This is a genomic window from Streptomyces sp. NWU339 (assembly GCF_003143855.1).
GTDB lineage: Bacteria > Actinomycetota > Actinomycetes > Streptomycetales > Streptomycetaceae > Streptomyces.
In genome coordinates, this window is record NZ_QFRK01000013.1 from 171,990 (window position 1) to 229,660 (window position 57,671).

The 57,671-nt window shown below is 70.5% G+C and carries 43 protein-coding genes (2 of these 43 cut by a window edge); 23 read left to right on the forward strand and 20 right to left on the reverse strand.

What is annotated here, in order from left to right:
* The 5 genes from DIZ27_RS18405 to DIZ27_RS18425 all read right to left on the reverse strand — a co-directional run.
* On the reverse strand, positions 1-66 hold the start of the coding sequence (locus tag DIZ27_RS18405) for a GNAT family N-acetyltransferase (protein WP_109379511.1). 576 nt of this gene lie to the left of the window's left edge; only the first 66 of its 642 coding nucleotides appear in the window; the start codon lies at positions 64-66; its stop codon lies beyond the left edge, outside the window.
* A 205-nt stretch (positions 67-271) separates the two neighbouring features.
* The gene (locus DIZ27_RS18410) at positions 272-1,099 is read right to left on the reverse strand and encodes a MetQ/NlpA family ABC transporter substrate-binding protein (RefSeq protein WP_109379512.1); all 828 of its coding nucleotides are present in this window, start codon (positions 1,097-1,099) and stop codon (positions 272-274) included.
* 103 nt (positions 1,100-1,202) lie between these two features.
* Complete coding sequence (locus tag DIZ27_RS18415; RefSeq protein WP_181383573.1) at positions 1,203-1,940, reverse strand: methionine ABC transporter permease; 738 nt, start codon at positions 1,938-1,940, stop codon at positions 1,203-1,205.
* Positions 1,937-3,001, reverse strand: coding sequence for a methionine ABC transporter ATP-binding protein (locus DIZ27_RS18420; protein ID WP_181383574.1), 1,065 nt, complete (start codon positions 2,999-3,001; stop codon positions 1,937-1,939). Before DIZ27_RS18420 ends, DIZ27_RS18415 begins: the two co-directional genes overlap by 4 nt.
* Before the next feature lie 408 nt (positions 3,002-3,409).
* Positions 3,410-4,060, reverse strand: a complete 651-nt coding sequence (locus DIZ27_RS18425; protein ID WP_109379568.1) for an HAD family hydrolase — start codon at positions 4,058-4,060, stop codon at positions 3,410-3,412.
* Positions 4,061-4,129: 69 nt separating this feature from the next.
* Between DIZ27_RS18425 and DIZ27_RS18430 the strand changes: the two genes are divergently transcribed.
* Together DIZ27_RS18430 and DIZ27_RS18435 are read left to right on the forward strand one after the other, a co-directional pair.
* Positions 4,130-4,489 carry a hypothetical protein gene (locus DIZ27_RS18430; protein ID WP_109379514.1) on the forward strand — a complete coding sequence of 120 codons (360 nt, stop codon included), beginning with the start codon at positions 4,130-4,132 and terminating at the stop codon, positions 4,487-4,489.
* Position 4,490: 1 nt separating this feature from the next.
* The gene (locus DIZ27_RS18435; RefSeq protein ID WP_109379515.1) at positions 4,491-4,907 is read left to right on the forward strand and encodes a hypothetical protein; all 417 of its coding nucleotides are present in this window, start codon (positions 4,491-4,493) and stop codon (positions 4,905-4,907) included.
* Between the two features lie 10 nt (positions 4,908-4,917).
* Here DIZ27_RS18435 and DIZ27_RS18440 read toward each other — a convergent pair whose 3' ends face one another.
* The 3 genes from DIZ27_RS18440 to DIZ27_RS18450 form a co-directional block, all read right to left on the reverse strand.
* Positions 4,918-5,415, reverse strand: a complete 498-nt coding sequence (locus DIZ27_RS18440; protein ID WP_109379516.1) for a GNAT family N-acetyltransferase — start codon at positions 5,413-5,415, stop codon at positions 4,918-4,920.
* Positions 5,416-5,460: 45 nt separating this feature from the next.
* Positions 5,461-5,976 (reverse strand): RNA polymerase sigma factor, encoded by a 516-nt coding sequence (locus DIZ27_RS18445; RefSeq protein ID WP_109379517.1) that lies wholly within the window; start codon positions 5,974-5,976, stop codon positions 5,461-5,463.
* A 76-nt stretch (positions 5,977-6,052) separates the two neighbouring features.
* Positions 6,053-7,252 (reverse strand): glycerophosphodiester phosphodiesterase, encoded by a 1,200-nt coding sequence (locus DIZ27_RS18450; protein WP_109379518.1) that lies wholly within the window; start codon positions 7,250-7,252, stop codon positions 6,053-6,055.
* Between the two features lie 496 nt (positions 7,253-7,748).
* Between DIZ27_RS18450 and DIZ27_RS18455 the strand changes: the two genes are divergently transcribed.
* Positions 7,749-8,420: a 1-acyl-sn-glycerol-3-phosphate acyltransferase gene (locus tag DIZ27_RS18455; protein WP_109379519.1), complete on the forward strand. Its 672-nt coding sequence runs from the start codon at positions 7,749-7,751 to the stop codon at positions 8,418-8,420.
* 68 nt (positions 8,421-8,488) lie between these two features.
* Here DIZ27_RS18455 and DIZ27_RS18460 read toward each other — a convergent pair whose 3' ends face one another.
* The 3 genes from DIZ27_RS18460 to DIZ27_RS18470 all read right to left on the reverse strand — a co-directional run bounded on the left by DIZ27_RS18460 (position 8,489) and on the right by DIZ27_RS18470 (position 12,294).
* On the reverse strand, positions 8,489-9,460 hold the full coding sequence (locus DIZ27_RS18460) for an aldo/keto reductase (protein ID WP_109379520.1): 972 nt from the start codon (positions 9,458-9,460) through the stop codon (positions 8,489-8,491).
* 75 nt (positions 9,461-9,535) lie between these two features.
* Complete coding sequence (gene argH, locus DIZ27_RS18465; RefSeq protein WP_109379521.1) at positions 9,536-10,963, reverse strand: argininosuccinate lyase; 1,428 nt, start codon at positions 10,961-10,963, stop codon at positions 9,536-9,538.
* A 137-nt stretch (positions 10,964-11,100) separates the two neighbouring features.
* Positions 11,101-12,294 carry an argininosuccinate synthase gene (locus tag DIZ27_RS18470; protein ID WP_181383575.1) on the reverse strand — a complete coding sequence of 398 codons (1,194 nt, stop codon included), beginning with the start codon at positions 12,292-12,294 and terminating at the stop codon, positions 11,101-11,103.
* Between the two features lie 222 nt (positions 12,295-12,516).
* On the opposite strand from DIZ27_RS18470, the gene DIZ27_RS18475 reads away from it, so the two are divergent.
* The 5 genes from DIZ27_RS18475 (at position 12,517) to DIZ27_RS18495 (ending at position 17,161) form a co-directional block, all read left to right on the forward strand.
* Positions 12,517-12,963, forward strand: a complete 447-nt coding sequence (locus DIZ27_RS18475; RefSeq protein WP_109379523.1) for a hypothetical protein — start codon at positions 12,517-12,519, stop codon at positions 12,961-12,963.
* A gap of 99 nt (positions 12,964-13,062) precedes the next feature.
* Positions 13,063-13,650 (forward strand): pyridoxamine 5'-phosphate oxidase family protein, encoded by a 588-nt coding sequence (locus tag DIZ27_RS18480; protein WP_109379524.1) that lies wholly within the window; start codon positions 13,063-13,065, stop codon positions 13,648-13,650.
* A 135-nt stretch (positions 13,651-13,785) separates the two neighbouring features.
* Positions 13,786-15,168: a ferric reductase-like transmembrane domain-containing protein gene (locus DIZ27_RS18485; protein ID WP_181383576.1), complete on the forward strand. Its 1,383-nt coding sequence runs from the start codon at positions 13,786-13,788 to the stop codon at positions 15,166-15,168.
* Positions 15,169-15,207: 39 nt separating this feature from the next.
* Positions 15,208-16,368 carry an FMN-binding protein gene (locus DIZ27_RS18490; RefSeq protein WP_109379525.1) on the forward strand — a complete coding sequence of 387 codons (1,161 nt, stop codon included), beginning with the start codon at positions 15,208-15,210 and terminating at the stop codon, positions 16,366-16,368.
* Positions 16,369-16,423: 55 nt separating this feature from the next.
* On the forward strand, positions 16,424-17,161 hold the full coding sequence (locus tag DIZ27_RS18495; RefSeq protein WP_109379570.1) for an FAD:protein FMN transferase: 738 nt from the start codon (positions 16,424-16,426) through the stop codon (positions 17,159-17,161).
* Between the two features lie 45 nt (positions 17,162-17,206).
* On the opposite strand, the gene DIZ27_RS18500 is transcribed toward DIZ27_RS18495, so the two are convergent.
* The 8 genes from DIZ27_RS18500 to DIZ27_RS18535 all read right to left on the reverse strand — a co-directional run bounded on the left by DIZ27_RS18500 (position 17,207) and on the right by DIZ27_RS18535 (position 24,886).
* Complete coding sequence (locus DIZ27_RS18500) at positions 17,207-17,746, reverse strand: arginine repressor (protein ID WP_109379526.1); 540 nt, start codon at positions 17,744-17,746, stop codon at positions 17,207-17,209.
* 100 nt (positions 17,747-17,846) lie between these two features.
* The gene (locus tag DIZ27_RS18505) at positions 17,847-19,055 is read right to left on the reverse strand and encodes an acetylornithine transaminase (protein ID WP_109379527.1); all 1,209 of its coding nucleotides are present in this window, start codon (positions 19,053-19,055) and stop codon (positions 17,847-17,849) included.
* A complete protein-coding gene (gene argB, locus DIZ27_RS18510) occupies positions 19,052-20,026 on the reverse strand; it encodes an acetylglutamate kinase (protein ID WP_258308430.1) in 975 nt (324 codons plus the stop codon). Before argB ends, DIZ27_RS18505 begins: the two co-directional genes overlap by 4 nt.
* Positions 20,023-21,180 (reverse strand): bifunctional glutamate N-acetyltransferase/amino-acid acetyltransferase ArgJ, encoded by a 1,158-nt coding sequence (argJ, locus tag DIZ27_RS18515; protein ID WP_109379528.1) that lies wholly within the window; start codon positions 21,178-21,180, stop codon positions 20,023-20,025. Before argJ ends, argB begins: the two co-directional genes overlap by 4 nt.
* Positions 21,177-22,205 (reverse strand): N-acetyl-gamma-glutamyl-phosphate reductase, encoded by a 1,029-nt coding sequence (gene argC / locus DIZ27_RS18520; protein WP_109379529.1) that lies wholly within the window; start codon positions 22,203-22,205, stop codon positions 21,177-21,179. The genes argJ and argC overlap by 4 nt, the downstream gene beginning before the upstream one ends.
* A 58-nt stretch (positions 22,206-22,263) precedes the next feature.
* Positions 22,264-23,442, reverse strand: coding sequence for a serine hydrolase (locus DIZ27_RS18525; RefSeq protein WP_258308431.1), 1,179 nt, complete (start codon positions 23,440-23,442; stop codon positions 22,264-22,266).
* Positions 23,443-23,628: 186 nt separating this feature from the next.
* Complete coding sequence (locus DIZ27_RS18530; protein ID WP_258308432.1) at positions 23,629-23,931, reverse strand: BTAD domain-containing putative transcriptional regulator; 303 nt, start codon at positions 23,929-23,931, stop codon at positions 23,629-23,631.
* A gap of 205 nt (positions 23,932-24,136) precedes the next feature.
* On the reverse strand, positions 24,137-24,886 hold the full coding sequence (locus DIZ27_RS18535; RefSeq protein WP_109379532.1) for a thioesterase II family protein: 750 nt from the start codon (positions 24,884-24,886) through the stop codon (positions 24,137-24,139).
* A gap of 518 nt (positions 24,887-25,404) precedes the next feature.
* Between DIZ27_RS18535 and DIZ27_RS45760 the strand changes: the two genes are divergently transcribed.
* The 11 genes from DIZ27_RS45760 to DIZ27_RS18585 all read left to right on the forward strand — a co-directional run bounded on the left by DIZ27_RS45760 (position 25,405) and on the right by DIZ27_RS18585 (position 51,437).
* On the forward strand, positions 25,405-25,569 hold the full coding sequence (locus DIZ27_RS45760; protein WP_181383577.1) for a hypothetical protein: 165 nt from the start codon (positions 25,405-25,407) through the stop codon (positions 25,567-25,569).
* A 374-nt stretch (positions 25,570-25,943) separates the two neighbouring features.
* Positions 25,944-26,159 (forward strand): MbtH family protein, encoded by a 216-nt coding sequence (locus DIZ27_RS18540; RefSeq protein ID WP_109379533.1) that lies wholly within the window; start codon positions 25,944-25,946, stop codon positions 26,157-26,159.
* Positions 26,160-26,413: 254 nt separating this feature from the next.
* Positions 26,414-27,151, forward strand: coding sequence for an LmbU family transcriptional regulator (locus tag DIZ27_RS18545; protein ID WP_181383578.1), 738 nt, complete (start codon positions 26,414-26,416; stop codon positions 27,149-27,151).
* 91 nt (positions 27,152-27,242) lie between these two features.
* Positions 27,243-28,826, forward strand: a complete 1,584-nt coding sequence (locus tag DIZ27_RS18550) for an amino acid adenylation domain-containing protein (protein ID WP_109379535.1) — start codon at positions 27,243-27,245, stop codon at positions 28,824-28,826.
* 34 nt (positions 28,827-28,860) lie between these two features.
* A complete protein-coding gene (locus DIZ27_RS18555) occupies positions 28,861-29,091 on the forward strand; it encodes an acyl carrier protein (RefSeq protein ID WP_181383579.1) in 231 nt (76 codons plus the stop codon).
* A 230-nt stretch (positions 29,092-29,321) separates the two neighbouring features.
* Positions 29,322-30,509, forward strand: coding sequence for an NAD(P)/FAD-dependent oxidoreductase (locus DIZ27_RS18560; protein ID WP_109379537.1), 1,188 nt, complete (start codon positions 29,322-29,324; stop codon positions 30,507-30,509).
* A gap of 40 nt (positions 30,510-30,549) precedes the next feature.
* Positions 30,550-38,334 carry a non-ribosomal peptide synthetase gene (locus tag DIZ27_RS18565; RefSeq protein ID WP_109379538.1) on the forward strand — a complete coding sequence of 2,595 codons (7,785 nt, stop codon included), beginning with the start codon at positions 30,550-30,552 and terminating at the stop codon, positions 38,332-38,334.
* A gap of 11 nt (positions 38,335-38,345) precedes the next feature.
* Entirely contained in the window at positions 38,346-46,088 is a 7,743-nt protein-coding gene (locus tag DIZ27_RS18570) for a non-ribosomal peptide synthetase (RefSeq protein WP_109379539.1), read from the forward strand.
* 4 nt (positions 46,089-46,092) lie between these two features.
* A complete protein-coding gene (locus DIZ27_RS18575; protein ID WP_109379540.1) occupies positions 46,093-49,980 on the forward strand; it encodes a non-ribosomal peptide synthetase in 3,888 nt (1,295 codons plus the stop codon).
* A gap of 67 nt (positions 49,981-50,047) precedes the next feature.
* Complete coding sequence (locus DIZ27_RS18580; RefSeq protein WP_109379541.1) at positions 50,048-50,782, forward strand: thioesterase II family protein; 735 nt, start codon at positions 50,048-50,050, stop codon at positions 50,780-50,782.
* Between the two features lie 133 nt (positions 50,783-50,915).
* Complete coding sequence (locus tag DIZ27_RS18585; protein ID WP_258308433.1) at positions 50,916-51,437, forward strand: ABC transporter permease; 522 nt, start codon at positions 50,916-50,918, stop codon at positions 51,435-51,437.
* Between the two features lie 285 nt (positions 51,438-51,722).
* Here the strand turns inward: DIZ27_RS18585 and DIZ27_RS18595 are convergent, their stop codons facing one another.
* On the reverse strand, positions 51,723-53,225 hold the full coding sequence (locus tag DIZ27_RS18595) for an FAD-dependent monooxygenase (protein ID WP_109379571.1): 1,503 nt from the start codon (positions 53,223-53,225) through the stop codon (positions 51,723-51,725).
* A gap of 374 nt (positions 53,226-53,599) precedes the next feature.
* Here DIZ27_RS18595 and DIZ27_RS18600 point away from each other — a divergent pair, with 374 nt between their 5' ends.
* The 4 genes in view from DIZ27_RS18600 to DIZ27_RS18615 are tightly spaced (at most 52 nt apart) and all read left to right on the forward strand, a layout consistent with a single transcriptional unit that may run on beyond the window.
* Complete coding sequence (locus DIZ27_RS18600) at positions 53,600-53,863, forward strand: phosphopantetheine-binding protein (protein WP_258308434.1); 264 nt, start codon at positions 53,600-53,602, stop codon at positions 53,861-53,863.
* A complete protein-coding gene (locus DIZ27_RS18605; RefSeq protein ID WP_109379543.1) occupies positions 53,860-55,110 on the forward strand; it encodes a cytochrome P450 in 1,251 nt (416 codons plus the stop codon). The genes DIZ27_RS18600 and DIZ27_RS18605 overlap by 4 nt, the downstream gene beginning before the upstream one ends.
* On the forward strand, positions 55,107-55,844 hold the full coding sequence (locus DIZ27_RS18610) for a thioesterase II family protein (protein WP_109379544.1): 738 nt from the start codon (positions 55,107-55,109) through the stop codon (positions 55,842-55,844). The genes DIZ27_RS18605 and DIZ27_RS18610 overlap by 4 nt, the downstream gene beginning before the upstream one ends.
* Positions 55,845-55,896: 52 nt before the next feature.
* Positions 55,897-57,671 carry the 5' portion of a type I polyketide synthase gene (locus DIZ27_RS18615; protein WP_109379545.1) on the forward strand. It continues 1,324 nt past the right edge of the window, so 1,775 of the gene's 3,099 nt are visible here — the first part of the coding sequence; its start codon is at positions 55,897-55,899; its stop codon lies off the right edge, out of view.

Below are 57,671 nucleotides of genomic sequence, written 5' to 3' on the forward strand. Positions count from 1 at the left end.
GTCGAGGGGACGCAGCACCAACCGCTCCGTGCTGATGGAGATGTTGGGGAAGGTGCTGCTCGTCATGCGCCGCTCCGTAACCTTCGAAACCTTCGGAACCGTCAGGTCCTGCTGAACTGCCCAGCATGCAGCATGAAAGCACCGAACCGCACCACGGGGGCCACTCCGTGTACCGGAGTGGCCCCCGTGGGTGCCGGACGGGTCGCGGGCGCGGCGCGGGCCGCTGTGCGCCCGGTGCCGGTGGTGCCCGTCGAGCGGTTCGGACGGCGGATCAGAAGGCGGCGACGACCGAGCCGGCGTACTTGTCGTCGATGAACTTCTTGACCTCGTCGGAGGTGAGGAGCTCGGCGAGCTTCTTCACGCGCGGGTCGTCCTCGTTGCCCTCCTTGACGGCGAGGAAGTTGGCGTGCGGGTTGCCCTCGGCGGACTCGAGGACGAGGGCGTCCTCGGCCGGCTTGAGGTCCGCCCCGATGGCGTAGTTGCCGTTGACGACCGCGGCGTCGACGTCGGCCAGGGCACGCGGCGTCTGGGCTGCCTCCAGCTCCTTGAACTTGAGCTTCTTCGGGTTCCCGGTGATGTCCGCAGGGGTCGCCTCGAAGCCGACGCCGTCCTTGATCGTGATGATCTTGTTGGCGGCGAGCAGCTGCAGCGCGCGTCCCTCGTTGATGGTGTCGTTGGGGATGGCGATGGTCGCGCCGCTCTTCAGCTGGTCGGCCTCCTTGACCTTCTCGGAGTAGAGGCCGAGCGGCTCCAGGTGCACGTCGCCGGCGGGCACGATGTGCGTGCCGTTCTTCTTGTTGAAGTCGTCGAGGTACGCCTGGGTCTGGAAGTAGTTGGCGTCCACCGAGCCGTCCTCCGTGGAGGTGTTCGGCGTGACGTAGTCGGTGACCTCCTTGACCTCCAGGTCGAGCCCGGCCTTCTCGGCCAGGTTGTCCTTGACGAAGTTGAGGATCTCGGCGTGCGGCACGGGGCTCGCGGCGACGGTCAGCGTGCCGGAGGCGTCGGACCCGGATTCTTCCTCCGAGCCGCAGGCGGTGAGGCCGAGGCTGAGGGCGCCGGCGGCGAGGACAGCGGTGGTGATCTTGATGGTGTTACGCACGAAAAGTGCCTTTCCTTCAGGGTGGTGCGGCCCCGGCCCGGGGTGGTGCGGGGCCTTCGGGGAAATGGGGATCAGGGGGACGGGAGGCTGGGGCGGGCCGGGGTCACCCGGCCTTGCCGACGTCGGCCGTCGCCGGCTGCTTGGCCTTGAGCAGCCGCAGCTTCGGCCCGGCGTCCGGGCGTCCGCCGCGGTGGTGCAGGGAGCGGGCCGCGTAGTCGCCGGCGAACTGGATGAGGGAGATGACCACGGCGAGGATCGCGACGGTGATCCACATCAGCCCGGTCTCGAAGCGCTGGTAGCCGTAGCGGACGGCGAGGTCGCCGAGTCCGCCGCCGCCCACGGTGCCGGCCATGGCCGAGTAACCGATGAGGGCGATGATCGTGGTGGTGGTGCTGGCGATCAGCGAGGGCAGCGCCTCGGGCACGAGGACCCTGCGGACGATCGTCCAGGTGTTGCCGCCCATGGCCTGCACGGCCTCGACCAGTCCGTGGTCCACTTCGCGCACGGCCGTCTCGACGAGCCGGGCGAAGAAGGGGATGCCGCCGATGGCGAGCGGCACGATCGCGGCCTCGCTGCCGATGGTCGTCCCGGTGATCCAGCGGGTGAAGCTCATCAGGGCGACCATGAGGATGATGAACGGCATCGAGCGGCCGACGTTCACGATCTGCCCGACGACCTTGTTCACCGGACTGTTCTGCAGCAGCCCGCCCCTGTCGGTGAGGACGAGCAGCACGCCGATCGGCAGACCGACGACGACGGAGATCAGGGTGGACCAGCCCACCATGACCAGCGTTTCCCAGCACGCCTGTTCCAGCAGGGGCTGCATCTGGGACCAGGTCACTTGGCCGTCTCCTTCACGAGGGTCCGCGCGGTCTGTTCCGCCTGCGCTGCCCGCGCCGCCCGCTCGACGATGTCGATCTGCAGCCCCTGCTCCCGCAGGAAGCCGACCGGCACGACGTTGTCCTCGTAGCGGCCCGGGAGTTCGATGCGCATCCTGCCCACCTGGAGACCTCCGACGGTGTCGATGGCGGCACCGAGGATCGATATGTCGATGTTGTAGGTGCGGGCCAGCTGGGAGATGACCGGCTGGGTCGCGCTCTCGCCCTGGAAGGTGACGTCCAGGACGGTGCGGTTGTCGTCCGAGGCCTCACCGGCGACCGGGAACAGCGCGGAGGCCAGTTCGGAGCCGGGGGTGGCGAGGAGTTCGGTGACCGTGCCGGACTCGACGATCCGGCCCTTCTCCATCAGCGCGGCCGAGTCGCAGATCGTCTTCACGACGTCCATCTCGTGCGTGATGAGCAGGACGGTCAGGCCGAGCTGGCGGTTCAGATCGCGCAGCAGCGCCAGGATCGAGCGGGTGGTCTCCGGGTCGAGAGCGCTGGTGGCCTCGTCGGACAGCAGCACCTTCGGGTCGCCGGCCAGCGCGCGGGCGATGCCGACCCGCTGCTTCTGGCCGCCGGAGAGCTGGGCGGGGTAGGCCTTGGCCTTGTCGGCGAGGCCCACCAGGTCGAGCAGTTCCAGCGCCTTGCGGGAACGTTCCTTCCCCGACTGCCCGAGGATCTCCAGCGGCAGTTCGACGTTGTCCTGCACGGTGCGCGAGGAGAGCAGGTTGAAGTGCTGGAAGACCATGCCGATACGGCTGCGCGCCCGCCGCAGTTCCCGTCCGGCGCGCGGGCCTCGCCCGGCCAGGGCGGTGAGGTCCTGCCCGGCGACGGTCACGGTGCCCGAGGTGGGGCGCTCGAGCAGGTTGACGCAGCGGATGAGCGAGGACTTTCCGGCGCCGGACTGGCCGATGACGCCGTAGACCTCGCCTTCGCGGACGTGCAGGTCGACGCCGTCCAGGGCGGTGACCTCGCGTCCGCGAGAACGGTAGACCTTGGTGAGGCCCGAGGTGGTGATCACGTGAACATCCGTCACTGTCGAGTGCGCGACACGTCGTGGCGCCGGCACGAGGCATTCAGGGTCGAAAGCAGCCCGTACGCGGCACGGCTTCTCCCGAGCGCGGCGGAGGTGCACCGTGGAGAGACGTGCGCGGGGGCGTGGTTCCGTCGTGCATGCGGGACCCGGGGGACACGCGGACGGACGGGAACCGGCTCTCGCTTCGGGGCGCGAGGCTCAAGTGCTGCGGGGGCCCTCTAGAAGGCGCGCATTCGGAGCGGACACATACAACCGGCACCGGGCTGCATGTGCACCTCGGTCGCGGGGCTGCGGTCGCTCATCGTGGTCATGCGGCCAGTAAAGCAGACCTTTATTGCTGACCGGACACTCATGTCCACATTCTGGACAGCCGTGGACATGAGTGACCGCACGTCAGGGGCGTACGGCGATCTCCACCCCCGCGTCCGTGACCAGTGCGGACAGGGCCGACAGGTCCTTCACCACCAGGTCGGCGGTCAGCTCGTGGGCCTGGTGGGTTGTGGCCAACGCCACGGTGGTCATGCCGGCGGCCCGGCCCGCCTGGAGCCCGGCGGGGGCGTCCTCAAAGACGACGCAGTGCGCGGGATCCACGCCGAGCGTCCGGGCGGCGAGCAGGTAGGGCTCCGGGTCGGGCTTGCCCCGGGTGATGTCGTCGGCGGCCACCAGGGTCTTGGGCAGGATGCCGGCGGCGGCGAGGCGGGCTTCGGCCAGCCGCCGGGTGGCGGAGGTGACGACGGCCCAGCGCTCGGCCGGCAGCGCGTCGAGGAAGTCCCGGGTGCCCGGCAGCAGAACGGCCCCGCCGTTCGGCACGTCCTCCACCTCCAGGTCCTCGATCCGCGCGACGGCCTCCGGCACGACGTGGGCGGGCAGCAGGTCGGCGGCTATCTCGACGGCCGGCCGGCCGTGCAGCTCCACCCGCCCGAACTCCTCGGCCGTGATCCCGTACTCCCCGGCCCACCGCGTCCAGCAGCGCCGCACGGACTCGAGGGAGGACACGAGGGTCCCGTCGTTGTCGAACAGGAGGGCTTGCGCATGGATGGTCATGCCATCGACCATACGGTGCGGGCGGGGCCGGGCACGGTGGGGCCGTTCCGGCGTAATAAGGTCGCTGACATGCTTGATGTCCTGACGCTGACGACCGGCGTCGCCGCGCTGCTGCTCGCCGCCTGGTGCGGCTGGGCCGCCTACCGTGATCAGCCGACGAAGGACTGGCATTTCATCGGTATGGCCGTGGTCACGCTGCTGACGCTGGTTCAGCTGATCGTCGGGATCGTGCAGCTGGCCCGGGGCGAGAAGCCGGAGCAGGGGACGACTATCTTCCTCGCGTATCTGCTGGGCTCGTTCGCGTGCGTCCCGGCGGCGGGTTTCATGTCGCTGGCCGAGCGCACCCGGTGGGGCTCGATCACGGTGGCCGCGAGCGGTGTCGTCCTGGCCGTGCTCGAGGTCCGGCTCCATGACATCTGGGGGAGCTGAGATGGCCGCGACGGAACGGAAGCCGACCGGGACCCGGCTGATCGGCGGGCCCGGACTGCTGCTGGTGTGGCTGTACGGGGTGATGGTCGTCGGCGCCGTGTCGCGCTCCGCTTACCAGATCGCCACCGAGTTCGACCGGGCACCGCTCGCCTACTCGCTCTCGGCGATCGCCGGGGTGGTCTACGGATTCATCACGTACACCCTGGTGCGCGGCGGGGAGACGGCCCGCAGGGCGGCGCTGGTGTGCTGCGCCGCCGAGCTGGTGGGCGTCCTGACGGTCGGCACCTGGACCCTGGTCGATCCGTCCGCCTTCCCCGACGCGACGGTGTGGTCGGACTACGGGATGGGGTACCTGTTCATTCCCGTACTGCTGCCCCTCACGGCCATGTACTGGCTGCGCAAGGCGCGCACGGCGTAACGACCCCCGGTCAGGCGGTGGTCGCGTACGTCTCGGCCGACTTCTCCAGGACGATCTGCGGTACGCCGTCCGCGCCCCGGGACGTCCCGACCCGCTGGTAGCCGACCCGGCTGTACAGCTGGAGGTTGCTCTCGCTGCGGTGCCCGGCGTGCAGGCGGAAGGTCCTGGCACCCCGCTCGTCGGCGAGGGCGGCTTCGGCGACCCGCAGGAGCCGGGCGCCGATGCCGTGCCCCTGGAGGCGGGGGTGGACACAGAGCTTGCCGATGGCCGCGGCGGCGTCCTCGGTGCTCCTGCCGTGCACCGAGCCGACGATCTCGTCACCGAGGCGGGCGACGAAGACCAGGTCGGCGGCGACCTCCTCGCGGACCGAGTCCAGACTCTGGACGAGCGGGTCGATGCGGTAATTGCCGTACAGCGCCGCTTCGCTCTGGAAGCACAGGTACTGCAACCTGAAGATCTGCTCGGCGTCCTGCTCGGCCGCCGCAGAGATGGTCACGCTCATGCCCATGTGCGCACGCCTCCCGCTCACCTGATCACCTGTGGTCCCTCACTCCTATCCCCGTCCTCGACGCGACGCAACCTCCGGCGCGAGCAATCGACGCAGACATCCCAGGCATCTGGAACGTTCCGGACCCAGGCTGCCCTGTGAGATACCCAACTCCCCCGCGATTTCCCGGTATGTCGGGTCGTGCGGGGCCAGCAGCGCCTCCAGCAGCCGGGGACAGCGACCGGGCAGCCGGCGCACCGCGTCCCGCAGGCCGCGACGGCGGGCGGCGGCGACGGCGAGGAGTTCGGGGTCGCGGTCGCGGGGGTCGCCGGGATCGACGGGGTCACCGGCCCACGGCCTCTCGTGCCGGACGGCGCGGCGGCTGCGACGGGCCTCGGTGCGGACGGCCCTGCGGAGCCAGTCCTGGGGGTCGCGCGGCGGGCCGTGGGCGTCGAGGCGTTCCAGGAGGCGCAGCCAGACCGCCTGTTCCAGGTCGGCTGGTTCGGCCCCGGACGCGTACGCCTCGGCGGAGGCCTCCGCGGTGAGCAGCGGACGGAGAGCGGCGACCAGGTCACGGGTCATATGCGCAACGACACGGCCGCCCCGGGCCCAGTTGCCCGGGGCGGCTGGAAATCACCTTGAAAGGTGACAGAACGACTCAGCCGTTGACGAAGTCCTCGCGGGCGAGCAGACCGGTGTCCGGGTGGTCGGTGAAGACGCCGTCGATGCCGGTGGCGAAGTAGGCACGGAAGGCTCCGAAGACGTCGCCGTAGGCGTCGGGGTCGTTGCCCTTGCGGAAGTTCGCCGGCAGGAAGGGGTTCTCGTTGCGCATCGTGTACGGGTGCAGGATCAGTCCGGCCCGGTGCGCGTCGCGGACGAGGCTGGTGGGTTCGGTGAGGTTTCCGGCCGCGTCACGGGGGATGACCAGGTCCAGGGTGGGGCCGATGCCCTGGGCGTAGGAGGCGATCTCCTTCAGGCCCTTCGGCGTGATGAGGTCGGCCACGGTGCGCGGATCACCGTTCTCGACGAAGTCCCAGGGGCGGCTGTTCGCGCCGGAGAGCAGCACGGCGAGCGGGTTGCCGACGAGCCTGCTCATCCGCTGGATGCTGGTGGGTTCGAAGGACTGGACGATGACGGGCGAGTTCTTCTTGTCCTTGCCGTACTTGCGCAGCAGCCGGGCGAGGCGCTCCTCGGTCCCCAGGCCCAACCGGCGGAAGTAGGTGGGGTGCTTGAGTTCGGGGTAGATCCAGACCTGCTTGCCGCGCTTGCGGGTCTGCTCGTTCTGCCAGCGCAGCACCTCTTCGAAGGTGGGGATCTCCCAGCGGCCGTCGTAGAGGGTGTTGTGCGGGCGGTTGGCCGGGATGCGCTCGGTGGCGCGGAGCGTCTTGAGTTCGGCGAGGGTGAAGTCCTCGGTGAACCAGCCGGTGACGGAGACGCCGTCGAGTCGCTTCGTGCGCTTGCGGTCGGCGAACCCGGGATGGCTCGCGACGTCCGTGGTGCCGCCGATCTCCGGCTCGTGCCGGCAGACGAGGTGACCGTCCCTGGTGGGCACCAGGTCGCCGGCCTCGACGATGTCGGCACCCATGTCGAGGGCCAGTTCGTAAGCGCCGAACGTGTGCTCGGGCCGGTAGCCGCTGGCCCCCCGGTGGCCGATGACGGTCGGGACGGGCAGGCCCTTGACGCCCCGTCCGCCGCCGCTGCGTCCCTCGGCGTGCCGGGCCTCGGCCGCTCTCGCCGTGCCGCCCAGCCCGAGGACGGTGCCGCCCGCGCCGAGCACCGCCGCGCCCAGGAGCGCCCGCCGCCCGGTTCCGCCGTCCGCGGCCTTGCCCGTCCGCTCGTCCGACTCCTGCGTTCCCATGAGGTGCCTCCTGCCGTCGACCGTCAGTGCGAGGTGATCGTAGGGGCGCGTGCATGACGAACGGGAGACCGCGACCGGAACACGCGGGGGCCACCGGATGGCGTACGGCCCGGGCCCGGCCCGTCGGACTCCGGATGGGTGTGCGAGGCAGGGGGTCTGACGATCCGCCGGCTTCGGAGGCGCCGTACCGGGTACTTGTAGGCACGCCGTCAACGGCGCGCCTCCCGCAGTCCGCGGGTCGCGCGTGCTTCGATCCGGCCGTGTCCGCACCCCCGAAACCCCCGGGCCGACGACGCCGCGGATCGCCCTCCGCGGGCGCGACGTGCCTCACATCACGTCGTGCGCGTTACGGCCGTACGACACCACGTCACCGCAGGTGAAAATGCGCCTGCACCGCGTGACACCTCGGTGGACCCGACGTGCGCGTCCCCCTCGCCCGCGAGTAATGTCCTTGCCTGCACAGACTCATACCGCATTCCCGACACCGGAGGACCCGTTGTCCCGCTTCGCGCTCATCAAGGCAGTGCTCGGCCCGATCATGCGCCTGATGTTCCGCCCACGGGTGGAGGGCGCGGAGCACATCCCGGGTGACGGTCCCGTCATCCTGGCCGGCAACCATCTGACGTTCATCGACTCGATCGTCCTGCCGATCGTCTGCGACCGCCAGGTCTTCTTCATCGGCAAGGACGAGTACGTCACCGGCAAGGGCCTCAAAGGGCGGCTGATGGCCTGGTTCTTCACCGGCGTCGGCATGATCCCGGTCGACCGGGACGGCGGCCGGGGCGGGGTCGCGGCGCTGATGACGGGCCGTCGGGTGCTGGAGGAGGGCAGGATCTTCGGCATCTACCCCGAGGGCACCCGCTCCCCCGACGGGCGCCTCTACCGGGGCCGCACCGGTATCGCGCGGCTCACCCTGATGACGGGCGCGCCCGTCGTCCCGTTCGCCATGGTCGGCACCGACAAGCTGCAGCCAGGCGGCGCGGGGCTGCCCCGCCCGGGCAAGGTCACGGTCCGCTTCGGTGAGGCGATGGAGTTCTCCCGTTACGAGGGCATGGACCGCGACCGCTACGTCCTGCGGGCCGTGACCGACTCGGTGATGGCCGAGGTCATGCGCCTGTCCGGGCAGGAGTACGTGGACATGTACGCCAGCAAGGCGAAGGCCGCCTGACCTCGCCCGCCGCGAGGACCACGCACGCCGACGGCGGACCGCTGCTGAAGCGGTCCGCCGTCGGCGTGTCAGTGCCAGGGCAGCTGTCCGCGTCGTTCCCAGTACGCGTGCGGGTCCTCGGGCAGCGCGGCGAGGCGGGAGAGCTGGTCGTCGTCGAGGTCGACGGCCGCCGCTCGCAGGTTGGAGGCGAGCTGGACCACGGTGGCGGCACCGGAGAGGACGACACCGGCCCAGGGCCGGCGCAGCACGAGCGCGAGGGCGACGGCGTCGCAGTCCAGTCCGGTCTCCGCGGCGACGGCCCTGAGCGCGTCGGGAGCGTGGGCCGCGGCCAGCCGTCCGTTGGCCATGCCCTCCTTGACGATCACCGTGAGCCCGGCGTCGTGGGCCTCGGCCAGCGCGGGCTCGGCGGACGTCTCCAGCGCGTTGTACGTGGACTGGACGGTACGGAAGAGGGGTTCGCCCTCGACCGTGACGGCGAGCGCCGCGCGGACGGCGTCCGCCTGGGCCGGGCCGCTGGTGGAGAACCCGACCGTGAGGCCCTGGGCCGCCGCCTCGGCGAGCCTGGCGTGGAGGTCCTTGTCGGTGAGGGCTGGGCTGTCCGGGGTCACCGAGTGGATCTGGTAGAGGTCGAGCCGGTTCCCGAGCAGTGCGTCGGACTCGGCGCGCTGACGCTCGTACGCGGCGAGGGAGTGCTCCTTGACCTCGTGCCGCTCGGCGTCGGTGGACCAGTCCGCGGTGTACGTGTAGCCCCATTTGCTGCCGATGACGACGTCGTCGGCGTCGGGCCGGTCGCTCAGCCAGTCGGCGAGGAACTCCTCGGACCGGCCGTAGGAGCGGGCCGCGTCGAAGTAGCGGACGCCCTGGGCGTAGGCGGCGTCGAGGAGGTCGTGGGTGCGGGTGCGCAGGGCTTCGACACTGCGGTCGCCGCCGAGGTCGGTGTCGCGGTCCAGGTTGATGTAACCGGGCCGGCCGACGGCGGCGAGTCCCAGGCCGATGTGGCAGGTGGGGGTGGTGGCTGTGGCCAGACGTGCGAAGGGCATCGGGGCTCCGTTCGGTCGGCTCCTTGCGGCTGCCCGACCAACGTAACCCGCGATGCCCCTGCGACACCTGCTCCCTTACTTCCTGGCGTTCGCCCAAGCGTGCTGGGCGGCCAGGTCCGCCTTGACCTCGGTGAGCTGCGTGGCGACCGCGCTCGGTGCCGTGCCGCCGCGGCCGCTGCGGGAGGCGAGGGCACCGGGGACGTTGAGGACGGTGCGCACCTCGGGGGTGAGGTGGGCGGAGATCTTCGCGAACTGTTCGTCGGTCAGCTCGTCGAGCTCCTTGCCCTCCGCCTCGGCGACCTTGACGCACTCCCCTGCCACCTCGTGCGCGCCCCGGAACGGCACGCCCTGCTTGACCAGCCACTCGGCGATGTCGGTGGCCAGCGAGAACCCGGCCGGGGCCAGCTCCTCCATGCGCTCGCGGTGCACGGTGAGGGTGGCCATCATGCCGGTGAAGGCCGGGAGCAGGACCTCCAGCTGGTCGATGGAGTCGAAGACCGGCTCCTTGTCCTCCTGGAGGTCGCGGTTGTACGCGAGCGGGAGCGCCTTGAGGGTGGCCATCAGGCCGGTCAGGTTGCCGATCAGCCGGCCCGACTTGCCGCGCGCCAGCTCCGCGATGTCCGGGTTCTTCTTCTGCGGCATGATCGACGAGCCGGTGGAGAAGGCGTCGTGCAGGGTCACGAAGGAGAACTCCTTCGTGTTCCAGATGATGACCTCCTCGGCGATCCGGGAGAGGTTCACGCCGATCATCGCGGTGATGAAGGCGAACTCGGCGACGAAGTCCCGGGAGGCCGTGCCGTCGATGGAGTTGGCCGCGCTGCCGTGCTCGAAACCGAGGTCGCGGGCCACCGCCTCCGGGTCCAGGCCGAGGCTGCTGCCCGCCAGCGCGCCCGAGCCGTACGGCGACACCGCGGTCCGCTCGTCCCACTGGCGCAGCCGCTCGGCGTCCCGGGACAGCGACTGGACGTGGGCGAGGACGTGGTGGGCGAAGAGCACCGGCTGGGCGTGCTGGAGGTGGGTGCGGCCGGGCATGGCCACGTCCGGGTGGGCCTCGGCGAGGCCGACGAGGGCGTCCTGGAGATCGGCGATCAGGCCGCCGAGCGTCCGGGCGTGATCCCGCAGGTACATCCGGAACAGGGTCGCGACCTGGTCGTTCCTGGAACGGCCCGCACGCAGTTTGCCGCCGAGGTCGGGGCCGAGGCGCTCCAGCAGGCCGCGTTCCAGGGCGGTGTGCACGTCCTCGTCGGCGATGGTGCCCGTGAACGAGCCGTCGGCGACGTCCGCCTCGAGCCGGTCGAGGCCCTCGATCATGCGGGTGAGTTCGTCCTCGGTGAGCAGGCCCGCCCCGTGCAGCACGCGCGCGTGCGCACGCGATCCGGCGATGTCGTAGGGCGCGAGCCGCCAGTCGAAGTGGACGGACGCGGACAGCTTGGCCAGGGCCTCGGCGGGACCGTCGGCGAAACGGCCGCCCCAGAGCCGTACGTCACCGCTGTTGCTGCTCACTTGCGTTGCTCCTCGAAGACAGGCAGGTCGTGGATGTGCCACCGCCTCCTCACTCAGGCGCGGGGAGTGAGGAGGCGGTGTCAGAGTAGTGCGTGACGGCTCGCCAGGCGGTCAGGCCGGCAGGGCCTGTCCGGCGGTCAGCCGAGGTCGCGCCTGGCGGCGATCTTCGACGACAGGCTGTAGATGTCGATGAAGCCCTTGGCCGCCGCCTGGTCGAAGGTGTCGCCGGTGTCGTAGGTGGCGAGGTTGAAGTCGTACAGGGACGACTCGGAGCGCCGGCCGGTGACGACGGCGCGGCCGCCGTGCAGGGTCATCCGGATGTCGCCGTTGACGTGCTGGTTGGCCTCGGTGATGAAGCCGTCCAGGGCACGCTTGAGCGGGGAGAACCACTGGCCGTCGTAGACCAGTTCGCCCCAGCGCTGCTCGACCTGCCGCTTGTAGCGGGCGAGTTCGCGCTCGACCGTGACGTTCTCCAGCTCCTGGTGGGCCGTGATCAGCGCGATGGCGCCGGGCGCCTCGTACACCTCGCGGGACTTGATGCCGACGAGGCGGTCCTCGACCATGTCGATCCGGCCGACGCCCTGGGCGCCCGCGCGCTCGTTGAGCTGCTGGATGGCCTGGAGGACGGTGACGGGCTTGCCGTCGATGGCGACCGGCACGCCTTCCTTGAAGGTGATGACGACCTCGTCGGCCTCGCGCGCCACGGAGGGGTTCTGCGTGTACTCGTAGACGTCCTCGATCGGCGCGTTCCAGATGTCCTCGAGGAAGCCGGTCTCGACGGCGCGCCCGAACACGTTCTGGTCGATGGAGTACGGCGACTTCTTCGTGGTCGCGATCGGCAGGCCCTTGGCCTCGCAGAAGGCGATGGCCTTGTCGCGGGTCATGGCGTAGTCACGGACCGGGGCGATGCACTTCAGGTCGGGGGCGAGGGCGACGATGCCGGCCTCGAAGCGGACCTGGTCGTTGCCCTTGCCGGTGCAGCCGTGGGCGACGGTGGTGGCGCCGTGCTTCTGCGCGGCGGCGACGAGGTGCTTGACGATCGTCGGCCGGGACAGCGCGGAGACCAGCGGGTAGCGATCCATGTAGAGGGCGTTGGCCTTGATCGCCGGGAGGCAGTACTCGTCGGCGAATTCGTCCTTGGCGTCGGCGACCTCGGCCTCGACGGCACCGCAGGCGAGCGCGCGCTTGCGGATGACGTCCAGGTCCTCGCCGCCCTGGCCGACGTCGACCGCAACGGCGATGACCTCGGCGCCCGTCTCCTCGGCGATCCAGCCGATGGCGACGGAGGTGTCCAGACCGCCCGAGTAGGCGAGTACGACGCGCTCGGTCACGGGATTCTCCTTACAGTGCATTCGCTGATATGCATGAGTATGCAGGAGGGCGCATGATTCGTCAATCTGCCTCCGCGTGAGGGGCGATTCCGGGGGCGATTGAACGCGGGAAACCGCTTTCCCGTATCTCCGCAGGACGCAGGCGCCGCGTCGGCACGACCGAGACACCACGCGAGACCCACGAAACCCGACCCCACCCCTCGATCCGAGTGAGGCATCCGCATGTCCAGGGCTCTTCCGAAGTACAACAAGCGTCGCGTCGGCCTCATCGGCGGTGCCGCCGCCGTGGCGCTGTCCGGCGCGGTGATCGCCGGATCCGCCCTCGCCGGCGAGTCGTCCGAGGACAGCGCCGCGAACGCCCGGACATTCGCGGGCCCGGGCACGATCAGCTGTCCCGACGTCGCCCCGCGGCTCCCCGCCGTCCCCGCCTCCGCCCAGGCCGAGGTCGACCGCAACCTCGCCGACCTCGACACCCAGATCAACGAGGCCAACAAGCGACTCGTCGACACCGTCGGACAGGGCGGACCCAACTTCGTCCAGAACGCCATCCTCGGCCCCCTCAAGGACAAGCGCGTCGCCGCCATCAACCGCATCGCCACCGCCATCGGCCGCACCGCCGAACGCCCCGCCGGACTGGACGCGCTCGCCCCCTGCACGCTCACGAAGTGACGTGACAGGCGCCGTGGCCGCCCCGTATCCACGCCGGCCGGGGCGGCCACGGACAATATCCTTAGACAGGCGAAGGAAATGTGCTCATAATCGGTGCCCATGGGAAAGACCTATGAGCGCATAGAAGGCCGCCTGCGCACGTTCATCGAGGCGCAGCCGGTCTTCTTCACCGCCACCGCACCCCTGTCCGCCGACGGCACGGTCAACCTCTCACCCAAGGGCCTCAAGGGCTCCTTAGTCGTCCTCGACGAACTCACCGTGGCCTACCTCGACTTCGCCGGCTCCACCGCCGAGGCCATCGCCCACCTGCGGGAGAACGGCCGTATCACCCTGATGTGGTGCGCCTTCCAGGGGCCGCCCACCATCGTGCGCGTCCACGGCCGCGGTGAGCCCGTCTTCCGGGACGACCCGCGCTTTCCCGAACTGCTCGCCCGCTTCCCCGACATCGATCCGACGCTCCACGGCCTGCGCGCGATCGTCGTCGTGACCGCCGAGCTCATCCGTGACTCCTGCGGCTACGCCGTCCCGTTCATGGCCTACGAGGCGGAGCGCGACCTGCACGCGAAGCGGTTCGCGCGGGAGGACGACACCTCGCTGGACGCGTACTTCACCAAGAAGGAGCACATCGCGACCAGCCTGGACGGCCTCCCCGGGCTGCCCCTGCCGCTGCCCCCGTCCCCGGCCTGAGCCGTCCGCCCGGACGCCTCGATCCCCCGAGGGCCGTCCCGGGGCGTTTTCCTCCGCACGCTCCGCAGTTTCGCTGAACGCTCCCGAGTCACGGCACGTATGTGTGGGCCAAGGGTCAAGTCCCACGGAGGAACCGTGACCACCACGCTCGCAGGCGGACGTGCCGCCCGCCGTCAGACGATGCGCCGCATCCGTCCGCGCCGCTCCCCCGCCGTGCCCCTGCTGCTCGCCGTGGGGGCGGGCGCGGCGGCCGTGCTGTGGTTGTGGTGGGACAACACACCGTCCATCTCGGACACCACCGGAAGGATCGTCGCCGCGGGCCGCATCACCGGCCTGCTGGCCGGCTATCTGATGGCCCTCGTGGTGCTGCAGATGGCCCGGGTCCCCGCGCTGGAACGCCGGGTGGGCTCGGACCGGGTGGCCCGCTGGCACGCGATGAGCGGGCGCTACACCGTCAGTCTGGTCATCGCCCACGTCTTCCTCATCATGTGGGGCTACGCCCTCCAGGCCGGCAAGGGCCTCGGCGACATCGTCCAGCAGACGATCACCTCCGTCGACCAGCTGCCGGACATGGGCAAGGCCGCCATCGGCACGGGTCTGCTGTTCGTGATCGCGCTCATCTCGATCGGCCCGGTCCGCCGCCGGCTGCCGTACGACAGCTGGTACCACGTGCACCTGCTGACGTACGCGGCGATGTACCTGACGTTCTGGCACCAGATCACCACCGGGAACGAGTTCGCCGTCGAGCCGGCCGCGAAGACCTTCTGGTACGGGCTCTACGGCGCCGTGACCGCGCTGGTCCTCTGGTACCGGGTGCTCACCCCGATCCGACTGAACCTGCGTCACCGGATGCGGGTCGAGGCGGTCATCGAGGAGACCCCGGGCATCACCTCGGTGCTGATCAGCGGGCGCAAGCTGCACCGGATGGGCGCGGAGGCCGGTCAATTCTTCCGCTGGCGGTTCCTGGCGCCGGGGATGCGGTTCAGCTCCCACCCGTACTCGCTGTCGGCGGCTCCCCGTCCCGACATGCTGCGGATCACCGTGAAGGCGATCGGCGACCACACCTCCCGGCTGCACGAGCTGGAGCCCGGCACCCGGGTGTGGGCGGAGGGACCCTACGGGGCGATGACCGCCCAGCGCCGCAGCCGCGGCAAGGTGCTGCTGGTCGCGGGCGGGGTGGGGATCACCCCGATGCGGGCCCTGTTCGAGACGCTGCCCGGCGCCTCCGGGGACATCACCCTGCTGTACCGGGCCAACACCACCCAGGACCTGGCCCTGTGGGGCGAGCTGGCCAAGATCGCCGAAGAGCGCGGTGCGCGCCTGATGTACGCGGTGAACAGCCCCGAGGGGGAACGCCCCGACATCTCGGCGGACAGCCTGCGGCGGAAGATCCCCGACATCGACGACCACGACGTCTTCATGTGCGGCCCGCCCGGGTTCGCCCAGTCGGTGTACGACGCACTGCGCGGCGCCGGGGTCCCCGCCCGCCGTATCCACCACGAGTCGTTCGAGATGTGAGCGACGGGTCATCCACACCCATCAGGAGCTTGAGAAGCGATGAGGAAGAGTCACCCCGTCCGGCGTGCTGTGCTGGCCACCGCCGCCACCGTCTCCGGGATCGTGCTGCTGCTGACGCTGAAGCCGGATTCCGACCCGGGCTCGGCGGACGCGGCCGGCGGCACGGTCCCGCCCGCGGCCGCGCAGTCCCCGCAGGGCGGCGCCCAGACCATCGCCAACGGCACCGTCACCGGTGACGCGGCGCAGACCCAGTACGGGGCCGTGCAGGTACGGATCACCGTCCAGGGCGGGAAGATCACCAAGGCCGAGGCCGTCCAGTCCCCCAAGGGCGGCCAGAGCGACCAGATCAACGCCGGCGCCGTACCCAAGCTCAACCAGGCCGTGGTCACCGCGCAGAGCGGCGAGATCGACGCGGTGTCCGGCGCCACCTACACCAGCGCCGGCTACAAGAAGTCGCTGCAGTCCGCGCTCGACAAGGCCAGGGCCGCCGCACCGGCCGGGGACGGGCAGGGCGCGGAAAACGCCCAGGCCCTCGGCGACGGCACCGTCACCGGTGACGCGGCGCAGACCCAGTACGGGGCCGTGCAGGTACGGATCACCGTCCAGGGCGGGAAGATCACCAAGGCCGAGGCCGTCCAGTCCCCCAAGGGCGGCCAGAGCGACCAGATCAACGCCGGCGCCGTACCGAAACTCAACCAGTCCGCCGTGGCGGCGGGCAGCGCGGACATCGATGCGGTGTCCGGCGCCACCTACACCAGCACCGGGTACAAGAAGTCGCTGCAGTCCGCACTGGATCAGGCCAGGGCCGCCGGATCGGCCGCGTCCGGCAGCGGATCCGCCGGCAAGAAGGAGCCCGCCGACGAGGAGCCCGCCGGGAAGGAGTCCGCCGGGAGCGGGCAGGGCTCGGAGGGCGGGCAGACCCTCAAGGACGGCACCGTCACCGGTGACGCGGCGCAGACCCAGTACGGGGCCGTGCAGGTACGGATCACCGTCCAGGGCGGGAAGATCACCAAGGCCGAGGCGGTGCAGGCGCCCAAGGGCGGCCAGAGCGACCAGGTCACCTTCTCGTCCGTGCCCCGGCTCAACAAGGCCGTCGTGGAGGCCGGCAACGCGGACGTCGACGCGGTGTCCGGCGCCACCTACACCAGCGCCGGCTACAAGAAATCGCTGCAGTCCGCACTCGACAAGGCCGGTGGCTGACGCCGTGGCCGAGTCCGCACAGGCTCCCGCCGCGGTGCGTCGTACGGAGGAGACGATGGGGACCGTCTTCTCCTTCGACGTCCGCGGCGGGGAACCCGCTGCCGTACACGCGGCGCTGGAGGAGGCGGTCGCCGGGCTGCGCCGCGTCGACGAGGTGTTCAGCACGTACCGCGACGACACCCAGATCTCACGGCTGGCACGCGGCGACCTCACGGTCGAGGAGTGCGACCCCGAGGTCGCCGAGGTGCTGGAGCTGGCCGCGGAGGCGGAACGGGTGAGCGGCGGCTGGTTCAGCCCGCGCTACCGGGGCCGGCTCGACCCGACCGGCATCGTCAAGGGCTGGGCCACCGAGCGGGCCGCGCGGCGGCTCGCGGAGGCCGGGACGGTCGGCGTGAGCCTCAACGGCGGAGGTGACGTCCAGTTGCTGGGCTCCCCGGGGGCCGGGCGGCCGTGGCGGGTGGGCGTGGCGGATCCGCTCCGGCCGGGCGGCCTCGCGGCCGTGGTCTCCGCGGCCGGCGTGGACGAACTGGCCGTCGCCACCTCGGGCACCGCCGAGCGCGGCGACCACATCGTCGACCCGCGCACCGGCCGTTCCGCGGTCACCGACCTGGTCTCGGTGACGGTGGTGGCTCCCCGGCTGGTCTGGGCCGACTGCTGGGCCACCGCCGCCTTCGCGATGGGATCGCGGGAGGGACTCGCCTGGCTGGAGACGCTGCCCGACGTGGAGGCGCTGCTGATCACGGCGGGCGACGAGGTGCGCTGCACGGGCGGCCTGGCGGACCGGCTGGGGTGATCGGGCTGCTCGGGCGCCGCGTGCCCCGGCCGGCCCGGCCCGCGCTCAGTGCCCGTTCTGGGCCAGCCGCAGCATGTGCTCGGCCAGGGCCGGCCCGCCCACCGGGTCGCGACTGATCAGCATCAGCGTGTCGTCACCGGCGATGGTCCCCAGGATGTCGTGCAGTTCGGCCTGGTCGATGGCCGAGGCCAGGAACTGCGCGGCACCCGGAGGGGTGCGCAGGACCACGAGATTGGCGGACGCCTCCGCGGAGATCAGCAGCTCCTGGGAGAGCCGCCGCATCCGCTCCTCCTTCGCCGACTCCCCCAGCGGTGCGCGCGGGGTGCGGAAGCCGCCCTCGCTCGGTACCGCGTAGATGAGGTCTCCGTCGGTGTCGCGGATCTTCACCGCGTTCAGCTCGTCCAGGTCCCGGGAGAGCGTCGCTTGGGTGACGGTCAGTCCGTGGTCGGCGAGCAGCTTCGCCAACTGGCTCTGGGAACGCACCGGTTGCCGGTTGAGTATGTCCACGATCCGGCGGTGGCGGGCGGTGCGGGTCTGCGGTACGGCAGGCCCGACAGGCTGTCCGTGGTCCTGGTCGTGGCTCATCGTCGTCTCATTCTCCGGTCATCCTCGGGGCGTTCCCCGGCTCGTGGTCCGGTTCATCGCCCGGCTCGTCGTCCGGGTCTCGCCCGGCTCGTGGTACGGCTCACCGTCCGGCTCGCCCTTCCCCGTCCGCCGCCCGGCCGACGGCGTCCAGGACGCCGGGCAGTGCCCCGAGGAAAGCGTCCACCGCGTCGTCCCCGAGGATCAGCGGCGGCATCAGCCGTACGACATCGGGGGCGGGCGCGTTCACCAGGAAACCGGCGTCCTGAGCCGCCTGTTGCACCTGGGGCGCGAGCGGTTCGGTGAGCACGATACCCAGGAGGAGGCCCGCACCCCGGACATGGCTGACCAACGGGTTGCCGAGCGCCTCGATTCCGTCGCGGAGCCGCTCGCCCTGCCGCTTGACGTTCTCGAGCAGCCCCTCGTTCTCGATGGTGTCGAGGACGGCGAGGCCGGCGGCGCAGGCGACCGGGTTGCCCCCGAAGGTCGTGCCGTGGTGGCCGGGGTGCAGCAGTTCGGCGGCGCGTCCGAAGGCGACGGCCGCGCCGATCGGCAGCCCGCCGCCGAGTCCCTTGGCGAGGGTGACGACGTCGGGCAGGACGCCTTCGTGGGCCTGGTACTCGAACCAGTTGCCGGTGCGGCCGATGCCGGTCTGCACCTCGTCCAGGACGAGCAGCGCGCCCGTGGCGGCCGTGATGGCGCGGGCGGCCTTCAGATAGCCGGGCGGGGGCACCACGACCCCGTTCTCGCCCTGGATCGGCTCGATGACGACCAGCGCCGTGTCCTCGGTGACCGCGGCAGCCAGGGCCTGCGCGTCGCCGTAGGGGACATGGGTGACGTCCCCGGGCAGCGGTGCGAACGGCTCCCGCTTGCCCGGCTGGCCGGTCAGCGCGAGGGCACCCATGGTGCGGCCGTGGAAGCCGCCGTCGGTGGCGACCATGTGGGTCCGCCCGGTGAGCCGCCCGATCTTGAACGCGGCCTCGTTGGCCTCGGCGCCCGAGTTGCAGAAGTACACCCGGCCCTCGCGGCCGAAGAGCCTCAGGAGCCGTTCGGCGAGCGCGACGGGCGGCTCGGCGACGTACAGGTTGGAGACGTGGCCCAGGGAGGCGATCTGCCGGCTGACGGCCTCCACGACGGCCGGGTGGGCATGGCCGAGCGCGTTGACGGCGATACCGCCGACGAAGTCGGTGTACTCCTTGCCGTCGGCGTCGCGGACGGTGGCGCCCGCGCCGCTGACCAGGGACAGCTTCGGTGTGCCGTAGTTGTTCATGAGCGCGCCCCGCCAGCGCGCGCTCAGCTCCTCGTTGCTCACGACTCCCCCTGTCCGTCCTGCACGTCCTGCGCGTCCTGTCCCTGCGGTGTTCCGTCGGGTACGGCCTCGGTGGCGTCGGCGGGATCGTCGGGCACGACCATGGTGCCGATGCCCTCGTCTGTGAAGATCTCCAGCAGGATCGAGTGCTGGACCCTGCCGTCGATGACGCGGGCCGTGGTCACGCCGTTGCGTACCGCGTGCAGACAGCCCTCCATCTTCGGCACCATGCCCGAGGACAGCTCCGGCAGCAGCTTCTCGAGCTGGGAGGCGGTGAGACGGCTGATCACCTCGTCGGAGTTCGGCCAGTCCTCGTAGAGCCCCTCGACGTCGGTGAGGACCATGAGGGTCTCGGCGTCCAGAGCAGCAGCGAGTGCCGCAGCCGCCGTATCAGCATTGACGTTGTAGACATGGTGGTCGTCCTGGCTCCGGGCGATGGACGAGACGACCGGGATACGGCCGTCGGCGAGCAGTGCCTCGATGGCGCCGGTGTCGATCTCGGTGATCTCACCGACCCGCCCGATGTCGACCGGCTCACCGTCGATCTCGGGCCGGTGCTTGGTCGCGGTGAGGGTGTGCGCGTCCTCACCGGTGAGGCCGACGGCGAACGGGCCGTGCCGGTTGAGCAGCCCGACCAGCTCACGCTGCACCTGTCCGGCCAGCACCATCCGTACGACGTCCATGGCGTCCTCGGTGGTGACCCTGAGGCCGGCCTTGAACTCGCTGACGATGCCGTGCCGGTCGAGCGCGGCGCTGATCTGCGGGCCGCCGCCGTGCACGACGACCGGCTTGAGGCCGGCGTGCCGCAGGAAGACGACGTCCTGGGCGAAGGCGTTCTTCAGTTCCTCGTTCACCATGGCGTTGCCGCCGAACTTGATGACGACGGTCTTGCCGTGGTGCCGGGTCAGCCAGGGCAGCGCCTCGATGAGGATCTGCGCCTTGGGCAGGGCGGTGTGCTTGCGGGTGGTGGTCATGAGGAATAAGCGCTGTTCTCGTGGACGTAGTCGGCGGTGAGGTCGTTGGTCCAGATGGTGGCGGTCGCGTCACCGGCGCCCAGGTCGGCGACGATGTGGACCTCGCGGTAGCGCATGTCGACCTTGTCGCGGTCCTCGCCGACACCGCCGTTCTTGCACACCCAGACGCCGTTGATGGCGACGTCGAGTTCGTCGGGTTCGAAGGCGGCCTTCGTGGTGCCGATCGCGGACAGCACCCGGCCCCAGTTGGGGTCCTCGCCGTGGACGGCGCACTTGAGGAGGTTGTTGCGGGCGATGGAGCGGCCCACCTCGACGGCGTCGTCCTCGGTCGCGGCGCCCACCACCTCGACCTTGATGTCCTTGCTGGCACCCTCGGCGTCGCCGATGAGCTGCCGGCCGAGGTCGTCGCAGACGGCGCGTACCGCCTCGGCGAACTCCGCGTACCCGGGGGTGACGCCGGTGGCGCCGGAGGCCAGCAGCAGCACGGTGTCGTTGGTGGACATGCAGCCGTCGGAGTCGACACGGTCGAAGGTGACCCTGGTGGCGGCGCGCAGGGCCCGGTCCAGCGTCCCGGCGTCGACGTCGGCGTCGGTGGTGAGGACGACCAGCATGGTGGCGAGGCCGGGGGCGAGCATGCCGGCGCCCTTGGCCATCCCGCCGACGGTCCAGCCGCCGTCCGCCGAGGTGACGACGGCCGTCTTGTGCACGCTGTCCGTGGTCTTGATGGCGATGGCGGCCTTCTCACCGCCGTGCTCGGACAGCCGGCCGGCGGCCGCCTCGACCCCCGGCAGCAGCTTGTCCATGGGGAGCGTGACGCCGATGAGACCGGTGGAGCAGACGGCCACCTCGCCCGCGCCGGTCCCCAGCACCTCGGCGGCCTTCTCSGCGGTGGCGTGGGTGTCCTGGAAGCCCTTGGGGCCCGTACAGGCGTTGGCGCCACCGGAGTTGAGGACGACGGCGGCGACCTGGCCGCCCTTGAGCACCTGCTCGGACCAGAGCACGGGTGCGGCCTTGACGCGGTTGGCGGTGAAGACGCCCGCCGCGGCGCGGCGCGGCCCGTTGTTGACCACGAGGGCCAGGTCCGGATTGCCGTTCTCCTTGATCCCGGCGGCGATGCCGGCCGCCGTGAATCCCTTTGCTGCCGTCACACTCACGGCGCGACTCCGATCGTCGTCAGTCCGGTGGACTCGTCGAGCCCGAGGGCGATGTTCATGCTCTGCAGAGCGCCGCCCGCGGTGCCCTTGGTGAGGTTGTCGATGGCGCTGATCGCGACGATCCGGCCGGCTGCCGGGTCGAGGGCCACCTGGACCTGGACGGCGTTCGATCCGTACACGGCCGCGGTGCTGGGCCACTGGCCCTCGGGCAGCAGCCGGACGAAGGGCTCGTCGGCGAACGCCTTCTGGTAGGCGGCCCGGACGGACTCGGCGGTGACCCCGGGCCGCGCGGCGGTGGAGCAGGTGGCGAGGATGCCGCGCGGCATGGGGGCCAGGGTCGGCGTGAAGGAGACGGAGACCCGACGACCCGCCACGGCGCTGAGGTTCTGGATCATCTCGGGGGTGTGCCGGTGGCCGCCGCCCACACCGTACGGCCGCATGGCCCCCATGACCTCGCTGCCCAGCAGATCCGCCCTGGGCGCCTTCCCGGCGCCGGAGGTGCCGGACGCCGCGACGACCACCGCCTCGGGTCCGGCCAGGTCCGCCGCGTACGCGGGGAAGAGCGCCAGCGACACGGCGGTCGGGTAGCAGCCCGGCACCGCGATGCGCCGGGCGCCTGCCAGCACGGCGCGCGCGCCCGGCAGTTCGGGCAGGCCGTAGGGCCAGGTGCCGGCGTGCGGCGTGCCGTAGAACGTCTCCCAGTCGGTCGCGTCCGCGAGGCGGAAGTCCGCGCCGCAGTCGATGACGAGCGTCTCGTCGCCCAACTGCTGTGCGACGGCGGCGGACTGCCCGTGCGGCAGGGCGAGGAAGACGACGTCGTGCCCGGCGAGCACGTCGGCGGTGGTGGGCTGCACCTCCCGCTCGGCCAGCGGTGTCAGGTGCGGCTGCAGCGTGCCAAGACGCTGTCCGGTGCTGGAATGGCCGGTCAGGGCACCGATCTCCACCCCGGGGTGCGCCAGCAGCAGGCGCAGGAGCTCGCCCCCTGCATAGCCGCTCGCTCCGGCCACGGCTGCTCGCACGGTCATGAACCCTCCTGGTTGACAGACATGTCGTTCTCACACGCCGTGGGGGTCCGCCTCGGCGTCAGCCGGACGTCGTGCCGCAGAACTCGGCGTTCAGGGTGGGGAGGAGCTGCGAGGCTTCCCAGTCGCTGTTGTAGTTGACCGTGAGCTGGTGGCGGCCGTCCTCGGTGAAGGCGGCAAACGTGAGTGATCCCACGGTGCCTCCGTCGTGGTACCAGAGGCTGATGCCACAGCTCATCTCGAGCCGTTCGATGCCGAGCCCGTAGGACGTGATCGGGAGATCGGGGTTGACGACGGTCGTCTTCATTTCTTCGAGCTGCTGCGCCGGCAGCAGCTTCCCGCGCATCAGGGCCCGGTAGAACCGGTTCAGATCGCCCGCGCTGGAGATGATGTCGCCGTCGCCCCAGACCTGTGACCCGTTGAACTCGCTGACGTCGTCGATCCGGTCCGGCTGCGAGAAGAAGAAGAGCTTGGAGTAACCGCGGCTGCTCGGCTGGGGCAGGGTGGTGCTCGTACCGGGGCTGGACGTCGCCTTGAGCCCCAGCGGTTTGGTGATGCGCTTGCGCACCTCGTTCTCGTACGACGTGCCGCCGACCTTCTCGACGATCAGCGCGGCCAGGAGGTCGTTGGTGTGGGAGAACGAGTGCCTGGCACCGGGCTGGAACTGCGGTGCGTGGGAGAAGGCCACCTTCAGGCGCTGCTCGGGCGTCAGGGTGTCGTACCGGTGCTGAAGGAAGCCGTCGCCCAGGATGTACTTCTCGTAGTAGGTCGGCTCGATGACGTAGTCGAACAGACCGCTGGTGTGGTTGAGGAGCTGCCGCACGGTGATCGAGCGTCCGTCGTTGCCGTTGCCCGTGACCACGCCGGGCAGATGGTGCTCCACGGTGTCGTCGAGGCTGAGCTTCTTCTCCGCCTCCATCTGGAGCAGGACCGTCGCCACGAAGGTGTTGGTGATGCTGCCGACACGGAACCGGTCGTTCTTGTGGCGCGGCGCGCCGGACTCCAGGTCGCCCACGCCCGTTGCCGACTGCCAGACTCCCCGGGAGTCTCGGGCTTCGGCGGTGACGCCGGGGACACCGGCCTCGATGGCCGCGTCGATCGCGCGCTGCGTCGCCTGGTGGTCGGCCGGCTTGGGGGCCGTGCCCCGCGATGCCTGGGCGGGGCCCGTCAGGGCGGTGGCCGTGAGTGCCACCGCCGCCAGAGCGACCATGCCGATCCTTGGTCTCTTCCGTATTGTCATTTCCTGCTCCTGAGAGTCATTCGTACTTGGCTGACGCCGTACTTGTGCGGTGCGTCGGCGGCACAGTAGGTCACTTGCCTTGAGCGCGGGTCGTTTGTGCGGCATGACCGCGGACGAGGGCGCAGTGGTCGAGTCGTGCGCCGGAGGCGCGCAGGACCGACGGGGCGCGCAGGCCGTGGGAGTCGGTCAGGAGAGCGCTGAGGGTCCTGTCCTGCCGTAGTCGCTCGATGCGGCGACGCAGGCGGGCGATCTCCCCGTCGAGGGGGAGTGCCGCGTCGTCCGCCTCCGCAGGCGCCGCCTCGGCTCGGGACGAGCCGGCCGGGGGCTCGCCGCCGTGGCGAGGGCCGGGTCGTGGTGGAGGAACGTCTCCATCAGGCCGCGCAGAGCGGGGCCCGGCTCGATAACGAGTTCGTGCACCATGCGGTCGCGCGCCCGTTCGCACACGCGCAGTGCCTCTGCCTGCCGGCCGCAGCGGTGGAAGGAGACCAACAGCAGGTCGTGGAACCTTTCCCGCAGGGGGTGACCGGAAGCGCGCGGTGTCCGTTTCGACGGGGGCGAGCCTCAGGATGCAGCCGCACGGGGTGGTCATGATCCACGGGCGCTGCGCGCGCGGGGCGGCATCCTTCCTCTGCGGTCCGGTCTGCTCCTCCTGGACTTCCACGAGACCGGGAACGCGGATCTCCATCGCTTTCCCTCACGTGCCGGAGCGTGTCGCACCCGCCGCCTCGAGCGTCGTGGTCGCGTCCCGCTCGATCTGCCGCAGCAGCGGCCCGGGATCGTTCCGGAAGTAGAAGTGACCGCCGTCGAAGACCCGCAGGCCCAGAAAGTGGTCGGTGTGCTCCTGCCAGCCGGCCATCCGCGCCGGTGAAGAGTCGTGGTCCTCGGCGCCCGCGAAGGCGGACAGCGCCACGGGCAGCGGGCCGGCGCCGGGCGCGGGGCGCCAGGTCTCCACCAGACGCAGGTCGGCCCGGATGATCGGGTCGAACAGGGCCCACAGCTCGGAGTCGTCGAAGAGCCCGTCGGGAGTGCCGCCGAGCAGCTTCAGACGGATTTGCAGCTCGGCGTCGGGCAGCTCGTGGTACCGGCTTCCCTGCCCGGTCAGCTGCGGTGCTGCCCGGGCGGAGACACCGACCCACACCGGCAGCGGCAAGCCCCGATCGGCGGCCCGCCGGGTCATCTCGTACGTCACGAGGGCGCCCATGCTGTGCCCGAAAAGAGCGTAGGGGCATGTCAGTTCGGGCTCGATGCTGCTCAGCAGGAAGTCGGCGAGGCGGTCGGCGTCGGCGATCGGCGGCACGTCGGAGAGGAGGCCGTGGCCCGGCGCGTCGAGCAGCCGCACGTCCCACGTGTCCGGCAGCCCGGCCGGCCAGTGGCGGTACAGGAGGTGTGAGCCCCCCGCGTGGTGCAGGACGAACAGGCGCAAGGCAGGTCGTGTGCTGTCCATCGCTCCCCCTCGGTTCGGGCCGTGCGTCTTCGGACCATAGACCGGTGTTCGGCCGACGGGACGCGGGCACCAGCTGGATTCTGCCGCCGGTGTGGCAGCCCTTGAGCGGTCCTCAGGTGACGCGCTGTGGACATGAGGCGGCGGACATCGCCGGCTCCGGCCGCGACGTGCCCGCTCGAGCAAAGCTCGACGGAGTCTCAAAAGGGCTGGGGAACAGTGGGCGGTCGGCTACCGGCAACGCGGGCAGCCAGGTCCGTACGACGACTGCGGCCCGGCTCAGAAGGCCAGGCCCTCCCCAGCACCGCTCGAACCGGAGCGGACAGCGGACGGACCCGATCGGCTGCCGCACGTTCTCATCCCAGGAACGTGCGGCAGCCGATCTCCTTTTGTACGTGGAGGACCGGCGGCCCCGGCCCGAGGGCAGGCAGCTCCTGAGCGAACCTCGAGCGCCGTGCGACGCAGCGGTCCGACCGGCGGACCACGCCCGGGCCAACGAAGTCCGGAGAGGGGACGAACCAGTGAACGACGACTCGCGAGAGCGTGACCGACCACTCCGCTACGCCCACACCCCCAGCTGCGTCGGCCTCACGGCGTGTGCCGGTGCCCCGCCACTGCGGCTCGCCGGAGCCGACGACGACGCGGCCGTCGCAGCCGAGCCGCACGTCGTCCGCGGTATCGACTGAGGCAACGTTCACCCCCGACTTCGGGGCTCTGCGGGGCAGCGATTGTCGTACCGGCACTGCCCACGGGCCGCAAACCGGGCATCCTGACACAGGAACCCGGCGGGGTACAGAGGATCCCGGCGGGGGCAGGGCCGGGCGGACGATCGGGAGCCGGCGAGCCTGCCGCCCTTGTAGCGCTGACGGCCGATTCCTTACGGTGACGTGGCAACGGCGGGTCGCCACTGATGCCGGGTGTCCCGTCGACCGGACAGCCGAGTGTCCTGTCGACCGGACGACGCCGATCGGCGAACCCGCGCCCGGTGCTGTCCTGCACCCGGCCTGGCGATTTCCCATCCACGAGTCACGTCATCCGTGACGGTTAAGGACGGTGGCAGTTGAGTACGAACCCCTTCGACGACGAGAACGGCCGCTTCTACGTCGTGGTCAACGACGAGGAGCAGCACTCCCTGTGGCCGGTGTTCGCCGAGGTGCCCGCAGGCTGGCGGGTGGTCTTCGGCGAGGCGGCCAGGGCCGAGTGCCTGGAGTACGTCGAGCAGAACTGGACCGACCTGCGCCCCAAGAGCCTGCAGGAGGCCATGGCGGCGGACTGAACGCCGCTCGCAGAGCCGTACGGCACGCACCTGCGCTCGTCCCGGACCCGCGGCTGCCCGCCGACGGGCTCACGGACCCGACCGGGACCACGCCGTCCGGCCGCATGAACCCGGAGCCCCGACGGAAGGCGCTGCGGCCCGCGGTGCTCGGCTTCGCGGGCCCGCACGTCCAGGAAGTGGAACGACAGTGATCGCCGTCCGGGTGCTTGGTCGAGTGATCGGTTCACGCCCAGGCAAACACTCTGAGTGGGGAGATGAAGGTTGTGAGGGGCGCTGCGAAAACCGCGAGCGCGGGGCCGGTGGGCAACAGCGGTGAGCCCGTGCAGCGCGATGTGTTCCTGTCCTTCGCGGGGTCACAAGCCAAGGTGCAGAAGTCGGGGATGCTCTTCCCGCAGAACCTGCCGGAGCGGTCCTGGGAGCAGATCGGGACCAACCTGCGCGAGCTCGTGAACTCCTCGGCGTGGTGGCTGGCCGACTGGCTGATCTACGGGGAGACCGCCTACGGGTGGCGGCGGTACAAGGAAGCGATCGAGCGAACCGGTCTCGACTACCAGACCTTGCGCAACTACGCGTGGGTCGCCCGGCGGTTCGAGCACCACCGCAGGCGGGACAGCCTCAGCTTCGCCCACCACGCCGAGGTGACCCGCCTGTCGCCACCGGAGCAGGACTACTGGCTGCGCAAGGCCGAACAGCAGAAGTGGTCGCGCAACGAACTCCGCAAGGCGGTTCGCGCCAGTCTGGCCGTGCAGAGCGAGAAGGCCGAGATCCCCCCGGGCAGCGGCGACGAGAAGCAAGAGGTGCTCCGGCTGGCCGAGTCGCCGGCCGCAGAGAAGCGCCAGCAGAAGGTCACCACGCTCACCATCGAGCTGTCCGCCGACCAACTGGAGTACTACTCGAAGGCGGCAGCCGCACACGGCCTGCCCGTCGACAAGTGGGTGACCCAGATGCTCGACACCGCCGATCGGCGCACGGCCGACCGGCGCACCGCCTAGAGGCGCACCGCCCGCAGGTGCCGGCAAGCCCGTTCCTCGTGGTGCGCCGGCGGTTCGTCCGATCGGACACCTCTCATATCGGAGTCAGTTGATGATCCTTCAGGGAAAGCGGGTCACCCTGCCCTCGGCGCCCGTCGTCCACAAGCAGTTCGAGGCGAACGCGCGGACCGCCCCCGACGCCGTCGCCGTCGTCTGGGCCAACCGGCAGGTGACGTACGCGGAGCTGGACGCGAAGGCGAATCGTTTCGCGCACTTCCTCGCCGCACGCGGACACGGCCGGGGCGCGAAGGTCGGCGTCTGTCTCGACTACTCGATCGACATGCTCGTCGCCATCCTCGGCACGCTGAAGGCGGGCGCGGCCTACGTGCCGTTCGACCCGGCCTACCCGGCGGCGCGACTGCAGCTGCTGCTGGGCCAGGTGCCCGATCTCGCCCTGATCGTGGCCTCACCGGCGACGGCCGGGATGGTCGAGTCGGCAGGCATCGAGGTCATCGATCTCGAGCAGCTGTCGGATCACCTGGCAGGCCTCCCGGCGACCGGTCCCGACGTCGACGTCACCGGGGACGACGTGTGCTACGCGGTCTTCACGTCCGGGTCGACCGGCACGCCGAAGCTGACCGCGGTGCGGCACGAGGGCTGGTTCAACCTGATGAACTGGCTCAAGCTCGAGTACGGCCTGCACAGCGGGTCGAACAACCTGGTCGTCAGTGCGTTCGGCTTCGACCTCTCCCAGCGCGCCCTGATGACGCCGCTGTTCTGCGGCGCCACCCAGTACCTGCTGGCGAGCCGGAACTTCGACGCCATGATGGCCTACCGCATCCTGACCGAGCACGAGATACGTGTGGTGCACTGCGCCTCGAGCACGCTGTACCTGCTGGTGGACTGGGAGACCGCACGCGGCGGTGACGCCCTCGCCCGGCTCGACTACGTGCTCTTCGGCGGGGAGGCACTGAAGGTCGAACGGCTCACGGACTGGGCGCGGCGCGAGGGCAACACGTGCACCCTCCTGCACCAGTACGGCGTCGCCGAGTGCACGGATGTCGCGACCTCGTACGATCTCGCCGACTACCGGCCCGGCGAACACGACATCCCACCGGTCGGCAAGCCGGCCTACAACACCGAGATCCACCTCCTCGACGAGGACCTGCGCGGTGTCGCGCCGGGGGAGCAGGGCGAGATCTGCATCGCCGGGGCCAGCGTCGGCGCGGGCTACCTCAACGCGGGTCCTGAGAACCAGAAGTTCACGACGATCGAGATCGACGGAGAGCCGCGCAGGGTCTACCGCACGGGTGACCGCGGCTGTGTGACCGAGGCCGGCGACCTCATCGTCCTCGGCAGGATCGACGCGCAGGTGAAGGTGCGCGGGATGCGCATCGACCCCACCGACATCGAGCGCGCGCTCGCCCGGCTGGGCGGGGTCCGGGAGGCCGCCGTGGTGGTCACGTACACCGACTCCGGCGAGGCCGAGCTGACCGCGTTCATCGTCCCGGTGGGGGACGATCTCGCCGCGGACGACGTGCGCACCGGTCTCCTGAAGACTCTGCCGCGGAACATGGTTCCGGCCAGGTTCCTGAACATCCCGCGGCTTCCGTTGAGCCCGCATGGAAAAGTCGACCGCGCGGCGCTGGTCGATGTGTTCCGGAAACAGTACGCCGGCAGCGGAACTGCGGCGTAGTCGACGGACTTTGCTGAAAACCGAGAGGACTGTGATGATTTCCGACAGCGTGCGCGCCATTTGGTGCCGGGAACTCCAGCGTGATGACATATCGATCGACGAGGATTTCTTCGCCCTGGGTGGCCAGTCTGTGATTATGGTCAGGATTCAGGGCGCCTTTATGGAGGAGCTGGGTGTCGAGGTGCCGATGGACCAGCTGTTCCTCAACCCGACGGTGGCGTCGATCTCCGCGTACATCGAATCCCTGGGTGCGGTGACCCAGTAGTGTCGGGCGCGGTTGATGCCGTGTCGTGTCCCGCCGACGAGACACGACACGGCATCAACCTGCGTTTCTCCCGCTGATGCTGTTTATTCCGCTAGTTCGAATCGGCTAGCATCGCGTTTGTGCTCGGCAGCGATTATTTGTCCGCTGCGTCGATAGCGCGCTCAATCGCACTGGCTTTTCCGACTGCAGCCGCGTTGTATCAAAAAACTACCTGGTAAGAGAGGCGCGCCATGTACGACGTGATTGTCATAGGTGCCCGTTGTGCGGGTTCGCCGACGGCCATGCTGTTCGCGAAGCAGGGTTATCGCGTCCTGCTCCTGGAGAAAGCGCGCTTCCCGCAGGACACGCTGTCCTCGCACTACATCCACATGCAGGGTGTGGCGGTGCTCAACCGGTGGGGGCTGCTCGACAAGATCCGTGACTCGGGCGCCCAGCCGATCACCCGCCAGATCTACGAGGGACCCGGTGTCCGCATCGAGGGCTTCTCCCTGCCGATCGACGGCCTGCGGACCACGTACGCGCCGAGGCGGTACGTGCTCGACCCGATCCTCGCGGACGGCGCCGTGGCGGCCGGCGTGGAGTTCCGGGAGGGGTGCGCGGTCAAGGATCTGGTGTTCGAGGATGGCCGGGTCGTCGGGGTGCGGTACACGACGCCCAGCGGCGCCGAGGCGACGGACCGGGCGCGCCTGGTCGTCGGCGCGGACGGCATGCGCTCGTTGGTGGCCCGCAAGGTCGGCGCGGAGAACGTCATCGAACATCCGCGGATGACCACCACCTACTACAGCTACTGGTCCGGGGTTCCCTCGAACTTCGAGCTGTACGAGCAGCCGGGGCGCTGGATCGGTGTCCTGCCCACCAACGACGACCGCACGTTGCTCATGGCCTACTTCCCGCAGGACGAGTACAACCAGGTCCGCAAGAACGTGGAATCCGCCTACCTCGACGCGTTCCGCACGACGGCGCCCGAGCTGTACGAGCGGATGCAGTCGGGCAAGCGCGAGGAGCAGCTGTACGGCACGGGGCACCAGGAGAACTACTTCCGCAAGGCCTACGGACCCGGGTGGGTGCTGGTCGGTGACGCGGTGAACCACAAGGACTCCATCACCGCCCGCGGTATCACCGAAGCCTTCGTCCAGGCCCAGACGCTCACCGACTACATCGGGGAGCGTCTGCACGACGAGGCCGCGCTCAATGCGGCGCTGAGGCGTTACGAGAACGAGCTGAGCAACGAGGCCCTCAACCACTACCAGGGCGCGCTCAACGTGGCCGAGCTCAAACCCGAGGGGCGGACGGAGATGCTGCAGAAACTGGTCGGCCACCAGGAGCACATCGACCGGTACTTCTCGACGCTGTCGGGGGCGTGCTCCATCGACGACTTCTACAACGACGAACTCTTGACCCTGCTCGACCAGAGCTGAGTAACCCATCCGCCCCTGGTTTGCCGATATTGGAGACACAATGATCCCGTTGTCGTTCGCGCAGCGTCGGCTGTGGTTCGTGGACCGGTTCGAAGGCCCCTCGCCGACCTACAACGGCGCTTTCGCCCTGCGGCTGACCGGCGAGCTGAACGTGGATGCGCTTCGGTCGGCGCTCCGCGATGTCGTCGACCGGCACGAGGTCCTCCGCACGGTGATCGTCGAGGACGGCGACGGCGTTCCGCACCAGCAAGTGCTGGCGTCCGGGGAGAAGCCGTTCGACCTGCCGGTCATCGAGGTCGCGGAGGAGAAGCGGGCGTCGGCGGTCGACGAGGTGGCCACCGAGACCTTCGACCTGGCCGCCGACGTGCCGATCCGCGCCAGGCTGGTGCGGTGCGGGCCTCGCGACCACACCCTCGTCGTCGTGGCGCACCACGTCGCCGTGGACGGGGAGTCCTTCGGGCCGCTGTTCCGCGATCTCACCACGGCCTACGCGGCCCGCACGAAGGGCGGGGCGCCGGCGTGGGAGCCGCTCCCGGTGCAGTACGCGGACTACACGTTGTGGCAGATGGACCTGCTGGGTGACGAGTCCGATCCGGGCAGCCTGGCAGCCAGACAACTGGATTACTGGCGTGGGGCCTTGGCCGATCTGCCGCAGCCGCTGGCCCTGCCGACGGACCGCCCGCGCCCGAGGGTGATGAGCCCCGAGGGCGACCGGATCCAGTTCTCGATCGACCCCGGCCTGCTCGAGGCCGTGGAGAAGCTGGCCGCAGAGCTGGACACCACGGTGTCGATGGTCATGCACTCGGCGCTGGCGGTGCTCCTGCACCACCTCGGGTGCGGTGACGACGTGCCCATCGGCGCGCCGATCACGGACCGCACCGACGAGGAGCTGCGGGACCTCGTCGGGTTCTTCGTCAACACCTGGGTGCTGCGCGTCGACCTCTCCGGGAACCCGACCTTCCGCCGGCTGCTCCAGCGGGTGCGGGACCGGTCCCTCGCCGCGTACGACAACCAGGACATGCCGTTCGAGCGGTTGGTGGAGCTGCTCAACCCGCACCGCTCCACCGCCTACAACCCGTTCTTCCAGGTCATGCTCTCCTGGCAGCCGCCCGTGCCGCCTCTTGAACTCCCCGGCCTGGGCGTCCAGGTCGAACGGCTGGAGACCAGGACAGCCAAGTTCGACCTGTTCTTCGACCTGCTCCCGGACAGCTCGGGCGGGGCGCAATGCCGTCTGGAGTACGCCACCAGTCTGTTCGACCGGGACACGGCCGAGGCCATCGCGCAGCGGTTCGTCCGCGTACTGGGCCGGCTCGTCGCCGACCCGGAGCGCGCGATCGGCACCGTCGACGTGCTCGACGCGGCCGAGCGGGACCTGTGGCTCACCCGGTTCGACGCCAGTGCCGCAGCGGTGACCGAGCTGACGATCCCCCAGCTGTTCGAGAGCCAGGTGGCCAGGACGCCCGATGCCCCGGCGATCGTGTGCGACGCCCGGACGCTGACCTACCGGGAGCTCGACGACCGGGCGAACAGCGTCGCGTGGGAGCTCGTCCGGCGCGGTGCCGGGCCGGAGGACCTGGTGGTCCTCGCGCTGCCGCGCACAGAGGACCTGGTGGTCGGTCTGCTCGGGATCCTCAAGTCCGGTGCCGGGTACGTGCCGATGGACCCGCAGTACCTCGGCGGGCGAGCGGAGACCGTGCTGTCCGAAGCACGCCCGCGTTTCGCCGTCACCGACACCGCGACGTGGCAAGAGCTGCCGCAGAACGACGTCTCGGCCGTCAACCTCGACCACCGCACGGAATGGGACACGCCCGAGGGAGCGCCGGCCGACGCGGACCGGACCGCGCCGCTCAGTGCGGACAACCTGGCGTACGTGATGTACACCTCCGGCTCCACGGGCAAGCCGAAGGGCGCGACGATCACCCACCGGGGCGTCGTCAACGGGGTGCGGGAACTGGTGCGCGTCCTCGACGCACCGCCCGGGTGGCGGATGCTGGCCGGCACCTCGGTCAACTTCGACGTCTCGGTCTTCGAGCTGCTGACCACCCTGACCACCGGCGGCACGGCCGAGGTGGTGCCGAACGCGCTGGCGCTCGGCGAGCGGGACAGCTGGGACGGTCACGTGATCAGCGGGGTCCCCTCGGTGCTCGGGGAACTGGTGGGCCACCTGGAGAAGGCGACCGACGTGCGCACGGTCGTCTTCGCGGGTGATGTGCTCCCGGGCCGACTGGTGCGGCAGGTGCGCGAGGCCCTGCCCGGCGTGCAGATCGTGAACTCCTACGGGCAGAGCGAGAGCTTCTACGCCACCACGTTCTCCCTCGCGGCCTCCGAGGAGTGGGCGGACAGCGACGTCGCTCCCATCGGCACCCCGCTGGGGAACATGCGTGCCTACGTCCTCGGCCCGGGACTCGCCCCGGTGCCACAGGGCGTGATCGGTGAGCTGTACGTGGTCGGGGCCTGCCTGGGCCGCGGCTACCACGGCCGCCCGGGTCTGACCGCCGAGCGCTACGTGGCGAACCCGTTCGGCCCCGCCGGCGAGCGGATGTACCGCACGGGCGACCTGGCCCGCTGGAACGCGGACGGTCAGCTGGAGTGCGTCGGCCGCGGCGACGGCCAGGTGAAGGTGCGCGGCTTCCGCATCGAGACGGCCGAGGTCGAAGCGGCGATCACGCTGCACCCCGGGATCAGCGAGGCCGTGGTGATCGGCCGGGAGGTGCCCTCGGGCGGGAAACAGCTCGTCGCGTACGTGGTGCACACCGGCGAGGGGGCCGTCGGTGACGACGGCTTCGGCGGCATCGGCGATGTGGATGTGCAGTCCGGGGCTTCGGCCGCCGAGCTGCGCAAGTTCGTCGCGGCACGGCTGCCCGACTACATGGTGCCGTCGGCCTTCGTGGCCCTCGGCCGGCTGCCGCTCGGGCCGACCGGCAAGCTGGACCGCTCGGCGCTGCCCGAACCGGAGTTCCTGGGCGAGGCCTACCGGGAGCCGCGCACCGAGGCCGAGAAGATCATCGCCGCGGCATACGCGGACGTGCTCGGTGTGGAGCGGGTCGGTATCGACGACGACTTCTTCGCGGTGGGCGGGGACAGCCTGCGTTCGATCCAGGTGGTGGCCCGGGCCCGGGCCCGGGGCCTGCAGCTGACCACGCGGGAGATCTTCGAGTGCCGCACGGCGGCCCGGCTGGCCGAGGTGGCCTCCAACCGCCGGGACCGGGTGCCCGTGCTCGCGGAGGACGAGGGCGGCGGCGTCGGCCCGATGCCGCTGCAGCCAGTGGCGCGACAGGTGTTCGAGCACGGCGGCGGAACCGACCGGTTCGCCATGTCGATGGTGCTGGAACTGCCCGCGGGCATCGACGCGAGCGGGCTGGCCGCGACGCTGGACGCCCTGCTTGACCGGCACGACCTCCTGCGCGCGCAGCTGGTGCGCGGCGACGAGCTCTCCCTCGTCGTGCGTGAGCAGGGCACCGTGCGGGCGGCGGACCTGATCCGCCGGGTCGACTGCGACGGCCGGTGGGACGAGCAGGCCTCGCTTCAGGCGGCGAAGGCGGAGCTGGACGACGCGGTCGGACGGCTCGACCCGGAAGCCGGGACCATGGCGGACTTCGTCTGGTTCGCCGCGGACTCGGGTGAGGGCCGGCTGCTCGTGGTGCTGCACCACCTGGTGGTGGACGGTGTCTCCTGGCGGATCCTCATGTCGGACCTCGCAGAGGCATGGCAGCAGGTCCGGTCCGGCAAGGCACCCGAGCTGCCCGCGGTCGGCACGTCGGCCCGCCGCTGGGCCTCGGCGCTGGAGGACGAGGCGTTCGCCCCGGAGCGCGAAGCGGAACTGGCGTACTGGCAGGACACGCTCGAGTCGTCGAACCCCCCGCTGGGCACGCGGGCGTTCGACCCGGCGGTGGATGTGTGGTCCACGGTCGACACCGTACGGGTGGAGTTGCCCGCCGAGGTCACCGAGGCGGTGCTGACCAAGCTCCCCGCGGCGTTCAAGGGCACCGGGACCGACGTGCTGCTCGCCGCGCTCGCCCTGGCGGTGAACCGGTGGCGCGGTGCGGACGACTCGACCCTGGTCCGGTTGGAGGGACACGGCCGTGAGGAGGACGTCGTCCCCGGGGCCGACCTCTCCCGGACGATCGGCTGGTTCACCAGCATGTACCCGGCCCGGGTCGATGTGCGGGGCGTGGACCTGACCGACGTACTGGCAGGCGGCCCCGCGGCCGGCAAGGCGATCAAGCTGGTCAAGGAGCAGCTGCGCGGGGTCCCGGACAAGGGCCTGGGGTACGGACTCCTGCGCTGGCTGAACCCGGAGACGGCCATCCAGCTCGCCGACTACCAGGTGCCGCAGATCGGGTTCAACTACCTCGGCCGGATCTCCGACACCGACGTGCCCGAGCATCTGCGCGCGGAGGGATGGGGACCGGCGTCCTGGTCCGCCGAGCTGATCGCGGCGCCCGACCCGGACCTGCCCGCGCTGTCCGCCCTCGAGGTCAATTCGGTTGCCACGGACACCGCCGACGGCACCCGGCTGCAGGCGGCCTTCATGTTCCCCACCGGGGTGCTGTCCCGCGAGCGGACCTCCGAACTGGCCGAGCTGTGGGTCGAGGTGCTGCACGGCATGGCCGCGCACGCCGCACACCCGGAGATCGGCGGGCTCACGCCCTCGGACGCGTCGCTGATCTCGGTGCGGCAGGACGAGATCGAGGCCTGGGAGGGGCGCTACGGCCGGCTGGTCGAGGTGTGGCCGCAGGCCCCGGGGCAGTCCGGCATCCAGTTCCAGGCCGCGCTCGCCGAAGGCTCCTTCGACGTCTACCACATGCAGTTTGCGCTGCACCTGTCCGGGCACGTGGACCCGGCGCGCATGCGGGCGGCCGGGCAGGCGCTGCTCGACCGGTATCCGAACCTGCGCTCCGCGTTCCTCACCGCGGGCGACGGCGATCTGGTGCAGGTCGTGGCGGAACACGTCGACATACCGTGGCGGCACGTCGATCTGACCGGTCAGAGCGAAGCCGAGCAGGACGCGGCCCTTGACAAGGCCCTTGCCGACGACCGGGCCGACCAACTCGATCCCACCCGGCCGCCGCTGATCCGCCTGGCCCTGCTCACCTGCGGGCCGCAGCGGGCCAAACTCATCGTCACGGCACATCACACCCTGTTCGACGGTTGGTCGTCGCCCATGGTGATCACGGATCTGATCCGGCTGTACGCCGAGAGCCGTGATCTTCCTCCGGCCCGCAACTACGGTGACTACCTGGCCTGGCTGGCCACGCAGGACCAGGAGGCGTCGGAGGCCAGGTGGAAGGCCGAGCTCGACGGATTCGACCAGCCGACCCTCGTGGCCCCGAACGCCGCCTTCCAGGGGACGGCGTCCGCCCTCGGGCGGGTCGAGGTACCGCTGTCGATCGACAGGGGACGCGAACTCGCCCGGCGTGCCGCGGAACTCGGCGTCACGCTGAACACGCTCCTGCAGGGAGCGTGGGCGATCCTGCTCTCGCAGCTGACCGGGCAGCAGGACGTGGTCTTCGGAGCCGCCGTCAACGGCCGCCCGGCAGACCTGCCCGGTTCCGACGAGATGGTCGGCCTGTTCATCAACACCCTGCCGACCAGGGTGTTCTGCCGGCCGGACCACAGCATGGGCGACGTCATCACCGACCTGCAGGACCGGCAGACCGCTCTGCTCGACCACCACCACTACGGACTGGCCGACATCCAGCGCAGCGTCGGACTGCCCGCCCTGTTCGACACGCTCATCGTGTTCGAGAACTACCCGATCGACCGCGAGGGCATCGTGGAGGCGAACGCCTCGGCGGGATTCACGATCGACGGCATCCGTCCGTTCGCGGGCTCGCACTACCCGCTCACCCTCAACTCCTCCGACCCCTACCTTCGGCTCTCCCTCGACTACCAGAACAACCTCTACGACCGTGCCGCGGCCGAGGCGATCGCCGCCCGGCTCGTCCGGGTGCTGGACCAGCTTCTGGCCGATCCGGGAACGCGCCTCCGCGACATCGACGTGCTCGGTGAGGAGGAGCGGAACTGGCTGCTGCACGGGGTGAACGACACAGCCGAGCCGACCCTGGAGTCGGGCCTGGTGGAGGCCGTGCGCCGGCAGGTGGAGGCGACACCGCAGGCCCTTGCCGTCGTCGCCGAGGACGAGTCGCTCACCTACGAGGAGTTGGACGAGCGGGCCAACCGGCTGGCGCACTGGCTGATCGACCGAGGTGTCCGGCCGGAGTCGCTGGTCGCAGTGCGTCTGCCCAGGTCCGCGGAGCTCGTGGTGGCACTGCTGGCGGTGCTGAAGACCGGTGCGACCTACATCCCGATCGACCCGGAGCACCCGCGTTCCCGGATCGACTACATCATCGAGGACGCCCGTCCGACGCTGGTGCTCGATGCCGACGCGCTGGCGGGTGCGGACTGCTCGGAGTACCCGGGTTCGGCGCCGGAGACGATCGTTCGGCCGGACAACGCCGCGTACGTGATCTACACCTCGGGTTCGACGGGGAAGCCGAAGGGCGTGTCGGTCACCAACCGAGGGTTGGCGAACTTCCTGGCCACGATGCAGCGGCGGTTCCCGCTGGGCCCGGCGGACCGGCTGCTCGCCGTGACGACGGTCTCCTTCGACATCGCGGGGCTGGAGCTGTACCTCCCGTTGATCTCCGGGGCCGCGGTGGTGCTGGCGGGGAAGGAGGCCGTCTCCCAGCCCTCGGCCGTGATGGAGCTGATGCGCCGTCATGAGGTGACCGTCGTCCAGGCGACACCGGCGTTCTGGCAGATCCTGCTCATGGAGGAGCCGAACGGTGCCCAGGGCCTGCGGATCCTGGTCGGTGGGGAGGCTCTGCCGCCGCAACTGGCCGAAGCCCTGGCCGGGCAGGCCGCCGAAGTGGCCAACGTCTACGGCCCGACCGAGACGACGATCTGGTCGACGAGCGCGCCGGTCGAGCCCGGAGCCGGCATCCCGGCGATCGGGGCGCCGATCGGCAACACCCAGGTGTACGTGCTCGACTCACGGCTGTTTCCGGCCCCGCGCGGCGTGCAGGGCGAGTTGTACATCGCCGGCGACGGCCTGGCCCGCGGGTATCAGGGCCGGCCGGACCTCACCGCGGGACGGTTCGTGGCCTGTCCGTTCGGCGAGCCCGGCGCGCGCATGTACCGCACCGGTGACTTGGTGCGGTGGTGTGAGAACGGCCGGCTGGAGTACATCGGGCGCACCGACTTCCAGGTGAAGATCCGGGGCTTCCGGATCGAGCTCGGTGAGATCGAGCATGTGCTGGCCGAGCATCCCGACGTGGCGCAATCCGTCGCCGTGGTGCGGGAGGACCGCCCCGGTGACCAGCGGCTGGTCGCATACGTGGTGCCGGCCGGCAAGGCGGACCCGGCCGGGCTGGACATCGCGGCCCTGGCGCAACCGCTCCGGGAGCGCCTGCCGGAGTACATGGTCCCGTCGGCGATCGTGCCACTCGCCGAGTTCCCCACGAACCCGAGCGGGAAGCTCGACCGCGGCGCGCTCCCCGCACCCGACCACGGCGAGGCCGCGACCGGGCGGGGGCCGCGCAACCACACCGAGGAAGTCCTCTGCCGGCTGTTCGCCGATCTGCTCGGAAAGGACGAGGTCGGTATCGACGACGACTTCTTCGGACACGGCGGCCACTCGCTGCTGGCCACCCGGCTGAGTGGCCGGATCCGCAACGAGTTCGGCGTCGACTCGAAGGTCACGATGGTGTTCCGCAATCCGACCGTCGCCCAACTGGCGGCACGCATCGAGGAACTGACCGGGTCGGACGGCCCCCAGCCGCGCAGGAAGAACCGTCCCCAACTGCGCCAGATGACTGTGTAGGAGTAGCGCCGATGATTCCGCTGTCATTCGCCCAACGCCGGCTGTGGTTCCTCCACCGTCTGGAAGGCCCGTCCGCGACCTACAACATTCCGTTCGTCCTGCGCCTGGACGGGCCGCTGGACACGGCTGCCCTGGTCGCGGCGGTGACGGATGTCGTGACCCGGCACGAAACCCTGCGCACCCTGGTCGCCGAGAACGCGGACGGCACCCCGGAGCAGCGGATCCTGCCCCCGGAGGAGGCGGTTGTCCCGTTCCGGGTGGTCGACGTGGCGTTGGACGCGTTGGACGCCGCGATGCGCGGGGTCCTGCGCGAGGGGTTCGACCTGGAGACGGAACTCCCGCTGCGGACCACCGTCTTCCGCGTCTCCCCGCAGGAGCACGTCCTCGCGTTCGTGTTCCACCACATCGCGGTGGACGGGGCCTCGATGGCGCCGTTCCTCCAGGGGTTGGTGTCGGCCTATTCGGCCCGTCTCCGGGGGAGTGCGCCTCAGTGGACGCCGCTTCCCGTGCAGTACAAGGACTACACGCTGTGGCAGCGGCAGCTGCTGGGTGACGAAGCAGATCCGGAAAGTATCGCCGCGGCGCAGATCGACTACTGGCGGCAGGAGCTGACCGGGGTGCCGCAGCCGGTTCATCTGCCGCTGGACCGGCCACGACCGACGATGGCCGACCACCGTGGCGGTCATGTCTCGTTCGAACTGGAACCCGAGCTGCTCACCGGACTCGGAAAGCTGGCCGCGGAGCGCGGTGCCACGCCACCGATGGCGGCCCAGGCCGCGCTGGCGGTGCTCCTGCACAAGCTGGGCGGCGGCGAGGACGTGACGATCGGCAGCCCGATCGAGGGGCGCGCCGACGAGCAGCTCGACGATCTGATCGGGTTCTTCGTCAACACCTGGGTGCTGCGCGTCGGCCTGTCGGGGAACCCGTCGTTCGGCGAGCTGCTGGAGCAGGTGCGGGACAAGGCCCTCGCCGCGTACGACAACCAGGACATGCCGTTCGAGCGCCTGGTGGAGCTGCTGGGCCCGGAACGTGCCACTTCGTACCAACCACTGTTCCAGGTGATGCTGGCCTGGCAGTTCGTGTGGCCGCAGATCGAGATGCCGGGGCTGCGGGCCACCCCCGTCGCGGCGGACACCGAGACCGCGAAGTTCGACCTGTTCTTCAACGTCGTCCCCGACGCGAACGGAGGTGCGTACGGGCGGCTCGAGTACGCGGCGGAACTGTTCGACCACACCACGGCCGCGGCCATCGTCGACCGCTTCGTGCGCGTGCTGCGGCAGGTGGTCGCCGACCCTGGGGCTCGGCTCAGCGCGGTGGACGTCCTCACCGACGCCGAACGGGACCGGCTGACACGCGTGAACGACACGAGGGTTCCGGTGCGCGGGTCGACGGTGCCGGAGCTGGTCGCCGCTCAGGTGGCCCGTACACCCGACGCGACAGCGGTGGTGTCCGGGCAGACCGCTTTGTCGTACCGGGAACTGGACGCCCGCGCCAACCGGCTGGCCGCGGTGCTGCGGGACCACGGTGTCGGGCCGGATGTCCTGGTCGCCGTGGCACTGCCACGATCCGCGGACCTGGTGGTCGGGCTGCTCGCCGTGCTCAAGGCCGGCGGAGCCTACCTGCCGATCGACCCCGACTACCCGTCCGCGCGAGTCGGCCTCCTGCTCGACACAGCCGATCCGGCGCTGGTACTGACCGATCACGAAACGGCGGCGACCGTGGCCGAGTGCCGGCCGCCGGTACTCCACCTCGACGACCTGAAGCTCGACGGCCCCGCTCCCGACGCCCCGGAAGTCCGTGTCGGAACGGACGACCTGGCCTACGTGATGTTCACCTCGGGATCGACCGGGACTCCCAAGGGTGTCGCCGTCACTCATGCCGCCGTGGTCAACGGTGTGCAGGATCTGCGTCGGACCGTGCACGTCGAGGCGGGGTCCCGGATGCTCGCCGCGACCTCGGTGAACTTCGACGTCTCCGTGTTCGAGATGTTCACGGCACTCACCACCGGGGCGACCGTGGAGATCGTCCGTGACGTGCTCGAACTCGCCGAACGAGGTACGTGGTCGGGCAGCACGATCAGTGCCGTGCCCACGGTGTTCTCCGCGCTGCTCGACCAGATCGGCACCGAAACCCCGGGCGGCCTCGAACTCGACGTGGAAACCGTCGTCTTCGCCGGTGAAGCGCTCACGGCCGACTTGGTGCGCAAGGTGCGTGACGCCCTGCCCGATGTCCGCGTCGTCAACGCCTACGGACAGACCGAGAGCTTCTACGCCACCACGTTCACGCTCCCGCAGGAGTCGGCCGGGACCGGCGCGGTCCCGGTCGGACAGCCACTCGCCAATATGCGCACCTACGTTCTGGGTCCGGACCTCGCTCCGGTCCCGCCCGGTGTCATCGGCGAACTGTACGTCGGCGGTCGGCTGGCCCGTGGCTATCACCGAAACGGCGGGGTGACCGCGGAGCGGTTCGTGGCCTGCCCGTTCGGCGAGCCCGGCGCGCGCATGTACCGCACCGGTGACCTGGCCCAGTGGGACGGGAACGGCCGGCTCAAGTACGCGGGACGAGCAGACACCCAGGTGAAGGTCAACGGCATCCGTGTCGAGCCGACCGAGATCGAGACGGTCCTCGCCCAGCATCCCGCGATAAGCCAGTCCGTGGTCACGGTGCGTGAGGACCACACCGACAACACACGGCTCGTCGGCTATGTGACGCCGGTGGGCGGCGGGGACGGCGGCGTGGACCGGGGCGCCACTGTTTCGGTCGCGGATCTGCGGCAGTTCGCGGCCAAGCGGCTGCCGGACTACATGGTGCCCGCTCTGCTCGTGGTGCTGGACCGGCTGCCACTGACCGCGAGCGGAAAGCTGGACCGGGCCGCGCTGCCCGAGCCGGAGTTCTCCGGCGCCGAGTACCGGGCGCCGCGCAGCGAGGCGGAGCGGATCCTGGCCGAGGTGTACGCGGGCGTGCTCGACGCCGGGCAGGTGGGCGTCGACGACGACTTCTTCACCTGCGGCGGGGACAGCATTCGTTCCATCCAGGTCGTCGCACGGGCCAAGGCGCGCGGCGTGGTGGTCAGCACGCGGGAGATCTTCGAGCACCGCACGGTGGCCCGGCTCGCGGAACTTGTCGAAGACCGGGGGGAAGAGGAGCCCGTGAGGCTGGCCGAGCTGCCGGGCGGCGGCGTGGGCTGGGCTCCGCTGCCGACGACGGCGGCCCACGTCCTCGCGCTGGGCGGCGGCATCGGCCGGTTCTGCATGTCCGCGATGCTGACCCTGCCCGAGGACATCGACCGTACGGCGCTGGTCGCCACGTTGCAGGCCGTCCTCGACCGGCACGACGTACTGCGGTCCCGGCTCGACCGGGCGAAGCCGGGCCTGCTGATGGAGCCGGTCGGCAGTGTGGACGCCGGCGCGCTGGTGTGGGAAGTCCCCCACGGCGACGCCGATGTGAAGGCCGAGCTGGATGCGGCCGCCGACCGGCTGGACCCGGACGCGGGCGTCATGGCGCAGTTCGTGTGGTTCACCTCCGCCACGGATGCGGACCGGTTGCTGATCGTGCTGCACCACCTGGTCGTCGACGGGGTGTCGTGGCGGATCCTGCTGCCGGACCTGGTGTCGTCCTGGCAGCGGGTCCGCGACGGCCTCACCCCGGAACCGGCGGGGCCGGGTACCTCGCTGCGCCGGTGGGCGCACGCGCTGGCCGACGAGGCGGCCACCCCGGAGCGGGTGACGGAACTGCCCGTGTGGCAGGAGATCCTGCGCGAGGAAGAGCCTGTGCTGGGAGCACGGGAGCTGGACCCCACGCGCGATGTCGCGGCCACCGTGGACACGGTGCGCGTCCAGGTGCCGACAGACGTCACGGAGACCCTGCTGAACACGGTGCCGTCGGTGTTCCGCGGCGGTGCCGACGACGGGCTGCTGGCCGCGCTGGCGCTGGCGCTGGCGCGCTGGCGTCGGGCGCGGGGCGTGTCCGGGGCCTCGACGCTGGTCCGGCTGGAAGGGCACGGCCGGGAAGAGCACGTGGTGCCCGGCGCGGACCTGTCCGGCACGATCGGATGGTTCACCGCGATGTTCCCGGTGCGCCTCGACCTGTCCGGCATCGATGTGGCGGACGCCTTCGCCGGCGGTCCGGCGGCCGGACGGGCGATCAAGGCCGTCAAGGAACGGCTGCGGGCGGTGCCGGACAGCGGCATCGGCTACGGCATGCTGCGCCACCTCAATCCCGACACCGCCGCCGCGCTCGCCGGACAGCGGGAACCGCAGATCGGGTTCAACTACCTCGGCAAGGCCTCCGGTGCGGACATCCCCGAGGAGCTGCGTGGCCTGGGCTGGGCACCGGACACCGCGCACCGGGACCTGATCGCCGCGCCGGACGGGGACATGCCGGTGCTGTCGGCGCTGGAGATCAACGCGGTGGCCGCCGGCACCCCCGACGGTGACGAGCTGACCGCCTACTTCGGCTTCCCGACCGGTGTGCTCTCCCGCGACGAGGTGACCGAGCTGGCCGGATTGTGGGTCGAGGCGCTCTCCGCCCTGGCCCGGCACGCCGCGACACCCGAGGCCGGCGGGCTCACCCCGACCGACGTGCCCCTGGTCGACGTGAGCCAGGAGGAGATCGACTCCTGGGAGACCCGGTTCGGCAAGCTGACCGAGGTGTGGCCGGTGACACCGGCACAGTCCGGGATGCTGTTCCACACCATGCTGGCCGGGGCGTCGTTCGACGCCTACCACATGCAGATGGTGTTCCACCTCTCCGGTGAGGTCGATCCGGAACGGATGCGCCGGGCCGGGCAGGCACTGCTGGGGCGTCACGCCAACCTCTGCGCGGCGTTCGTCGACCGGGCGGACGGCGACGTGGCGCAGGTGGTGCCGGAGACGGTGCCCCTGCCCTGGCAGCACCTCGATCTGACCGCGGCCGGCGAGGCGGAGCGGACCGAGGCGTTCGAACGGTTCCTCGCACAGGACCGGACCACCCACTTCGACCGGGACACCCCACCGCTGATCCGGCTGGCACTCGTCGTCCTCGAACCCGGCCGGGCCGAACTGGTGATGACCGCCCACCACGTACTGTTCGACGGCTGGTCCACGCCTTTGCTGGTGCGGGACCTGCTGCTGCTGTACGCGTCCCACGGCGGCCCGGCGGGCCTGCCGAGCGCGCGCAGCTATGGCGACTTCCTGTCCTGGCGCGCGCGGCAGGACCAGCAGGAGGCGGCTGCCGCGTGGGCGGCCGAGCTCGAAGGGCTCGAGGAGCCGACCCTGCTCGCCCCCGGCTCCGAGGGTGCGGGAGACGACGGCCTCGAACAGGTCGATGTCGCGCTGCCGACCGACGTGGCGCGCGAACTCAGCCGGTGTGCCTCCACGTTGGGCGTCACCGTCAACAGCCTGGTCCAGGGCGCGTGGGCACTGTTGCTCGGCCAGCTCACCGGCCGCCAGGACGTGGTGCTCGGCGCCACCGTCTCCGGGCGCCCGCCCGCGGTGACGGACGTCGAGTCGATGGTGGGGATGTTCATCAACACCCTTCCCGTACGCGTCGAGTACGCGCCCGGCGACACCCTCGCCGAGGTCCTCACCCGACTGCAGAGCCGGCAGGCCGGCCTTGTGGAGTACCACTACTACGGGCTCACGGAGATCCAGCAGTCCGCCGGACTGCAGTCCCTCTTCGACACGCTGGTCGTCTTCGAGTCGTACCCGGTCGACCAGGAGGGCATCAGCGCCGCCACCGACGCCGCGGACGGGATCGCCTTCACCGGCCTGCGCCTGTCCACGGGCACCAACTACCCACTGGCCCTGATGGCGCTGGTCGAACCGCACCTCCAGCTCGCCCTCCAGTACGCGAAGGGTGTCTTCGACCGGGAGACGGTGGAGGGGTACGCGGCACGGCTCGTGCGCGTCCTGCGGCAGCTGGCGGCCGCCCCCGAGTCGAAGGTCGCGCAGCTCGAGACCCTGGAACCGGCCGAACGCGACCGGCTCCTGGTCGAGTTGAACGACACGGCCGTCCCGACTCCGGACATCACCATCACCGGGCTCGTCGAGGCGCAGGCGGCGCGGACCCCGGACGAGACCGCCGTGGTCGCCGAGGGCGAGTCGCTCACGTACCGCGAGGTGAATGCCCGGGCCGACCGCCTGGCGTGCGAACTGGCCGGTCGCGGCGTGGGTCCGGAGTCGGTGGTCGCGGTGTCGCTGCCGCGGTCGGCGGACCTGGTGGTCGCACTGCTCGCGGTGCTGAAGTCGGGCGGCGCGTACCTGCCGGTCGACCCCAGGTACCCCAGCCACCGCCTCGAGGCCATCCTGGAGGAGGCGGGGCCACGCCTCGTCCTGACGGACTCCGCGACGGTCGGGGTGCTGCCCAAGCACGACGCCCCGGACGTCCTCCTCGACACGCTCGACCTGTCGGGAGACACCACCGGCCCCGAAATGCAGCTCCACGCCGAGCAGTTGGCGTACGTGATGTACACCTCCGGCTCCACGGGCAAGCCCAAAGGCGTCGCCATCACCCATGCGAACGTGGTCAACGGCGTGCTACGGCTCGCTTCCCGCGTGGGCATGGAGCCGGGCAAGCGGATCCTTGCGGGCGCGTCGGTCAACTTCGACGTATCGGCGTTCGAGATCTTCACGACTCTCGCCGCCGGCGGCGTCGTCGAACTGGTCCGGGACGTCCTGGTCCTGGGCGAGCGGAAGGGCTGGAGCGGCAGCGTCATCTCCACCGTGCCGTCCGCCTTCGCCGAACTCGTCGACCAGATCTCCGACCGCACCAGCGTGGAGACGGTCGTCTTCGCCGGCGAGGCCCTGCCCTCGTCGCTCGTCGAGAAGGTGCGGGACGCCTTCCCGGATGTGCGGGTCGTCAACGCCTACGGGCAGAGCGAGTCGTTCTACGCCACCACCTTCACCGTCTCCGGCGACACACAGGGCGGGGCGGGCCACGCGCCCGTCGGCACCCCGCTCGGCAACATGCGGGCCTACGTCCTCGGTCCCGGCCTCACCCCGGTGCCGCCGGGCGCACTCGGTGAGCTGTACGTCGGCGGGAACGTGGGCCGCGGGTACCACGGCCGGGCCGAACTGACCGTCGAGCGCTTCGTCGCCGATCCGTTCGGCCCGTCCGGCTCGCGCATGTACCGCACCGGTGACCTGGCCCGCTGGAGCAGCGAGGGCCAACTGGAGTACGTGGGTCGCGCGGACGCGCAGGTCAAGGTGCGAGGCTTCCGCGTCGAGCCCGGCGAGGTCGAGGCCGCGCTCACCGCGCACCCCGAGGTCGCCCAGGCCGCCGTCATCGCCCGGGAGACCGGCGTCGGCAAGCAGCTCATCGCGTACGTGGTGCCGTCGGGCGAGACCGGCTCCGAGGAGGTCCGCCGGTTCGCCGCCGAGCGGCTGCCCGAGTTCATGGTGCCGGCCGCCTTCGTGCTCCTGGACCGGCTGCCGCTGATGCCCAACGGCAAGCTGGACCGGGCCGCGCTGCCCGAGCCGGAGTTCACCGGCACCGCCTACCGGGCGCCCCGCACCTCCCGCGAGAAGACCCTGGCCGAGCTGTTCGCCGAGGTGCTCGACCGGGACCGGGTCGGTATCGACGACAGCTTCTTCGAGCTCGGCGGACATTCCCTGCTAGCCACCCGGCTGATCAGCCGCGTCCGCGCCGAGATGGGGATGGAGATACCCATCCGCAAGATCTTCGACCTGCCGACGGTGGCCGCGCTCGCCGCGTGGTCGGAGGAATCGGCTGCTCCCCGTCGCCCCAGTATGCGCCAGATGTTCAACAAGGAGTGAAGCGATGATTCCGCTGTCATTTGCACAACGCCGTATGTGGCTGCTGCACAAACTGGAGCGGGGGGCGGCGACCTACAACATATCGGCGGCGTTCCGGCTGACCGGCACCCTGGACCAGGACGCCCTGATCGCGGCGATCCACGACGTGGTCGAGCGGCACGAGATCCTGCGCACCACGTACCTGACCGACGAAGCCGGTGAGCCCTACGCGCGGGTCCTGCCGATGGCGGAGGCGGCGCTGCGGGTGCCGGTGGTCGAGGTGACGCCCGAGGACATGTCCGGCGCGGTCGACGGGGCCGTCGCGCACCGTTTCGACCTGGCAGCCGAACTTCCGTTTCGGGCAAGCCTGTTGAGTTGCTCCCCCCAGGAACACGTGCTGGTCCTGGTCATCCACCACATCGCCTCGGACGGCAGCTCGAGCGCGCCGTTGATGCGGGACCTGGTCGACGCCTACACCGCCCGCCGGGGCGGCCGGGCGCCGGCGTGGGAGCCGCTGCCCCTGCAGTACAAGGACTACGCGCTGTGGCAGCGCGAGGTGCTCGGTGACGTGGCCGACCCGGGCAGTCTCGCCGCCGCGCAGATCGAGTACTGGCGCAAGGAGCTTGCGGGAGTGCCGCAGCCGCTGAACCTGCCGCTGGACCGCCCGCGGCCCGCGGAGGCGAGTTCGCACGGCGACACGGTCGGCATCGTGGCGGCACCGGAGGTGGCGACCGGGCTGCAGAAGCTGGCCGACGAGCGCGGGATGAGCCTGTCGATGGTCCTGCAGGCCGCGCTGGCGGTGCTGCTGAGCAAGCTCGGCGGCGGGGAGGACGTGACGATCGGCTCGCCGATCGCCGGGCGCACCGACGAAGCGCTGGCCGACATGATCGGGTGCTTCGTCAACACCCAGGTGCTGCGCGCGGACCTCTCCGGCAACCCGTCGTTCACCGACCTGCTCGCGCAGGTGCGGGACAAGGCGCTGACGGCCTACGAGCACCAGGACGTGCCGTTCGACGTGGTGGTCGAGTCGATCAACCCCGACCGCTCCGCGGCGTACCAGCCGCTGTTCCAGGTGATCTTCTCCTGGCAGAGCTACGAGAAGCCGGACCTGGAGCTCCCCGGACTCGAAATGAGGTTCGAGCAGGCCATCCCGTTGACCGCCATGGTCGACCTGACCTTCTTCATGGCTGTGGACGGCTCGGGGGCGCTGCGGGGCGACCTGCAGTACGCGACCGATCTGTTCGACCGCGACTCGGCCGAGGTGATCGTCGCGCGGCTCGTCCGGGTGCTGGAGCAGCTGGCCGCTGATCCGGGCATGCGCGTCGGGGAGGTGGACGTGCTGGGTGCGGAGGAGCGGGAGCGGCTGCTGGTCGAGGTGAACGACGCCGGCAACGCTGTTCCCGAGGCCACCCTCGTCGAACTGTTCGAGCGTCAGGCGGCGCAGCAGGCCGACGCGGTTGCGGTGGTCTGCGACGGCACCACGCTCACGTACGAGGAGCTGAACGCCCGGGCCAACCGGCTCGCGCGGCACCTCGTCGCCCGGGGAGTGGGGCCCGAGTCCCTGGTCGGGGTCTGCCTGGAGCGCTCGGCCGAGTTGGTCGTCGCGCTGCTCGCGGTGCTCAAGGCGGGCGGTGCCTATCTGCCGATCGACCCCGACTCCCCGGCCGACCGCATCGACTACATGGTCCAGGACGCCCAGCCGGTCCTGCTGGTCACCACCAGCACCACCGGCGTCGCGCAGGACCTGGCCCAGGACCTCCCCCTGGTCCACCTCGACCGGGCCGAGGCCTTCGCCGAGAAGACGGCCACCGACCTCACCGATGCCGAGCGCCGCACGGCCCTGCGCCCCGAGCACCCGGCGTATGTGATCTACACCTCCGGGTCGACCGGCCGTCCCAAGGGTGTGCTGATCCCGCACCGCAATGTGGTCGGCCTCTTCACCGCCGCCCAGGACTTCGGTTTCGGCGCGGACGACGTGTGGACCCTCTTCCACTCCTACGCCTTCGACTTCTCGGTGTGGGAGCTGTGGGGCCCGCTGCTGCACGGCGGACGCCTGGTCGTGGTCCCCTTCGACGTCTCCCGCTCCCCGGGCGACTTCCTCCAGCTCCTCGCCCGCGAGCGGGTCACCGTCCTCAACCAGACGCCCTCGGCCTTCTACCAGCTCGTCCAGGCCGACGCCGATGCTCCCGGCCAGGACCTGGCGCTGCGGTACGTGGTGTTCGGCGGCGAGGCCCTCGACCTGGGCCGCCTCGCGGACTGGTACGCGCGCCACGCCTCCGACGCGCCGGTGCTGGTGAACATGTACGGCATCACCGAGACCACCGTGCACGTCACCCGCGTCGACCTGGACGAGCACTCCGCCGCCCGTTACCAGGCCAGCGTGATCGGCCCGGCCGTCCCGGGCCTGCGCGCCTACGTCCTCGACGCGCACCTCAAGCCGGCGCCCGTCGGCGTCACCGGAGAGCTGTATGTGGCGGGCTACGGCCTGGCCCGCGGATACCACGGTCGGCCGGACCTGACCGCGGGACGGTTCGTGGCGTGCCCCTTCGGCGAGTCGGGCGAGCGGATGTACCGCAGCGGCGACCTGGTCCGCTGGGGCAAGAACGGTCAACTGGAGTACGTGGGCCGAGCCGATTCCCAGGTGAAGATCCGCGGTTTCCGGATCGAGCCGGGTGAGATCGAGCATGCGCTGGCCGGGCATCCGGGCGTGGCGCAGGCAGTGATCGTGGTGCGTGAGAACCAGGAGGGCGACAAGCGCCTCGTGGGTTATGTGGTGCCCAAGCCCGATGCCGACGTTCAGGCGGACGAGCTGTCCGAGTACCTGCGCGGGCGTCTCCCGGACTACATGGTGCCGTCCGCGGTCATTCCGCTGGCGGAGATTCCGCTGACCTCGAACGGGAAGCTCGACCGGCGGGCACTGCCCTCGGAGGACACGAACACAGTGGTCAGCCGAGAGCCGCGCAACGCCTACGAGCAGAAGCTGTGCGCCCTCTTCGGCGAGCTGCTCGGCCTGGAGAAGGTCGGTGTCGACGACGGCTTCTTCGCGCTCGGCGGGCACTCGCTCCTGGCCACCCGGCTCAGCGTCCGCATCCGCAACCAGTTCGACATCGACATTCCCATCAGGACGATCATCAGGTACCCCACGGTGGCCGAGCTGGCCGCGCTGATGCTCGCCGGCGGCATCCCCGACGACGACGCCGATGCGTTCGCGGTCGTGCTGCCCTTGAACAGCGATCCCGGCACGGGGAAGCCGCCGGTGTGGTTCTTCCACGGAGGGGGCGGGCTGGGCTGGGCGTACTACAGCTTCGTGCTGCACCTGCAGGACCGGCCCGCCTACACCCTGCAGTCCCGCGGCTCCGACGGAGTGGAGCCGCTGGCGGGCTCGGTGGAGGAGATGATCGAGGACTACGTCACCCAGATGCTGAAGATCCAGCCGGAAGGTCCCTTCAACCTCATCGGCTGGTCCTACGGCGGCTCCGTCGTGCAGGCCGTCGCGGACGCGCTCGACCGGCGCGGGCACGAGGTCGCTCTCGTGGCCATCCTGGACGCCCAGCCGGGGGGGCACGCGTTCAGGCAGGTCCATGCCGGCAAGGAGTCGTCGGACTACCGGGAGGAACTCGACGAATCCTTCAGCCAGTACATACGCACCGGAAAACGGCAGAGCTTCCTGGACACCATGTCGAAGGTACTGGCCAACAACACGTCCCTCATGATGGATTTCGAATCGCCGGTCTACCGCGGCGATGTGCTGTATTTCAACGCGGCGCTCGAGGAACCGTCGTACGCGCACCTCTGGCGGCCCCATGTCCTCGGTTCCCTCGAAGTGCACGAAGTGCGCGCCGCACACCACGAAATGCACATGCCCGCACCCGTGGCCGAAATGTTCGAGGTGCTCAACCGCAAGCTGGCGTAGCGACCGGGCATCTCTTTCCTGGAATCGGTTCAACGAACCATCAAGTGGGTGATTGGAGTTGGTCGGGGTGAATGAAACCGGCGTATCCGCGGAACACCGGGACGGGACCACGCTGCTGTGCGTGCCGTTCGCGGGAGCAGGTCCTTCGTTCTTCCACCCGTGGCGGGAGCTGTCCGCCGGCCGGTGGCGAGTGACCGCGGTCGAACTGCCAGGCAGGGAGCGACGGCTGCTGGAGACGCCCTACCGGAACGTTGTCGAAGCGGCCAAGAACGAGATCGACGACATTGTCGCGGACCTCGGCGAAGGGGCGCGGACCGTGCTGTTCGGGCACAGCCTGGGCGCGGTGCTCGCGTACGAGCTGGTGCACCTGTTGAGCACGCGTGGCGTGCACGTCGAGCGGCTGGTCGTCAGTGGTTCGCCGGGGCCGTGGACACAGCGCGAGAGGCGGGCGGCGGGGCTCCACGGCGACGAGTTCCTCGCCAGGGTCGAGGAGTTCGCGGGGTTCAGGCACGAGGCTCTCGACCATCCGGAGATGCGTGAACTGATCCTTCCCACGCTGCAGGCCGACTGCGAGATGCACGAGGCCTACGTCCCGAGCACCGACGATCCGGTGTCGGTGCCGATCACCTCGTTGCGGGGCGACTCCGACGGCCTGGTCAGCGCGGAGGAGGCCCAGCAGTGGCGGGACGCGACCACGAGTGGGTTCAGCTACACCGAGTTCCCCGGCGATCACATGTACCTGGTCGATCTCGGCCGGGAGGTGCTGGACGTGATCGAAGCGGAATCCGCCCGCGGTCGTTAGCGCGGACGCGGTCGTCGACGGGATGAGCGCTCCTCTGACCGGGGGCGACGCGGTTGAGCACCTGGTCAGGGGCGTGGCAGGCGGGTCTGCTCGTGATGGCCATCAGCTATGGGCTGGGGCCACCGCGACGGCCGTGAACGACGACATGACCAAGGGAGTCATCAACCGGTTCAAGGTCATGGACCTCTCCCGCGGTTCCGTCCTGACCGGGCACGTCATCGTCACCACGGTGCGCTGCCTGGTGGCCTGCGTGGCCATCATCGGGGTGGCCTCCGCGATGGGGTTCGACCCGGCTGCGAGTGGCCTCGAGCGGCTCGGCGCGATCGGTCTCCTCGTGCTGCTCAGCCTCGCGGCCGGCCGGCTCACCGTCGCCCTGGGGCTGGCCGCGAAGACCGCGGAGTCGGCGGGCAAGGCCACCGTGCCGCTGATCATGCTGCCGTTCCTGAGCAGCGCGTTCGTACCCGCGGACACGATGGGGGCGGGCGTGCGGCAGTTCGCGGAGTACCCGCCCTTCACCCCCGTCATCGAGATGCTGCGCGGGCTGCTGACGGGCAACCCGTCGAGCGGCGACGCGATCGCGGCCCTCGCCCGGTGCGCCGGGTTCGCCGTCCTTGGCTACGTGTGGGCGGTCTCCACGTTCAAGAAGCGAGCGTGACCTCGGTCGGCTCGGACCGGCTGGTCGACATCCCCTCCCGAGCCGCCTCGGCGAACCGCGCGTCGCCGAGGCGGCCCGCGGTCTGCTCGATCCGAGCCGCGTCCGGGTGAGAGCCGACGGGCTGCCGGCGGTGCGGGGCAAACGGGGCCGACCCCGTTTGCCCCGCGCGCTGTGTGCCGACCACGGCTACGACCACGACAGCCACCGCCGTCGTCTGCGTGAGCGCGGCGTCGTTCTGAAGATCGCCCGGCGGCGTCCCGGCAGCCGGTCACCTCGGGCGGTCTCTCAGCCTTGCAGGGCCGGGCCGAACCAGGTGGTGAGGGCCGTCCGGAGCGCGGAGGCGTCGGGTGCGCCGTCGGCGGTCGCCCAGGCGACATGGCCGTCGGGGCGGATGAGAAGCGCGGTGGGAGCGGGGATCTCGCCGATGGCCGGGACGGGCCAGTGGTCGTCCTCGCTCCGCGCCTCGACCAGGTCGACACGATCGGCCCAGCCCTTGGCGGCCGCCGCCACCTCGGCGCTGCCACGCAGGTCGAGCAGTACGGGGCGGGCGGCGTGCAGCAACTCGTAGACGTAGACGGGGCCTTCAGACGTATTGAGGTCGGCGTCGGGGACCCGGCGCCCCTCCAGCGGGTGGTCGCCGTCGACCGGGTACCGGATGTCCAGTGCGTTCAGCAGGTGGCGCAGATATCGGTTGACGTCGTCGAACACCATGAGTGAGCCGAACACGTCGCGCAGCGCGTCCGTCTGGGCGCCGGGGCGGACCAGGGCCGACTGGGCCCGGGTGTTGTGCAGAACGCGCTCCCCGACAGGGTGGCGCTCGGCGTGGTAGCTGTCCAGCAGGCTCTCCGGCGCCTGGCCGCGTACCACCGAGGCGAGCTTCCAGCCGAGGTTGACCGCGTCCTGCACGCCCATGTTCAGTCCCTGCCCCCCGGCCGGGAAGTGGATGTGCGCCGCGTCGCCCGCGAGCAGCACCCGGCCCGCCCGGTACCGGGCGGCCTGCCGTGTGGCGTCGGTGAACCGGGAGATCCACCTGGGGTTCCGCATGCCGAAGTCGGTGCCCGCGACCCTGACCAGCGACTCCCGGAGCTGCTCGAACGTCACGGGCTCGTCACGGTCCGGGACGCGGTCGTACTCGGAGGTGATCACCCGGTACCAGCCCGGCTCGAAGGCGATCGCCGAGTAGTCGCCGGTCGGACAGCGCCGCACCCAGACGTAGTCCTCGGGCAGATCGGGGAGTTCGACGTCACCGATCAGCGCGGTCATCGTCGCCTCGGTGCCGGGGAAGTCGATGCCCGACAGTTTGCGCACCGTGCTGCGCCCGCCGTCACAGCCCACGAGGTAGCGGGCGCGCAGCGTCGCAGGCGTCGTCGTCTCCGCCGTGCCCAGTTCGACCGTCACGCCGCTCTCGTCCTGGCGGATCCCGCTCACCTCGGACGACCAGCGCACCCGTACGCCGAGCTCGGTGGCCCACTCCTCCAGCAGCCGCTCGATGGCGGATTGCAGGATCATCAGCGGGTAGGGGTGCCTGGACTCGGACTCGTCGAAGTCCACGTAGAGCCCGGAGAAGTGGCCCACCGGCTGCAGTTCGCCTTCCGCCAGGAAGCGGTCGAGGACCCCGCGCTGGTCCAGCACCTCGAGGGTGCGGGAGTGGATACCGCCGGCTCGTGACTCGCCCGTCCGCTCCGCGAGCCGCTCGACCACCACCACGTCGACGCCCGCCAGCCGCAGCTCGCAGGCGAGCATCAAGCCTGTCGGCCCGGCGCCCGCGATCACCACGTCAGCGTCCATGCCGGTGTTTCCCACGTCGTTGCCCCTCTGTTCCACTGTTATTCCACCGTGCCTCTAGTGGCTTGAAACATTTTCCACTTGCCCTGTCCCGCCGGCGGGACGATTCCTCGGGGAGCGGATGTTTTGGGGGTGTCAGCATGCAGGCGTGCCGGTCCACCCTCAACCTCACCATCGGCGTGAGTCGCCGGGCCACCAAAACGGTGTGACCGGACGCGAATTCGCGCGACACTCGATTCGGCCATTCAAAGAATTTGTCTCGCCGGCGGGACAGGGCAAAGGGCTCCGGCGGTCGTCATGGCGGTGACGGTCCGGAGACAGGGCCGTAAATGACGCGAGCGGGCACCCCCGGTCGGCAGAGGAAGGAAAGACTGGCAATGGAACAACAAGCCGTGCCTTCGAGTGCGCCGGTGTCGCTGGTGCAGGAAATCTCGGCTCTGTGGGGGGAGTGCCTCGGCGGTCGCGAGGTCGGGGCAGAGGACGACTTCTTCGCGCTCGGCGGCAATTCGCTGACCGGAATCAAGATCATCGAACGGGTGTCGCAGGACTATGGCGTCCAGCTTTCCGTGCGCGACTTCTACCTCGCGGGGACCCCGACCCGGGTCGCCGAGCTGATCGAGCAGGGGAGGGCAGGGACGTGAGGCTGACGCCGGGTCCCGCGCGCGACATCGACCTCGACAGCGTCGACCTGTTCGACCTGGACCTCTACACCTCGGGTGATCCGCACCCGATCTGGGACGTGATGCGGGCGAAGGCGCCCGTGCACCACCAAGTCCTGCCCGACGGCAGGGAGTTCTGGTCGGTGACCCGCTTCGAGGACGTCTGCCGAGTGCTCGGCGACCACCGGGAGTTCACCTCGGAGCGCGGCACGGTGCCCACCCACCTCGGGACGGACGACGTCGCGGCCGGCGTGCTGCTGACGTCCACCGACCCGCCGCGGCACACCGAGGTCCGCCGCCCGCTCGGCTCCAAGCTCACCGCGCGAGCGGTGAAGTCCTGGGAGGAGTCGATCCGGCGGACGATCGTGCGCTTCCTCGAGCCGGCGCTCGACGGTGAGACCTTCGACCTGGCCGAGCGGGCACTGCTCCTCCCGGCGATGGTCACGGGCCCGCTGCTGGGGATCCCGGAGAAGGACTGGGAAGAACTCGTCCAGCTGACCGCGATGGTGACGGCTCCCTCGGACCCGCACTTCCTGCAGGGCAACGAAGCCGCCACTCTGGCCATCGCCCACCACGAGCTCCTCGCCTACGTCAAGGAGTGGGTCAGGACGCGGCGGGCGTCCGGCCTCGAGGACGACAGCCTGCTCCACCACCTCATGAACGTCCGCCCGGGAGGCGTGCCGCTGACCGACGAGAAGATCGCCCTCGACGGCTACAGCATCCTGCTGGGCGCCAACGTCACGACGCCGCACACCGTCTCGGGCACGGTGCACGCGCTCATCGAGCGGCCCGAGCAGTTCGCGAAGGCCCAGGCCGACCCGTCGCTGATCCCGGACCTGGTCGAGGAGGGGCTGCGCTGGACCTCGGCCGCGTGCAACTTCATGCGGTACGCGGTGAGTGACGTCGAGATCGGCGGGGGCACGATCCCGGCCCGCGGGGCGGTCGTCGCATGGATCGGTTCGGCCAACCGGGACGAGTCCCAGTTCCCCGATCCGCACACGTTCGACATCACGCGGAGCAACGCCAAGCGCCACGTCGCGTTCGGCTTCGGGCCGCACTTCTGCATCGGGGCACCGCTGGCCCGGCTGACCCTGCGCGTCTTCTTCGAGGAACTGCTCCAGCGATTCGGCTCGATCGAGCTCGCCGGCGAACCGCAGCACCTGCGCTCGTACTTCATCGCCGGGATGACCCACCTTCCCATCGTCGCCCAGAAACGACAGACGCCATGACATCCGGCTCCACCACCGTCGCGTCACCGTGGTTCGTCCGACCGCCGTCCACCGACCACGCCGCCCGGGTCTTCTGCTTCCCCTTCTCCGGGTCCGGGGCTTCGGCCTTCAGCGCCTGGCCGGCCGCGATCGACGACGTCGAGGTCTGCCCGGTGCAGTTCCCCGGCCGCGAGAACCGGCTGGCCCACCCCCACTACGGCACCTACGAGAACCTCGTCACCGGCCTGGTCGAACCCCTGGAGCCGCTGCTGGACCGGCCGTTCGCGTTCTTCGGGCACTGCGCGGGTGCGATTCCCGCGTACGAGACCGCGGTCCGGCTCGCCGAACTCGGCCTGCCCGGACCGGGCTGCCTGTTCGTGTCGGGCCAGCCGGCACCGCACGACGCCTCGCGTGACCGGATGCTCACCATGACCGAGCCCGAGCTGCGCGCCGAGGTGGAGTCGTTCATCCGCAGCCGGGGGATCGAGCCGCGGCCGGACATGGTCGATCTCGGTCTGATGGTGCTGCTCCGTGATCATGCCGCCGCGGGTGCGTACCGGCGTCAGGAACCGGTCGCGCTGCGCTGCCCCATCATCGTCCTGCACTGGCGGAACGACCCCGACGTGAGCCTCGACGAACTCCAGGGATGGCGTCAGTACTCGGACTCGGTCGAATTCCGGGTCGTCGACGGCGGCCACTACGACTTCATGGACGCGCCCGACGAGCTGCGGAAGTTGTTGACCTCTTGGCAGTGAAACCAGTGCCGCACGCAAGAGCCGTACACCGAAGGAACCGGAAGGAACGCGTATGAACGGCGCAGCCACCGATGTTGCCGTGATCGGGATGTCGTGCCGCTTTCCCGGTGTGCACGACGTGGAGGAGTTCTGGCGCCTGCTGCTCGAGGGGAAGTCGACCTTCAAAACGTTCCCCGAGCATCGGGCGGTCGACCCGGACCGCACACCTCACCCGGACGCCGCCACGGTGAACTCGGGTTCGTTCCTCGACGCCATCGACGGGTTCGACGCGGAGTTCTTCGGCACGCCTTCGGCGGAGGCGGCCGCCATGGACCCCGTGCAGCGGCTGGGGCTGGAGCTCGCCTGGGAGGCCGTCGAGAACGCCGGTGTACCGGCGACCGCGCTCGCGGGCCGCGAGATCGATGTCGTGGTCGGCGCCGCGCCCTCGGGGTACGAGCTGCTGCGCAAGCTGTCCGGCAGCGATCAGGACGACCACTACGCCGCGCTCGGCTCGAGCGGTGCGCTGATCGCGAATCGGATCTCGAACCTGTTCGACGTCCGCGGCATGAGTTTCTGTGCGGACTCGGGCCAGTCCTCCTCGCTCGTGTCGTTGGCGCTGACGTGCGAACGGATACGCAGCGGTGCGGTCGACATGGCGCTCGCGGGCGGCGTTCACCTGATCGCCGACCCGGAAGCGGGACTGGGCCTGGCGAATCTGGGCGCCCTGTCGCCCGACGGCCGTTGCTTCCCCTTCGACGAACGGGCCAACGGCTTCGTCCGGGGAGAGGGCGGGGCGTTCGTCCTGCTGAAGCGGCTCGACCTCGCCGTCGCCGACGGTGATCACATCTACGCGGTGGTGCGCGGCTGGGGCGTCGGCAGTGGTGGTGCGTCCTCCCGGATGCCGGATCCCAGCCCCAGTGGGCAGGCGGCAGCGGTGCTGTCCGCTCTCGAGCGCGCGGCTGTCCCGTTCGACGGTGTCGAGTACGTCGAGGCCCACGGCACCGGCACACGACTCGGCGACCCGGCCGAGATATCCGGTCTGCGCGAGGTGTTCCGGGAGACCGGCCGCAGTCGCCCTCTGGTGATCGGCTCGGTGAAGGCGAACGTCGGGCACCTGGAGCCGGCCGCCGGGATCGTCGGCTTCGTGAAGGCGGCGCTCTGCCTGGACCGCGCCCACCTGGTGCCGAATCCGGGCTTCCGTTCCCCGAACCCCGCCGTCCCGGACTTCCAGGAGGACTTCGAAGTCCTCCGAGCGGCGCGGCCCTGGCCGAGCGAGCCGGGCCGGCCGCGACGGGCAGGGGTGTCGTCGGTCGGGATGGGCGGCACCAACGCGCACGTGATCCTCGAACAGGCTCCCGACGGGCAGACGGAACTGCGCGCCGCAGAAGAGGACTTCACCCCCGCGGGCGTTTCCGGCACGGTGCCGTGGGTGCTGTCGGCGAGGTCGGAGCCGGCCCTGCGGGAGCAGGCGGCGCGGTTGCGGGACCTCGTGGCCGCGGACGCGTCGCTGTCGGCGGCCGACGTGGGGCATTCGCTGCTGTCGACGCGGTCGTCGTTCGAGCACCGGGCGGTGGTGCTGAGCGGTGACCGCGAGGAGGCACTGGCCGGTCTCGATCTGGTGGCGGCAGGCGGTGATTCGGCGCGGGCGGTGCGCGGGGTGGCCACCGGGCCGGCGGGTCCGGTCGTCTTCGTGTTCCCCGGCCAGGGGTCGCAGTGGCTGGGCATGGGAAGGCAGCTGTACGCGGAGTCGGAGGTCTTCGCGCGCGCGATCGACGAGTGCGCGCGCGCTCTGGCGCCGTGGCTGGACTGGTCGCTGGTGGACCTGGTGACCGGTGCCGAGTCGGCGCC

Bases quoted from the DNA above. Each gene is read 5' to 3' on its own strand.
- DIZ27_RS18555 (WP_181383579.1), top strand. From the start codon at position 28,861: ATGATTTCCGACAGCGTGCGCGCCATTTGGTGCCGGGAACTCCAGCGT.
- DIZ27_RS18430 (WP_109379514.1), top strand. From the start codon at position 4,130: ATGCTTGATGTCCTGACGCTGACGACCGGCGTCGCCGCGCTGCTGCTC.
- DIZ27_RS18545 (WP_181383578.1), top strand. From the start codon at position 26,414: ATGAAGGTTGTGAGGGGCGCTGCGAAAACCGCGAGCGCGGGGCCGGTG.
- DIZ27_RS18450 (WP_109379518.1), bottom strand. From the start codon at position 7,252: ATGGGAACGCAGGAGTCGGACGAGCGGACGGGCAAGGCCGCGGACGGC.
- argB (WP_258308430.1), bottom strand. From the start codon at position 20,026: ATGACCACCACCCGCAAGCACACCGCCCTGCCCAAGGCGCAGATCCTC.
- DIZ27_RS18435 (WP_109379515.1), top strand. From the start codon at position 4,491: ATGGCCGCGACGGAACGGAAGCCGACCGGGACCCGGCTGATCGGCGGG.
- DIZ27_RS18575 (WP_109379540.1), top strand. From the start codon at position 46,093: ATGATTCCGCTGTCATTTGCACAACGCCGTATGTGGCTGCTGCACAAA.
- DIZ27_RS18535 (WP_109379532.1), bottom strand. From the start codon at position 24,886: ATGGACAGCACACGACCTGCCTTGCGCCTGTTCGTCCTGCACCACGCG.
- DIZ27_RS18480 (WP_109379524.1), top strand. From the start codon at position 13,063: ATGGGAAAGACCTATGAGCGCATAGAAGGCCGCCTGCGCACGTTCATC.
- DIZ27_RS18445 (WP_109379517.1), bottom strand. From the start codon at position 5,976: ATGACCCGTGACCTGGTCGCCGCTCTCCGTCCGCTGCTCACCGCGGAG.
- DIZ27_RS18460 (WP_109379520.1), bottom strand. From the start codon at position 9,460: ATGCCCTTCGCACGTCTGGCCACAGCCACCACCCCCACCTGCCACATC.
- DIZ27_RS18550 (WP_109379535.1), top strand. From the start codon at position 27,243: ATGATCCTTCAGGGAAAGCGGGTCACCCTGCCCTCGGCGCCCGTCGTC.
- DIZ27_RS18425 (WP_109379568.1), bottom strand. From the start codon at position 4,060: ATGACCATCCATGCGCAAGCCCTCCTGTTCGACAACGACGGGACCCTC.
- DIZ27_RS18595 (WP_109379571.1), bottom strand. From the start codon at position 53,225: ATGGACGCTGACGTGGTGATCGCGGGCGCCGGGCCGACAGGCTTGATG.
- DIZ27_RS18440 (WP_109379516.1), bottom strand. From the start codon at position 5,415: ATGGGCATGAGCGTGACCATCTCTGCGGCGGCCGAGCAGGACGCCGAG.
- DIZ27_RS18600 (WP_258308434.1), top strand. From the start codon at position 53,600: ATGGAACAACAAGCCGTGCCTTCGAGTGCGCCGGTGTCGCTGGTGCAG.
- DIZ27_RS18475 (WP_109379523.1), top strand. From the start codon at position 12,517: ATGTCCAGGGCTCTTCCGAAGTACAACAAGCGTCGCGTCGGCCTCATC.
- DIZ27_RS18500 (WP_109379526.1), bottom strand. From the start codon at position 17,746: ATGAGCCACGACCAGGACCACGGACAGCCTGTCGGGCCTGCCGTACCG.
- DIZ27_RS18560 (WP_109379537.1), top strand. From the start codon at position 29,322: ATGTACGACGTGATTGTCATAGGTGCCCGTTGTGCGGGTTCGCCGACG.
- DIZ27_RS18565 (WP_109379538.1), top strand. From the start codon at position 30,550: ATGATCCCGTTGTCGTTCGCGCAGCGTCGGCTGTGGTTCGTGGACCGG.
- DIZ27_RS18490 (WP_109379525.1), top strand. From the start codon at position 15,208: ATGAGGAAGAGTCACCCCGTCCGGCGTGCTGTGCTGGCCACCGCCGCC.
- DIZ27_RS18525 (WP_258308431.1), bottom strand. From the start codon at position 23,442: ATGACAATACGGAAGAGACCAAGGATCGGCATGGTCGCTCTGGCGGCG.
- DIZ27_RS18570 (WP_109379539.1), top strand. From the start codon at position 38,346: ATGATTCCGCTGTCATTCGCCCAACGCCGGCTGTGGTTCCTCCACCGT.
- DIZ27_RS18495 (WP_109379570.1), top strand. From the start codon at position 16,424: ATGGGGACCGTCTTCTCCTTCGACGTCCGCGGCGGGGAACCCGCTGCC.
- DIZ27_RS18610 (WP_109379544.1), top strand. From the start codon at position 55,107: ATGACATCCGGCTCCACCACCGTCGCGTCACCGTGGTTCGTCCGACCG.
- argC (WP_109379529.1), bottom strand. From the start codon at position 22,205: ATGACCGTGCGAGCAGCCGTGGCCGGAGCGAGCGGCTATGCAGGGGGC.